Raw genomic sequence first — 56,505 nt, 5'->3', positions numbered from 1 at the left:
AAATTGCACTTGTTGGCCGTGCTGGTGACCGGGTTGATGTAGATGGCGTCGTAGGGGCAGGCGTTCATACACCCCTTGCAGCCGATGCAGTTGCCATCGTCGAAGTCGACCACCCCGTTGTCTGCCCGAAACAGGGCAATGGTGGGGCAGATGGTTATGCACGGGGCGTCGTCGCAGTGGTTGCACCGCATCACCGAGAAATGGTGGTTGACGTCGGGAAACGTACCGGTCTCGATGTACTTGACCCAGGTTCGGTTGACCCCGAGAGGCACATCGTGCTCGGCTTTGCACGCCACGGTGCAGGCATGGCAGCCAATGCAGCTCTCGCTGTCGAGGAGGAACCCGAGTCGGGTCACTTCACGCCCTCCGTGCTCATCGGAGGATTGCGGGAAAGCCGATGGATGCCGGCGCACAGCAGTTGAACTAGGTGCTCAAAAGCGTCCTCGGGATCGTGAGGCAGGGGGTGGCCGTCGCCCGACTCAAGATGGCTGAACCCGTGGAATGCGCTGCGCAGGGCGCGGGCCGAATGCACCCGGTCTTCCTCGCTGAGGTCGTAGCCCCGCAGGGTTTGGCCCAAAACGGCCAGCACCCACTCCACCGCAGCCTCAAGCTCGGCGTCTCCGGCACACGGGTAGCGATCGGTGGCCGCATAGATGCCGGGATGGTCGCGCACCATCTGCCGCCAGGCGTGGCCCACCGCGGCCACCGAGTCGTCACCCGAAAGGCCGACCGCGGCGTCGGCCAGCCTCTGGGCCAGGATCTCCCGACCCCGCAGGCTGAGGCTGCGGAGCAGGTCGTCGTAGCCGTCGACGTGGCGATACAAGGCCGGCTGGCGCACGCCGAGCTCGTCGGCAACCCGGGTAAGGGTCAACCGGTCGAGCCCCTCGGAGTCGGCAATGCGGGCGGCGGTGGCAATCACCCTCGCGCTGTCCAGTGGCGTGCGCGCCGTTGTAGAGCTGTTCTGACGTCGATTCACGTTCCCCTGCCCTCCTCGTTCGTCCTCGTTCCACGAGGCCGTCCGATTGGCAAGTTAGCACCTATAGCGAATTTGTTAGAGCTAGCTGACATCAGATCTCCCCCTAACGGCCTGACAAGCAGAAATCACGGCCACGGTGGTGATGTCGTCGGCGCTGCAACCCCTGGACGGGTGGTGAATCCCCCAGATCGATCTTCTCGGCTCTCGGCGAGATCGCGGCCTGCGCCTTCACAGCCGGCGAGCAGAAGCTTGCCGGGTCGTCGAGGATCACGGGATTGGCCAGGCGCTCCCGATCCAAGTACCGGGCTGCGTCCCGGGCTCGCTCATCGTCGCCATCGGCCAGCACCACCCGCCTCATGGAGCTGCGCGCCTGTTGGCGCCACGTCTCGGTAATAGGGGCGCGGTCCGGCAATCCAACCGCCTTTCACTTCATGAGGGCTCGGGCCTCGGTGACGATCTTGTCGACGTTGGGCAGCAGTTGCTTCTCCAAGTCGGCGTTGAAGGGCATGTGGCAGTGGGGGGTGGTTACCCGGGCAATGGGGGCTTGAAGGGACCAGAACCCGTGCTGAGCGACAACGGCGGAAATCTCGGATGCCACCGATCCCATCTCGTGCGCGGGGTCAGCGATCAGTAGCCGTCCGGTCTTGTCCACCGACTCCAGGATGGTGTCGGTGTCCATCGGTACGATCGATCTCAGGTCGATCACCTCGACTGAGATCCCTTCGGGGGCGAGCTGTTCGGCGGCAGCAAGGCCGAGGGTGATCGCCCCAGCCACGGTCACCACGGTCACGTCGGTGCCCTCTCGACGCACGGCAGCCTGGCCCAAAGGCACGATCAGATCGTCGTCGGGCACCTCGCCGCTTTGACCCCACAGGCTCCGGTCCTCGAAGGTGATGACCGGGTTGTCATCGCGAATGGCCGCCTTGAGCATCCCCTTGGCATCGCGAGGTGTCGCGGGGGCGATCAGCTTGAGACCGGGAATGGTCATCAGCGTGGCGTAGGGGCGGTCGGAGTGCTGGGCGGCGTTGGAGACTCCGTACATCATCGGGGCCCGGAGTGTGATGGGCAGTCGGGCTTGTCCGCCGTAGGTGTAGGTCGACTTGGAGATGATCGAGACGATCTGGTCGAAGGCCACATACATGAACGGGGCGATCAGCATGTGGATGATCGGCCTCATTCCGACCATGGCCGCGCCGGCTCCGGCGCCGACGAAGCCCGCCTCGGAGATCGGCGTGTTGCGAACCCGCTCGGTGCCGAACTTCTCGACCATTCCGGTGCAGTCGCCCATCATGTTCCAGGCGACGTCCTCGCCCATGATGAAGACGCTCTCGTCGCGCTCCATCTCCTCGGTCATCGCTTCGGTAACCGCTTGGATGTAGGTCACAGTGCGCATGGCGAATTACTCCTGCGATTAGCCCGCACTGGGTGCGGGGTCGGCGAACAAGTGGGTGAAGGCGGCCTCGGGCGGGGGTGCCGGGCTCTGCCGGGCGAACTCGATGGCGGCAACGATCTCCTCGCTGACCGCTGCGTCTAGATCATCGATCTGCTGCTCGTCGAAGCCCCGCTCAATGAGCACCTGGCGGAATAACACCAGCGGGTCGCGCTGGGTGCGCCAATACTCCACCTCCTCAGCCGACCGGTAGTGCTCGGGCAGCCTGCCCACCGCGTGGTTCTCGAACCGGTAGGTCTTGGTCTCCACCAGGCTCGGGCCGCCCCCGCCACGGGCCCGCTCCACTGCTTCGCTGACCGCTTCGTACACGGCCAGCACGTCTTGGCCGTCGACAGTCACTCCGGGCATGTCATAGCCAATGGCCCTCACCGAGATGTCCTCTACGGAGACGGCATCCTTGGCCGACGTGAGCTCGCCGTAGCCGTTGTTCTCGCAGACATACACAACGGGCAGCTGCCAGACGGAGGCGATATTCAACGACTCGTGGAACGTGCCCTGGCTCGACGCCCCATCGCCGAAGAAGCACAGGCTGACCTTGTCTTCCCCCCGCATCTTGTAAGCCAGCGCAGCGCCAGTGGACACCGGGAGCCCGGAGCCGACGATCGAGGTCTCGCCCAGGCTGCCGATGCTGAAGTCCGACAAGTGCATCGACCCGCCCTTGCCCTGGTTGACCCCGGTCTCCTTGCCCATCAGCTCGGCCAGCAGCCGGTCGAGCTGGGCGCCCTTGCCGATCGGATGACCGTGGGAGCGATGGGTGCCCACCATGGAGTCGTCGATGCGCAGCGCCATGCACGACCCGACAATGGACGCCTCCTGGCCGGTGGAGGTGTGGAACGCGCCGTAGAGCTCACCGGCCAACAGGAGCTCCTTGGTGGTGTCCTCGAACCTGCGGATGCGGGACATCCGCCGATACATCTCCCGCAATACGCCGTCATCAACAGTGATCATCAGCTCCCCCTTCTGTCTGGCAACGCCCTCCAGATGGCGCTCGGAACGACAGATGACGAAGGCTAGTCTCGACAACCACATGGCGACCGAGGTGCGGCTCCCCCAGTGGAGCATGGGGATGGACGAGGGCCAAGTGGTCATGTGGCACAAGCAGGTGGGCGATGTGGTGGCCGTCGACGAGCCCCTGGTCGAGATCGAGGCCGAGAAGACCACCGACGACGTGCTCGCCCCTGTGGCCGGGACCATCCTGGAGATCCTCGTCGCCGAAGGAGAGACGGTGCCGGCGCTGACGGTGCTCGCCCTCATCGGCGAACCCGGCGAGGCTGTCGCCAGCCCAGCGCCGGCTTCCAGTCCGCCAAAGGTGCAGATCACCCCGGTGGCCCGCCGAGCCGCCAAAGAACTAGGCGTCGATCTCGCGGCGGTCACCGGCACCGGCCCGGGGGGACGCATCACTGAGTACGACGTGCACAGCCATGCCACCGACACCCCTTCCGATGCGGTAGGAGACCGAGCCTCCAGCCCGACCGCCACCGTGCCGCTGACCGGAATGCGGAAGGCGATCGCATCTCGGATGCACGACAGCATCCAGTCGATGGCCCAGCTCACCTTGACCCGCCAGATGGACGCCACCGAGCTGATCGGCCTTCAGCAGTCCCTGAAGGCCGAGGGAACCGGCGTGGCGGTCACCGATCTGGTGCTCAAGGCGGTTGCTATCGCCCTCAACCGTCACCCCGCCCTCAATGCCACACTCGAGGACGACGTGATCACCCTTCACGCTCAAGTCGACCTGGGCGTGGCGGTGGCGCTCGAAGACGGGCTCATCGTGCCGGTGGTGCGCGACGCCGCCGCCAGGCGACTGCCCGAACTCTCAGCCGAAGTCCGCGATCTGGCCGAGAAGGTGCGCACCAACTCGGCGAAGCCCACTGAGGTCTCCGGGAGCACTTTCACGGTCACCAATCTGGGTGCCTACGGCATTGACGAATTCACTCCGATCATCAATCCGCCCGAGGTGGCGATCCTCGGAGTGGGCCGGGCCACCGAGGTGCCCACCCGCGATGGCAACGATGTGGCCTGGCGCCAGATGATCACCTTCAGCCTCACCATCGACCACCGAGCCGTGGACGGCGTACCGGCGGCATTGTTCCTTCAGACCCTGGCGGAAATAATCGCCGACCCAGCAGCGCTTGACGACTGAATCCCACCGCGCCTTTTAGTTGGGCAAAGGCCCTATTTTGCAGCCTCCAGCCAACCGCCAAATCGATCGAGCACCTGGCTGACCCGACTCAAGATCTCGTCGATCACTTCAGCGTCCGCCACCAGTGGCGGGGAGATCATCAGCATGGCGGCACCCCGTGCATCTGGTCGCACCAGCACACGCGCCTCTCTCACGAACTGGTCGAGTACCTCGTCGTACATCAGCGACGCGAACTCGGCCTCGGTCAGATCGGTGCCGGAGTTCCGATCTCGCATCAGCTCAATTGCATAGAAGTAGCCAATCCCCCGGACATCTTTGATGCATTGATGGACTGCCATTAGGTCGCCCAGCCCTTTGTCTAGGACGCTTTCGTTTCGCAGTACGCCAGCCAGGACATTCTCATCGCGCAGAGCCGTGATGTTTGCCACGGCAACCGCGGTGGACAACGGGTGGCCGCCGAAGGTAGACCCGTGAAGGAACAACGACATGGGGGAATCCCATATGCGTTCCACGTGCGAGTCCCTGGCGATGAGGCCGCCCAAGGGGGCGTAGCCACTAGTGACGCCCTTGGCAAAGGTGATCAAGTCGGGATCTGCACCGACGCGCTCGCTGCCAAACCAATGGCCTACCCGTCCGAACGAGTTGATCACCTCATCGGCACACAGGAGCACGCCGTAGGCGTCGCAGATGCGGCGGAGCTCCCGCCAATAGCCTTCCGGCGGTACCAGCGCGCCACGTCCGTTCTGGACTGGTTCGGCGATCACCATGGCCACGGTCTCGGGGCCCTCAGCCACAATCGCCTCTTCGACTGCTTTCACGCTGGGCAGATCTCGGGCTGCTTGGCCCGGCTCAAGGTGTTCGCCAAAGGTGTTGGGCACGTGGCGCACACAGTCGGTGAGCATCGGCCGAAACGGGTCCCGCAAGTTGGGAAGGCCGGTCAGGGCGAGGGCGCCGAGCGTGGTGCCGTGGTAGGCCAGGTCGCGGGCGATCACCTTGTGGCGCTGGCCGTCGCCGTTGGCCAGGTGGTAGCAGCGGGCGAATTTGAGGGCCGACTCCACCGCTTCAGAGCCCGAATTGACGAAGAACACCCGGTCGAGATCCCCCGGGGCAATGGCCGCGATCATCGATGCCGCCTCAACCGACGAAGGGTGCGCGAAACCCCAGTTGGAGTAGAAGGCCAGCTTGTCCATCTGCTTCGCGGCAGCCGCGGTCAGGTCGCTGCGTCCGTAGCCGAGGTTGATGCAGATCAGGCCGGCGAGGGCGTCGAGATACTCGTTGCCGTCGGTGTCCCACACGTAGCAACCCTCGCCGCGGTCGATTACTACCAGGTCATCCGCCTTCCAGGCCTCGCCCCGTGTGAAGTGAGGTACGAGGTGGCGACGAGCCTGCAGACGGTCATCTGGCATCTGTGACTCCCATGTCGCCCAGGCGATGTTCGACGACTGCGATATGACGCTACACAGACGAGCTAGAGCGGGCAATAGTGCTGCAATAGTGCAGATTCCAGCCCCGCAAAATGACTGAATTCCACTGCGTTTTCCGGTTGGAAAATAGGGGTGCGTCGGTAGGCTTATCGACAGTGGCCGAGAACGCCGTCGGGTGGCTTGAGAAGGACGACGGTGGAGTCGTAGGCGGTCCCTTAATCGAGGCTGGGCCCACGGGGCGCGGCCTCGGTGCGGCCCGCGCGCTGCTGGTGGGAATGCTGTTCATTCAGGTGGGCGGCGGCCTCCAGGGAGTGCTGCTAGGCGTGCGAACCGAGTCAGAGGGATTCGGTCTGGCCGTGAGCGGCATCGTCATGGCCAGCTTCTTCTTCGGATTCTTGATCGGGACCCGCCTGGCCGAGCATTTTCTGGCCGCGGTGGGCCACATCCGGGTGTTCGCCGCGCTGGCCTCGATGGCCTCCGGGGTGTCCATCCTCCACCTCTTATGGATCAACCCCACCGCGTGGGCCCTATTGCGGTTGGTATTCGGCGTCTGTATAGCCGGCGTTTTGGTAGTGGTGGAGTCGTGGCTCAACGACATGGCCACCAACGCCACCCGGGGACGATTGCTCTCGATGTACATGGTGTCGTCGATGGGCGGGCTCACCCTCGGCCAGTTGCTGTTGAACGGCGGCGACCCCGAGGGTTTCGAACTGTTCGTGATCTCCTCGGTGCTCATCTCCGCGGCGCTGGTTCCCATCACGCTGTCGGCTACCAGCGCTCCCCCGCTGACCGTGCCCGAGCCGCTGTCGATGCGTCAGCTCATCTCCCTGGCGCCCCTCGGCGTGCTCACCGCCTTGTGTGCGGGAATCAGCCACGGGACGGTGCTCGGGGTAGGCGCGGTTTACGCCGCCTACGAGGGACTGTCGACGTCCCGGATTGCCCTGTTCCTGGTGTCGGCCACCGCAGGAGCCATCGCCTTCCAGTGGCCGCTGGGGTCGGTGTCTGATCGGGTATCGCGCCGGGCTGTGATCTTTGTGGTGGCCGCCGCAGCCGCATCTATTGCCGGGATTCTGCCCTTGGTCGAACCAGGGTCGGCACTGTCGTTGTTTCTCATGTTCTGCTTCGGCGGCATGACTTTCCCCCTCTATTCGCTGGCCATGGCCTTTGCCGGCGACCGGGTGCCGACGTCCCAGCTAAACGGCGCCAGCGCTGCGCTAGTGCGAACTGCCGGATTTGGCTCGATCATCGGACCAGTGATCGGCGGCGTGGTCATGGCGCTGACCGCGCCCTGGACTTTCTTTCTGGTGCTGGTGGGAGCTCACGCGGTAATCGTGGTCTATACCGGGTGGCGGATCGTGGCTCGAGACGGCATCCCGGTTGACCAGCAAGGCGAGTGGGTGCCGTGGCCCATGCGAGCGTCGGCAATGGCCGTGAACTTGCTGCGCCGTCCACCGCGGCCCTTCTCGCGAAACGGCGGGTCGGGCCCCGGCAAAGCCGTTTGACCATTTTTCTATAGCTAGTTTCCAATAATTTCCCTATATTCCATATATGCCCGCTGTGGGAATGGATGCCGAGGCAGCCTTTGACCTAGCCATCGACTACTTGGCCGCGGCCGACGAGATCGACCGGCGGCGCCTGCGGTGGGCCGCAGTGGTGGCTGAGGTTGAGTATTGGCTGGGGGGCGAGCAGTACCCGGTAGAGCAGTCGCTGGGCGGGATTGCCCAGCAGCTTCGGGTCGACTCCGAGGACATCTCCCAGAGGGCCCAGATGATTTTGCTCGGCCCCGAGGGGCTGAACCTGGCCCTGTGGGCCATCGAGGTTCTGCGAGATGCTCCCGAGGCGTGGGGCGGAGACGACATTTTGTCGCGGCGCGACCTGGAGGGCTTCGTCACCCGCGCCGACGAGTTGGGGGAGGCGGCCCGCATCCTGCTTACCAACTCCAGCCTGTTGACGATGCTGGACACGGCCAAGAACAACCGCGACTACCTTGCCAACCCCGACGAGGGATTCCACGCCAACGGTGGCGACGGGCGCATCAGCCTCGACGACCTAGATGCCTTCGAGGCCAAGATGTCGGCCTACACCACCTTGCTGCCTTATCTGGCCGCCATAGACACCGCGGCGCAAGGCGATCCGACCAAGGCCGACCGCTTCTTGTCGAAGGCCGACTTCGAGGCCATTGCCGCCGACGAGAGCCTGCCCCCGAATGTTCGACAAGCCGCTGCGGCTGTCATCGCCCATGGCGCCTACCACCGCAAGGACGGCTTCGGCTGGGACGACGTGGGGTTCTGGGCCATGGAGGCCGCCGGGGTGCTACCAGTGGTGGGCGAGATCGTGGATACCACCCGGGCGCTGCATGCCCTGTCGCAGGGAGACTGGAAGTCGGCTCTGATGTTCGCCGGAAGGGTGGCCATGCCTCTGGGTACGGGCAAAACCCTGAGTGCCGCCCGGGCGATGGTGGAGATGGGCCGCCGCCGGGCATTCAAGGAGATGCAGTACTACACCATCACCCAGTCGGCAGAGAAGGCCAAGAGGAAGGTGGCCAAGACCGTCCGCAAGAGAGCAACCAACAAGGCCAGGGAGACCTACGACGATTGGCGGGACGACTCGCCGGCGGGATTCGAGTACCTGTCATCTGTGCCCCGCCCGTAGTCTTGTCGCATGGTCTCAGAGCTGTTCGACGCCGAGCGGTGGAAGCCGTTGGAGGGGTTCGACCTGACCGACGTGACCTATCACCGCGCCGTGAACCAGGCCACGGTGCGGATCGCCTTCGACCGGCCCGAGGTGCGCAACGCCTTTAGGCCCCACACGGTGGACGAGTTGTATCGCACCCTGGACCACGCCCGCATGACCCCCGATGTGGGCACCGTGCTGCTGACCGGCAACGGGCCGTCGCCAACCGACGGCGGGTGGGCATTCAGCTCGGGGGGCGACCAGCGCATTCGGGGAGCCGACGGCTACCAGTACGCCAGCGGCGACACCGCCGACACGGTGGACGATGCCCGCACCGGGCGCCTCCACATCTTGGAGGTGCAGCGGCTCATCCGATTCATGCCCAAAGTGGTGATCGCGGTGGTGCCGGGGTGGGCGGCCGGCGGCGGCCACAGCCTGCACGTGATCTCCGATATGACCCTGGCGTCGGCCGAACACGCCATGTTCAAGCAGACCGACGCCGATGTGGCCAGCTTCGACGGCGGATTCGGATCGGCCTACCTGGCCCGCCAGGTGGGCCAGAAGCGGGCCCGGGAAGTGTTCTTCGTGGGCAAGGCCTACACCGCGGCCGAGGCATACGAGATGGGCATGGTCAACGCGGTGGTGCCCCACGCCGACCTGGAGCAGACCGCTCTGGAGTGGGCCGCAGCGGTGAACGCCAAGAGCCCCACCGCCCAGCGCATGCTGAAGTTCGCCTTCAACCTGATCGATGACGGCCTGGTGGGCCAGCAGGTGTTCGCCGGGGAGGCCACTCGCCTGGCCTACGGCACCGACGAGGCCGCCGAGGGCCGAGACTCGTTCCTCGAGAAGCGCGACGCGGATTTCTCCCAGTTCCCGTATCACTTCTAGGTCGGTCTTGTACTGGCTCTAGGGTGCGGTCATGGCCGACTCCCCCGCTTCCGACCCCGCCACCGATCCAAGTTTTTCTCCCCGACCTGATGCCGCGTCACTGGACGCCGCCCAGATGTTCGACTTGTCGGGCCGGGTGGCCATCGTCACCGGGGGCAGCCGGGGCATCGGGCTGTCCATCGCCCACGGCTATGCCGCCCAGGGGGCCAAGGTGGTGGTGGCCAGCCGCAAGGCCGACGCCTGCGATCTAGCCGTGGCCGAGATCGCCGAAGCCGGCGGCGAGGCCTTGGCCGTGCCGGTCCACATGGGCGATCTCGACAGCGTCAACCGGCTGGTAGACACCACCCTGGGGCACTATGGCCAGCTCGACATCGTGGTGAACAACGCGGCCAACCCGCTGGGCCTCCCCATGGAGCACATCACCCCCGAAACATGGGAAAAGTCGTTCACCGTGAATCTGCGAGGGCCATTCTTCTTGTTCCAGCGCTGCCTGCCCGCGCTGTTGGATTCCGACCACGCCTCGGTCATCAACGTGATCTCCGTGGGGGCTTACATCCCGGCAGCCGACACCTCCATGTACAGCGCAGCCAAGGCCGGCCTGTTGTCGTTCACCCGCTCAATGGCCGGCGTCTACTCCCCGCAGGGAATCCGGGTTAACGCCATCGCCCCTGGCACCGTGGACACCACCATGACCCGCAACACTGGCCCCGAGGCCATGGCCCGCATGTCCGACCTCAGCCAAATCGGGCGCATCGGCCACCCCGACGAGTTGGTCGGCGCCGCCCTGTTGTTGGCTTCCGACGCCGGCAGCTACATCACCGGCCAATGCATAATCGTCGACGGCGGCTTCATCCCCGCGAGGTAGAACTGGTGTGACAATCTGCAAGTACTACTTTCAGATTGTGCAGAACTGAAGGACTTGGGTTAGGCGACTTTGAACAGGGTGGCGGCGTTTTGGCGCATGATTTGGCGCTGCTCGTCTTGGGGGCGATTCTCGATGAGGGTGACGAAGGAGTTGGGGTCGGCGATGCCTTCGGGGTGGGGGTGGTCGGAGCCGAATAGGACTTGGGTGGGGCCGATGCGGTCGGCCAATGCCTCGACGTCGTCTTCGGGGTAGGGGGACACAAAGCAGCACTGCTTGAAGATCTCGCTGATGCGCCCCGCCGGGCGGCCGGCGGGCCAGGGGCCGAAGCGGGCCATGCCCTTCTTCTTGTCCATCAAGGTGAGCAGGTAGTGGACCCAGTCGGAGCCGTTCTCGATGCTCAAGAAGTTGAGGTTGGGGAAGCGGGCGTGCATGTTGCCGTAGAGCAGCGCCCCGAACGTCTCCATGATGGGGCGGTCACCGTGGAGGAAGGCCCACTGGAATGCCGACATCTCCCGCACGTTGGCCACAGGGTCGTCACCCATGCGCACTGCGAGGTCGCCGTAGCGCAGATCGGAGATGTGGAACGCCACCGGGACCTGAGCCTCGTTGAGGCGGGCCCAAAACGGGTCGTAGTAGGGATCGGCGATCGAGCGGCCCTCGCCACCCCACGGGCACGGCCGCAGGTGCACGATGCGGGCCCCGGCTTCAAGCACCCGGTCGAGCTCCTCGATGGCGTGCTCCCGGTCGAGTAGCGACAGCAGCGGCGGGGTGAACAGCCGATCCTTGTGCACATAACCCCAGTCGTCTTCCAGCCACCGGTTGAAGGCCCGCAGGTTGGCGTAGGTCTGCTCGACGTCGTCCACCATGTACTCCTCCACCGACACCCCGAAGGTGGGCAGCAAGATGGCCCACTCCACGCCCTGGCTGTCGAGCAGGTCGAGGCGGGCGTCGGGCTGCTTGTAGGCGGGGAGCATGTTCTCGGCGGTGTAGGCGTCGCCCCAGCTCAGGTCGGGGTTATCCCGCTTGGCCTTGAACATCTCGTACATAGAACCGGGCGCGTTGGTCTTGTCGAACTTCACGTGCATGAAGTTGTAGGGCCGGTCCCCCACTTTGACTTCCCACTCCCCATCGGCCCTTTGGCTAGCGGTAATGGCCTTGTCCCGGTAGCGGGACTCGATGTGGCGGCTGAAGCAGTCGGGTGCCTCGTAATAGTGGTTGTCGGAGTCGAACGTTCGGTAGCCGAGGTCGGCCATGGGGTTCAGCTTAGGTTCTGGGTGTGACCGGTAGCCCAGCGGCTACTGGATGCCCAAGACGAGCAAGTCGATCGTCAACGCGACGGCGAAGTGGAGGGCGGCGCCTAGGTAGACGGAGCCGGTGCGGAGGCTGAGGAAGCCGAGGACGGTGCCGGCAACGATGGAGCCGAGGGCTTCGGCCAGGGGTTTGGTGAGGTGGATCATCACGTAGGGGATGAGGGCGATGAACACAGCCATGGCGCCGAACCGTCGGGCGAGGCCGTGGACCAGCGCGCCGCGGAAGAAGAACTCAAGGGCCAGGAACTGCCCGGCGTACACCGCCTCCCAGATGTAGAAGCGGGGCCAATAGCCGATGCCGGGGGGCGGTTCGTAGAACGGGTAGGTGTCTTGGAATTCGCCGTTGAAGCTGGCCGCCACCACGAACGGCACCAGCACCACATACAGGCCCACATAGAGGGGCGCGTGGCGGCGGAGGTCAGGGCCTGCCTTGAGACCGAGGTCTCGCAGGCGGGTGCGCAGCACGTAACGGGCCACCAGAACGGCGGGCACCACGTAGACCACCCAGCGGAACAGGCCCCAGTACATGCGGCGGTTGAAACCGGCGTGTTCGGATTGGCCCAAGGCTCGCTCGAAGCGGTCGGACAGCCCGTCGAGAGCCACGCCGTCGAGGGTGACGGTAAGCCAGTCTGTGGTGGATGAAAGGCCGCCGTAGCGAATGGCGATGACGGTGCCGATGGCCAGCAGAATCAGCACCACCGCGTCGCGATCCACCTCCCCCTGTGCTGGAGCCGTGGCCCGAATCCGGCCGCCGATCCTGCTCATCGCCGGGGAGCGAGAGTCACGGGGTGAGGTACCACCCGCCGGAGATGTTGATCACCTGGCCGGTGATGTGGGCCGACTCGTCGCTGCACAAGAAGGCGATGGTGTTGGCCACATCCTCGGGCTCGGCGTGTCGGCGCAGCGGGGTCTCTGCCCGGAACGACTCGTAGTACTCGGCCTGGGCGTCCACCCACTTCGACCGCACCAAGCCGGGAGCCACCGCATTCACCCTGATGTTATGCGGTCCACCCTCGATGGCGGCTCCTCGGGTGACCTCATTGAGGCCGGCCTTGGCCGCGGCGTACGGCCCCTCCCGGCCGTTGCCCCCCAGGTAGGCGGCTACCGAAGACACGTTCACTATGCGCCCCCACTGGCGATCCCGCATGGCCCCGATGGTGCGCCAGATCAGCCACCAGCAGGCGGTGAGGTCCACGGCGATGACGTTGTCCCAGTCTTCGGGGTCGAAGTCGAAAATGCTGCCCTGGACGTTGATCGCCGCGCTGTTCACCAAGATGTCCACCGACCCCATCTCGTCGTAGACCTCGTCCATGGTCTCGGCCATGCGCTCCCGATCGCCGATGTCGGCCGCCGCCGCCATCACCGGCACATCGAAGGCCTCTCGCAGGGCCTCGGCCGTCTCGTTGGTGCGGCGCTCATGGTTGTCCAACACCACGATGCCGGCCCCAAAGGAGGCCAGCGCCCGACAGGTGGTCGACCCAATGGCTGCCCCCGCCGCCCCGGTGACCAACGCCACCCTCCCCCCAAATTCACTCTCCGCAGGCATGGGGAGATGGTAGCTATCCAGCGAGGGCGCGGTTGCGGGCGTGGCGTTTGGCGGCGGCTACGGCGGTCATGGCTTCGGTGAAGCGGGTGAAGGTGGGGAGGTTGGCGTCGAGGCAGGTTTGCTGGATGCGGGCGGCGGTCTCAGGTGGGGCGCAGTCGAGGTTGCGGAGCACGAGGGACAGGCGGGTGTGGGGCCACTGGGTGGTGGCGGCTGCGGTGGTCTCGATGATGGGGAAGAGGCGCTCGATGCCGTCTCCGGCGTAGCTGAAGAAGGCCTGGACGTTGGTGTGGACCACCACGTCGGGATAGGGCTGGGTCTGCAAGATGGGGTCGAGGGCTTGCACCAGCACATCGGGCTCCGACACCGGGCCGAATCCGATCTCGATGGGGTTGCGGACGCTGGCCCCCACGCCGTAGCCGAGGTCCTTGAGAGCCTGCTGGCCCTGGTCGCTCACCGTGGTGGTAACCAGGCCAGCCCCGTCGGCGGCATCGGTGCCTAGCACCGAGGCGCCTCCGCCCACGCCCAGTACCAGGGTGTCGAGCTCTCCGCCGATGTCGGCATCGGCCCAGCGTTGGAGATAGGCCACCGCAGAGAGCAGTTCCTCGATGGTGCCCACGATGCTGACCCCGGCCGACGCGCTGATGGCGTCCCAGATCCGGTGGTCGGCCACCAAGGCTCCGGTGTGCGAAACCGCCGCTCCCCTTCCCTGGGCGGTTCGACCGCCGACCAGCATCACCACCGGCTTGCGGCCCTTGGCGGCGTGAAGTGCGTCGGTGAGGCGGCGGCCGTCGCGGGGATCCTCCAGGTACATGCCGATAATGGCGCTGTCGGGATCGTCAACCAGCCACTCCAACAGCTCACCGGGCGTGACGTCGATGCTGTTGCCGACGGTACAGAGCTTGGATAGACGGATGCCCCGGATGGCTCCGGCCTTGACCATGTCGCCGGCCAACCCCCCGCTTTGGGAGATCATGGACACCCGCCCGGCCTTGGTGGGGGCGTTGCGCAGGAAGGTTTGCCGGCCGGCAGGGCTGTAAGCCCCCAGGCAGTTGGGGCCGAGCACCCGCACCCCCGACTGCCGGGCGGCGTTGGCCAGCTCGTCTTCGAGGTTGGCGCCCTCGGCGCTGGCCTCTCGGAACCCGCCGCTGATGATGTGGACGAACTGGGCCTTGCCCGCGGCCCCTCGCACGAGATCGGCGCAGGCGGCGGCGGGGACTGCACCAACCACGTAGTCCACCTCGCCGTCGATGTCGGCCACCGATGGCACCGCGGGCACACCGTCGATCTCCGATGCTTTGGGGTGGACGGCCCAAAGCGTGCCCGGCCCCCAGCCCAGCTCCTTGTATGCGGTCAGAAAGGTGTTGCCGAAGCCGGGTCGGCTGGTGGAAGCCCCGGCCACCGCGATGCCCCGGGGGGCGAACAGGGGGCCGAAGTCAGTTTTCGGCCGCTCGGGGTGCGCTTCGGTGGGTGCTTCCCGGGTGATGAGCCGGGCATCCACCGCAATGGCACCGTCGGGGCCGGCGATCACCGGGTTGCACTCCAGCTCTCCTAGCGAGTCGCCCAGTTGTACGGCCAACCCGTCCGGTCCGGCCACGGCCAGCAGCAGCTCGATGAGCGCGTCGATGTCGACGGGTGGCTGGCCCCGGAACCCCGTCAGCAGCTCGGCCCCTTTGAAACCGGCAACCATTTCTTCGGCATCGGCTCGGGAGATGGGAGCCAGCCGCAACACCACCTCGTCCAACACCTCGGTGAGCGTGCCGCCCAGCCCGAGGGCCGCCACCGATCCGAACGGGGGCCGGTCCACCACCCCGATCAATAACTCGACTCCGGCATCGGCCTGCTCCTCCACCAGGAAACCGTCGAGCCGACCTCCGGCTTCGGTCACCGCCACGGCCATCTGGGCGGCCTCGTAGTTCAGCTCATAGGCCGCCACTCCCAGGCGCACCGCCCCCACGTCGCTCTTGTGGACCAAACTGCCGCCGAAGCCCTTCAGCACCAGCGGCTCGTCCATTCCGTGGGCGGCCACCAGGTCGGCCAGCATGGACGGGTTGGCCACCGTGTCGGCATAGGCCGCGACCACGCCCTTGGGCACAGCCACCCCGGCGGCGGCCAACAGGGCTTTGACCTCGGGCTCGGGAACGGTCATCCCAGTCGGGTGAACACCCGGCGGGCGGTGTCGCCGAGCAGGTTGGCCCGGGCCTCGTCACCCAGTTCCACCTCAGAAAGCTGACCCAGGGCGTGGCGGTGGCCCACGGTGGGAAAGCCCGTGCCCCACAGGCACTTGCGCCGCCCAGCACCGTTCATGAACGCCACCAGCTCGCCCGACCAGTGCCGGGGTGGATACACCGAGGTGCCCAGGTACACGTTGGGGAACTTGAGGGCCATGGCGATGCACTCGGCCACCCACGGCCAGCCGGTGTGCGACAGCACGAAGCGCACTTGGGGGAAATACAGGGCGGGCCGGTCAATGCTGATGGGCACGCCGCACTCGCTGGGCATGAGCCCGCCGGAGGTGCCGGCCTGCATGACGAAGGGCACGTCATGGGTGGCGCAGAGGGCGTAATAGGGGTAGTAGTCGGCGTGGTCGAAGCGGCGGTCGAAGCTGTGGGTGTGGGTGTGCAGGCCCACGCACCACGGCTGCTCCAACATGGCGGCAGCCTCGGCAACCCCGGCCATCCCGGTGCGGGGGTCGATGGACCACTGGCCCAAGAACCGGCCGGGGTGGTCGGCGGCCAGCCGCTCCATATCCTCGGGTTGGGCGGCCACCAACTCGAAGTCGGTGGCCTCGGGGTGGGCGGGCCGGTGGATTACGGGCAGGATCACCGCGGCGATGCCCAGTTCGTCCAAGCGGGCCACCATGGTGTCGGCGTCGCAGAAGGAGTCGGTGTCGTCGGTGCGGACCTTCACGGCAATGCCGGTGGCCTCCAGGGCCGCGTTCCACACGTCGGCCTGTTCGGGAAAGAACCGGTTGCACCAGTAGTCGATGGCACCGCCAGCCAGCACCGAATCGGTCATGGCCGCTCGTCCTTGAAGCGCACCAGCTTGGCCGCGCCTGTGGCCATGCCGGTGAGCCCGTCCAGCTCGCCGGGGCCAACCACCTCGGCGGTCATCCGCACGCTCATGACCTCCTTGATCCGGCCTTCCACCCGCTCCGCCACCGCACCGAACTCATCGGCAGGGGCGTCGCTGGCCACCATCACGATCATCTCGTCGCGGTTGGCGGCCCGGACCGCCCGGCAGAAGAAATCCTCAGTCACCCCAGACACGTCGCTGATCACCTCGCCGATGGCCTCTGGCCATACGTTCACCCCCCTCAGCTTGACCATGTTGTCGCCCCGCCCGGCGAACGGCCCCATGCGCCGCAGCCACGAGCCGCACTCGCACTGGCCCGGCGGGTACAAGAACGACAGGTCCATGATGTTGTACCGGAACTGGGGCGAGCCGGTCTTGTAGATCTCGGTGATCACCAGCGCCCCCTGGGTGCCGTCGGGCACCTGTTCGCCGGTCTCGGGATCCACGATCTGCACCACGAAGCAGTCCTCGAAGATGTGGAGTTGGCCGTTGCGCAGCGGGCACTCGATGGACACGTTCTGCACCTCGTGGAACCCGTAGGGCTGGGCCGGGGTCACCCCCCACACCTCCTTAACCCGCTCGGCGTCGCCAATGTGGCCGCCGGGCAAGGCCCGGATGTTGAAGTCGGCCTTGGGGTCGAGGCCCATCTCCACCGCGGTCTCAGCCATCTTCAACATGTAGTCGCCGGTGGTCAAGATGGCCGCCGCCCCGTATTCATAAGCCAGCTCCACCTGCTTGCGGGTGGAGGTCACATTGCCGGTGCCGGTAGTGAGCACCACGCAGTTGAGCCAGCGGTACAGCGCCTCGTCGAAAGCGTGGGCCCCGTTGTGGGTGGAATAAGCCCAGGCGTTGACCACCACGTCGCCGGGGCGAATCCCCTCGGCGTAAAGCGCCCGAGCCATGGTGATGGCCCCCACTTCCCGGTCCCAGGCGGTGTAGAGGGTGGGCCGAGAACGCCCGGTGGTCCCCCCCGACACATACAGCCGCATGGGCTCGTTGCGAGCGTCTTCGAGGCCGATGCTCTGGTAGTCGCCCAGCGGGGGGTTCTCGTTGATCGACGCCCGGATGTCGTCCACGGTGTAGGCCGGCGCCCGCCACAGGTCATCGAGGGTGCAGAGCTGGTCGGGGTGGAACCCTGCCGCCTCCCACCGCTTGCGGAAGAACGGCACCTGCCAGGCCCGCTGAGCCCGATCTTGGAGACGCAGGAGCTGCTTGCGGGCGATGGTGTCGGGATCTTCAAAGAATGTGGTCTCGAAGTACTCCGGCGGGGGCGGGAACAGGCGCGCAATGGCCTCGTAGTCCAGCTCGTGCGGGCGGCGCATCCCCGTGCTCATAGAACTGCCACGGTACCCGCGACGGCGATGGGGGTGACAGACCGGCCGCACCGCCCATGCACCAGACCACAGTCGGCCACTACCGTTTCGGCTGTGAAGATCATCTCGGCCGATTGCCACATCAACGAGCCGCCCCACGTATTCGAGCGGGTACCCGAGGAGTACCAAGACCGCATCCCCCGGATGATGCCCGCGCCCGATGGGGGCGACGGCTGGTCGTTCGACGGCGGACCGCCCAAGCGCAGCTTCGGCATCGAGGCCATGGCCGGGGTGGCCAAGAAGGACTACAAGCTCTCGGGCATGAAATTCGAGGAGATCATGCCGGGCAACTACGACGGCACCGCCCACTGCGCCGACATGGACCTCGACGGGGTGTGGGGCTCGGTGGTGTACCCGGCCAACTCCATCTTCACCTACCTGGAGCCCGACCGGGGCCTGGCCGTGGCTTGCATGCGCTCGTACAACGACTGGGTGCTCGACGAATTCCAGGGCGCGGCGCCCGACCGGCTGCGGGGTCTACCCATGCTGCCCACCGAGGACGGCATGGAGATCACCCTGGCCGAGGTTGACCGGGTGGTGGAGAAGGGGGCCAAGGGGCTGTTCGTCCCCGGCATGCCCACCCGGCCCTACAACGACCCCTACTACGAGCCGCTGTGGAAGGCGTGTTCAGAGCTGGACGTGCCGGTCACCTTCCACCGCACCTTCGGCGGCAAGCCGCCCGACTCCGACTGGGACGAGCTGGTGGAGCAGAACGTATCGGTGCCCGGCATTGTCAACCGGTTCTTCAGCGCGGTGCGCCCCCTCACCTACATGATCTTCGCCGGCATCTTCGACCGGCACCCCAACCTCAAAGTGGTGGCCGCCGAAGTGAATTACGGCTGGGTCCCGTTCTGGTACCAGACCATGGACGACGAGTTCCACACCCAGGCCGCCTGGTCGGACTCCCCCATGGAGCGCGCCCCCAGCAGCTACCTGGGCACCAACGTGTTCGTCACCGGCCTCGACGACCACAACGGCCACATGCAGATGCGCAGCGGCAACCAGACCCTGGTGGACATGTCCATGTGGTCGTCCGACTACCCCCACTCGGTAACCCTGTGGCCCGACAGCCGCAAGATCATCGCCGAGCTGGTCGACGGCATGACCGAGTCCGACACCCAAAAAGTCCTCTACGCCAACGCCGCCCGCGTCTACAAGTACAACTGATTGCCCGCGGCCGTCGATAGGGGCAGCGCAGCCCTGCGCTACTGGTGGCGGCGGTCTTTGAAGTCTTCGGGGAGGTCGATGGGAGGGTCGGGGAGTTTGGTGATGTTGCGGCTAGCGAGGAGGGATTCGAAGCCCTCGGGGTCGGCGGCCCAGGAGGCGGCGTCGCCCATCATTACCTCGAAGAGCTCTACGCCGTCGGGGCCGGCGATGAGAGGGCCTAGGGCGGCGCCGTGGGGCAGTTCGATGTGGGTGCCGGTGGGGCAGTGGACGTCGCCGCACATCAGATCGCCGCTCAGCACATACATCACCTGCGGGGAGTGGTGGCCGTGGCGGTGCACGATCATGCCCGGGTCCCAACGGGCCCACATCGACAGGTACTGCTTGCCAGCGCTGCCGAAGGTGAACCACTTCTCCCACACCGACTTCTGCCCGTCGGGGTGCATCTGGGTGCGGACCTGCTGGGTCTTCAGGTCCTCATCGTCGAGGTGCCGGAAGATCGGCTCCATACCGGGAACCTCATGGGGCGACGCCATCGCTCAGCTCACCCCGGCAGGAACTTTGGGCACGTAGTCCGAGGGGTCGTAGGTGTAGGTGGTGGCCTCGATGAACTCGGTGGGCAAATAGCCCTCCGGGAACCGATACAGGTCGAGGGCGTTGTCCCACAGGATCTTGCGCTTGGACTCGTCGGAGATCTTGGGCAGGTCCAAGAACGACTGCACCGCTAGCGGGTATTTGGAGTCGGGGTGCGGATAGTCGCTCTCCCACACGATCTTGTCGTCGCCCAACTCGTCGATCACGTGGTACACCAGATACTCGTCGGGCTCCACCGAGATGAAGCAGTTGTCCTGGAAATACTCCTGGGGCGACTTGGTCAGCCCCGGCTTCTCATAGTCGCCCGACAGCTCGATGTGCTCCTCCATTCGCCACAGCCACCACGGCAGCCAGGCGCAGTTGGCCTCCATGTAGGCCACCCGCAGCCGGGGGAACCGCTCGAAGACCCCATTGCAGATCATCGACAGCATGGCCATCTGGGCCTCGTGGGGATGGCAGACGGTGTGCCACTCGGTGAAGGTCTCGAACCGGTCGGCACCGGCCGAGGCCCCGTTGTGGCCCATGAAGTCGTGGGTGGCGAACGCGCAGTCCAGGTCTTGGAGCAGCTCGTACATGGGGTCGTAGTAGGGGTCGCCCAGCATCCGGCGGTTGAACATGTTGGGCCGAGCGAAGAAGCACCGGGTGCCCAGGTGGTCATAGGCGTACTGGATCTCCTCCACCGCCCGGTGCACATCGTTCATCACCACCGGCCCCGAGGCGATGACCCGCCCGCCGGACATCTCCCGCATCTCCTGGCCCCAGCGGTTGTAGGCCCGGCACATGCCGGCCTGGAGCTCAGGGTCCATGCCGTCGGACCACAGGTCGTATCCCGGGCCGTAGATCACCATGAAGTCCATGCCGTCGAGCGGCATGGCCTGGGCCACCGCGTCGCCGGGAAAGCCGTTGTCCACCACGGCCTGGCCGTACTTGGCCCGCATGTGGTCGTAGGTCCAGTTCACCGCCTCCATGAAGTCGCCGTAGATGGTGACCCGGCTCTGGGTGTAGCGGCCGTCCACGGTGGCGGGGCGGAACGTCTCCCGGCCGGGGACCTCTTTCCAACCCACCCGGTGCTGGAAGCGCTTGTCCAAGAACCGCGCCCACAGGTTCTTGGGCTCCACCACGTGCCCGTCGGCGTCGAAAACCTTGTACCCGTGCCGCATGTCCAGCTCTCCTCCATTGCCGGCGTCTCCAAATTGGTCTGCCCACAGTATTTCAATTGCACGGTAGGCGGTAGCAGACAAGCTGGCGAACCCACGCCACCGGCCGAGACCTACTATTGCCCGTTCCCTATGTCCACTGCATCTGATCAACGAGCGCTGAGGGCCGTCGCTGTCCAGTTCTTTGTCAACGGAGCGATTTTCGCATCCTTTATTCCCCGGCTTCCCGAGATCCGAGACCGAGTGGACATCAGCGTCGCCGAAGTCGGCTTGCTCATGTCGATTGCAGGAGTCAGCGGCTTGGTCGGCAGTGCGGTGGTCAGTCCGACGGTCAGCCGCTTGGGAACCCGGCGGGTGATGCTGTTCGCTGGCGCCCTCACGTCGCTCTCGCTGCCGGTCATCGGAGTCGCTCGCACGCCGTGGGTGCTGCTGGTTGGCTTGATCGCCCTGCAAACCTTTGACGTGCTCATGGACGTCGCCATGAACATGCAAGGATCGTGGCTGAGCGCTCGGCGGCACACGCCGGTGATGACCCGCCTGCACGGCCTGTGGAGCCTCGGGACCGTGATCGGAGGAGTTTCGGCCTCTCGAATCGCCGGGGCGAACATCTCGGTTTCCGTCCACCTAGTGTGCGCCACGGCGATCTTGCTCCTAGCCCTCGGTTTTGCCAGCCGGAGCTTGCTCCGAGTTGACGAGCACCCCGGCGGCGGCTCAACCAATGGGGCCAAACAGGGCAGCCCTGCGAAACGACGGGTATCAGCTGTGCTGGTTGCCTTCCTGCTGGTCGGCTTCCTCTCCATCGCCCTCGAGTCAACCGCCATTGACTGGGCCGCGTTCCGGCTGACTGACGACTTCGCGGCCCCCACCGGCGTGGCTGCCCTGGGCTATGTGGCCGTCGCCGCGGGTATGACCGCTGGCCGATTCTCCGGAGACTTCATCGCAGCTCAAGTGGGCGAAACCCGACTCCTAAGCATGTCGATCATACTGACCGGCGTCGGGCTGTCCGCCGCGACCCTCTCGCCCGACCAGACTCTCACCTTCGGCGGATTCGCCGTCGCCGGCCTGGGGGTCGCCAATTTGAGCCCGATTCTCTACGACACCGCGGCCCAGCATCCCGGACGGCCGGGCACCGGCCTCGGAGCGCTCACCGCCGGACTCCGAACGGCCAACCTCACCGTCCCCCTTCTGGTCGGAACACTGGCCGCCACCCGCCTATCGGTGGGCAGCGCAATCGCGATTGTAACCCTTCCCGCCGTCATCGGATTCCTGGCCATGGCCAGCCTGATATCGGGGGTTCGCAGCCGCGCTCTGGGGGACTAGCCAGACGGAATCAGGTAGCAAACAGCTTCCTGGGCCGACCGCACATAGTCGAGCTCGGTGTCGGGAGGGCAGGGGGCGCCCAGGGGCACCCAGGAGACCAGCTTGCCGTCGTGGGGGTGGTCACATCCCACGTTGATGAGGGTGGTGTTGCTGAAGACGAAGCAATCCCCAGGCTCGGGGCGCGACACAGACACCGGCGCCGATGCGATGATGGGGGTAGTAGAGTCGGAGTCATCGGTGGTCGAGGCGGCGACGAAGATAAGCACGAGCGCCAAGGCCACCATGGCAGCCGCGGCCAAGCTGATCCAGCGCCAGCGGATGCCGACGACCTCAAGAGGCGGGCTCGACGCCTCTAGAGGTGACGATCTGGCCGCTGGGCGAGTGGGGCCGCTGGAGGGTCGGAGAGTGCTGTCCCGAGGTCGCGGGCTGGCCGGACGAGGGGCAGCTTGAGCCAGAGTGCGATCGTAGGCAGCTCGTGACCGGAGATCGCCGAGGATTTCCCAGGCCTCGTTGACCGCTCGCATCTGCTCGGAATCGCCCGACGGGCGGTCGGGATGCCAGCAGCGGGCCTGACGAAGATAGGCCCGGCGGATGGCGTCGGCTTTGGCGTCGGGGGATACACCCAAAACGTCGTAGTGGGACCGTCCCGGCATTACCCCTTAGTCAATCATCCAGAACACTGAGAGAGCTGTAGGGGAACTTGGCGCCCACACCCCCGTCCACCAGCAGGGTTCGGCCACTCACATAGCTGGCCAGCGGCGACGACAAGAAGAGCGCGGCACCCGCGATGTCGGCTGGTAGGCCCATCCGGCCAATGGGCGCATTGTTCCTGGAGTGGGCGCTCTGGGCATCGCTCAGCATGTCCATGATCCGGGGGGTGGCAATCGCTCCTGGCGCTACCGCGTTGGCCCTCACACCGTGGGGGCCCATCTCCACCGCCAGCGATTTCACCCAGGCCATGAGGCCGGCCTTGGCCGCTCCGTAAGCAGCGTGGTTGGGGGCACCGTCCACGCCGGAGGCCGAGGCGATGAACACCATCGACCCCTCCCCATTGGCCACCATGTGCTGCCCGAACACCTGGCCCAGCAGATAGGCGTGGCGCAGGTTTATGGCCAGCTGGCGGTCCCACACCCCGTCGTCCATATCCACGATGAGGCCCCACTCGGCCATGCCAATTATGTCCACCAAGCCGTGCACCTGGCCCAGCGCGGCCACCGAGTCGTCCAACAAGCGCTCCACGTCGGCTCGCACGGTGGCGTCACCCGACCAGGGGGTCCCGCCTACCTCCTCGGCAATCTCAGCGGCCCGTTCCGGGTCGATGTCCACGCACACCACCCGAGCCCCGCACTGGACCAGCGCATGGCTGGTCTGGCGTCCCATCCCCTGGCCCGCGCCGACCACCACAAAGCCCTTGCCGTCGAGGCGGAGCAGATCGGGATATTGCGGGACCGGCGAGTTATCAGAGCTGGTCATGCCCTGACGCTATCCCGCTAGCCGGCCAGGGAAGTCACCAAAGCATTGAGCGGCCAGAGGTCAGGAATCTCCACCGGCTGAGGGGCCAGCGGCAGAATGGCGTAGGCCTCCTCGCCGGGATAGACCAGGTTGTATTCCGAGCGGGCCAGCCGCTCGACCTCTTCTGGCTGCGACAGCGCCTTCAGCCGGGAACGGAGGGCATCGTTCTCATCAACCAGGGCAGCCAGCTCGACCCGGGCGCCAGCGGTAGCCGACCTCTGGTCCATATAGGTCCGGGTGGGCAGCACGGCGTAGAACAGCACCACCAAGACGACCAGGGCCAGCACCAGCGGTACGATGGAGCGACGCAGCGCGATCACAGCTCTGCCCCCGCAAATGCGGCTAAAGCAGCCCCGCCCCAGTAGGCGGCGGCCTCGCCCAGCTCTTCTTCGATGCGCAGGAGCTGGTTGTACTTGGCCACTCGGTCGCTGCGGGCCGGGGCGCCAGTTTTGATTTGGCCGCAGTTGGTGGACACGGCCAAATCAGCGATGGTGGCGTCTTCGGTCTCGCCTGAGCGGTGCGACATCACCGAGGTATAGCCCGAGGCCGTGGCCAACTCGACCGCCTCCAGAGTCTGGGTAAGGGTGCCCACCTGGTTGACCTTCACCAGAATGGAGTTGGCCACCCCCAGCCCGATGCCCCGGCCCAGGCGCTCGGTATTGGTGACAAATAGGTCGTCGCCCACCAACTGCACCCGCCCTCCGAGGGCTTTGGTGAGCAGCGCCCAGCCGTCCCAGTCGTCCTCGGCCATCCCGTCCTCGATCGACACAATGGGATATGCGTCGCACAGCTCAGACAAATAGGCGACCATCCCAGCGGAGTTCAGCGACCGGTTTTCCCCGGCCAAGCGGTACTCCCCCCCCTCATAGAATTCGGTGGAAGCCGTGTCGAGGGCCAGAGCCATGTCATGGCCCGGGACCAGCCCAGCAGCCTCAACGGCATCCACCAGTACCGCCACCGCAGCCTCATTGGAGTCCAGATCGGGGGCAAAGCCCCCCTCGTCGCCGATCCCGGTTGACAGCCCCTGCTCCACCAGCAGGCGACGCAGGTGGTGATAGGTCTCGGTCCCCCATTGCAGCGCCTCGCGGAACGAGGCCGCCCCCACCGGCACCACCATGAACTCTTGGAGGTCGATGTTGTTGGCCGCGTGGGCCCCGCCGTTGAGCACGTTCATCATGGGCATGGGCAGCACGTGGGCGTTGGCCCCGCCGATATAGCGGTAAAGCGACAGGCCGCTGTCGGCGGCCGCGGCATGAGCCGCGGCAAGGGAAACCCCCAGTACCGCATTGGCCCCCAGACGGCTGAGCCCGTCGGTGCCGTCTAGGTCGATCATCGCCTGGTCGAGGCCCCGCTGGTCGGCCACGTCGATCCCAACCACTGCGTCGGCGAGTTCACCGTTGACCGAGGCCACCGCCCCGGCCACACCCCGGCCAAGATACCGGTCACCGCCGTCGCGCCGCTCTACTGCCTCATAGCGACCGGTAGATGCCCCCGAGGGCACGATGGCCCGGCCGGAAAAGCCAGAGCCAACCGCAACCTCAACCTCAACAGTAGGGTTACCTCTGGAGTCGAGTACCTCTCGGCCGACTATGCGTGTAATCGCGCTCAAAACCAGGGTCTTTCAGAGACTTCCAAGCCTGTCTTTTGTTGCTTATGTGGCTGGAGTTGTAAAAATAGACGAAAAAAGGCGACTTGAACAGGATTAGCAGGAAATTACAGGGAAGAAATTTCACAGGCCCGTATTCGGTCGCCAATGGTATTGGCAAACGCCCGTAGCTCTGATTCGGCGTCCAGTCCGGCTGCTTGGGCGTCTCGCACAGCATCGTAAAGGCGACCGGCCACAGTGGCGGTATCCACATCGGGCACCACGCCTACCGAGCGGGCCTTGTGGATCACCTTGTCAGCGAACAATAGCGCTGGCAAACCCGGGGGAATGCCGTCCATCACCGAGGCCCGCCCTTTCTGCTCCCGCTTGATGGCCTCCCAGTTGACCAACACCTGACTGGCATCATCGGGAGCGGCATGGTCCGAATCCGACGAACCGAATACATGGGGGTGGCGGGACTTGAGCTTGTCGTGAATGCCCCGGGCCACGTCGGCCAGCGTGAACTGGCCCGCCTCGGCGGCCAGCACAGAGTGAAACACGATCTGATAGAGCAGATCGCCCAACTCCTCCTCCAACTCCTCATAGCCCGACAGGCTGTCGGGATCCACCGCGTCGAGGGCTTCCAGCACCTCGTAGGTCTCCTCTAGCAGATGGCCCCGCAGTGACTGGTGGGTCTGCTCTTGGTCCCAAGGGCAACGGCGACGCAGCTCGCCGGCCAGATCGGCGAACCGGGCCACTTCCCGGGCGATGGGCGCGCCCATCTCAGCTATGTACAGCGACGTGAGGTGGTCGGGCACCACCGCGTGGTCCAGTTCGGCCCACACCACCTCGAACACCCGCTCGTCGAGCAGACCCAAGCGCTGCAAGACGATCACCTTCTCATCAGCCCTGCCAGCGACCGAGCGGTCGGGAGCATCCAGCGCGGCTAATTTGATGTCGCTCAGTACATGGGCGGAATCGCATTGGGCCACCAGCAGCGGCCCCCGCTCTCCGGCGGCGTCCACCGCGAAGCTGCGCCCGTCCACCAACCGCACCCCGGCAGCCAGGGGATCGACGCCGACACGGTCCCAGGCCAAATCGGCGAACGACAGCCCAACCAGCACTTCCAGATCCAAGCCGGGCACCGCCCGCAGCAGCTCCACGGTGCGCTCGGCCACCAGGGGCGAGCCGGGCACGGCATAGAGCACATCGCCGATGCCGGCCCGTGCTTCAGCCACCAACCGGTCCACGATGGCCCGGTACACCTCCTCGAACGACGAAGCCTGGTCGTAGAGATCGTCGAACGACTCAGCTGGCTCCACCGCCACCGCCGCGGGGTGGCGGCGGGTGCGGATGAAGCGGCGGCTGGTCTGCTCGATAGCGTCGCGCACCGCCCCAGTCATGAGGTCGGAGCCCGCCGGTCCCAGCCCAGCAACGATCACTCTCGCCATTTCGCCTCCCCGGTCACGACAATCACCCTCGCCATTTCGCCTCCCCGGCGGTCACGATGCTGCTACTGGAGCGGGCTGCTCCTCCGGCATCAGGTCGCGCAGGGCGGAGATGAGGACCTCCGCGGCACCAGCGGCCGATTTTATGGGCAACACCAGCAACCCAGCAGCTTCCTGATAGGTGGCTTTGGGGTAGAGGCGCTCGAGGCGAACCCGACGGCTGGCCCGAAGCTCCACCGGGCTCAGCCGGGCCACCCACTTGGGACCACCGAAGCCGGGACCTTTGGCCACCGTCACTTCCCGGACCCCGGTGCGCAAACACTCGCACCGCAGCCGGGCCGCGTCCAGCAGCGTCCGGGCGATGTCGGGAACGGGGCCGTACCGATCGGCCCACTCGGCGGCCACGTCGTCCACCTCTTCGGGGAGCTGGGCCGCTGCTATCCGCCGGTAGGCCTCCAGCCGTAACTCCTCTTTGGGCATGTAGTCGGCGGGGATGGCCGCCGCCACGGGCAAGTCGATATTGATCTCCACCGGCTCGGGCGGGGTCTCGCCCTTCAGCTCGGACACCGCCTCGGTGACCAGCTGGCAGTAGAGGTCGTAGCCCACCGCGGCGATGTGGCCCGACTGACCGGTGCCCAACATGTTGCCCGCGCCCCGGATCTCCAGGTCGCGCATGGCGATCTTGAACCCCGATCCCAGCTCTGTTGCCTCGCCGATGGTCTTGAGCCGCTCATAGGCCTCCTCGGTGAGCGCTCGCCCTTCGGGGGCGAACAAGTAGGCGTAGGCCCGGGCCCCGGCCCGGCCCACTCGGCCCCGCAGCTGGTGGAGCTGGCCCAGCCCCAGCAAATCGGCCCGGTCCACCACCAGCGTGTTCACGGTGGGCATGTCGATGCCCGACTCGATGATGGTGGTACACACCAGCACGTCGTAGGCATGCTCCCAGAAGTCGATTACCACCTGCTCCAGGGTGCCCTCGTCCATCTGCCCGTGGGCCACCGCAATGCGGGCCTCGGGGACCAGGTCCCGCAGATCGGCGGCCACATGGTCGATATTGGACACTCGATTGTGGACGAAGAACACCTGGCCCTCCCGTAGGAGCTCTCGGCGGATGGCTTCGGCCACCGGTCGCTCGTCGTAGGAACCAACGTAGGTCAAGATGGGCTGGCGGTCGGCGGGGGGCGTGTGCAGAAGGGTGAGGTCGCGGATTCCGGTGAGGCTCATCTCCAGCGTCCGGGGGATGGGCGTGGCGGTGAGGGTGACCACATCAACATCAGCCCGGATGGACTTGATGGCCTCCTTGTGGGTAACGCCGAAGCGCTGCTCCTCGTCCACAACCAACAGCCCCAGATTCCGAAAGGTGATATCGCCCGACAACAGTCGATGGGTGCCGATCACCACGTCCACCGAGCCGTCGGCTAGCCCGGCCACCACCTGGCGGGCCTGGCGGGGAGACAAGAACCGGCTCAGCACCTCCACTCGGATGGGATAGCCGGCGAACCGCTCGCTGAACGTCTGGTAGTGCTGCTGGGCCAACAGGGTGGTGGGCACCAGCACCGCGGCTTGAGCGCCGTCCTGGACGGCCTTGAACACCGCCCGAATGGCCACTTCGGTCTTGCCGAAACCCACATCGCCGCAGATCAGGCGGTCCATGGGCACGGGCTGCTCCATGTCGGCCTTGACCTCGACGATGGCCTTGTGCTGATCGGGGGTGAGCTGGTAGCCGAAGGCCGACTCCATCTCCGCCTGCCACGGAGTGTCACCGGAGAAGGCCCGACCGGGCGTGGTGATCCGGCGCTGATAGAGCACTACTAGTTCCTTGGCTATCTCGCTGACCGCGGAGCGCACCCCGCTCTTGGCCCGTTGCCAGTCGGCGCCGCCCATCTTGCTCAAGGTGGGGGTCTCGCCCCCGGAGTAGCGGCGCACGGCATCGACCTGGTCGGTGGGCACATACAGTTTGTCTCCACCCCGGTACTCCACCAGCAGGTAGTCGCGGCTGACTCCGCCGATGGCCCGGGTGACCATGCCGCAGTAGCGGCCTACGCCGTGGTGGCGATGGACGACATGATCGCCCGCGGCCAGATCGGCCAGCTCCCGGGCCGCCGACTGACGGGGGCGGCTGCGCCGGTGGGCTCGGCGGCGGCCGGTCAGATCGGCCTCTCCCAGCACGGCGAGGCGGCACTCGGGCAGTACGAAACCCCGCTGAATGGGAGCCACCACCACACCGCTGACGCCGTGGGCTGCGCCTCCGAAACCAATCGATCCCGCCCCACCAGCCCCGGAGAGGACCGGGAGGTCTACGCCGTGCTCGCGCAGCAGAGCGGCGGCGCGGCTGGCCGAGCCGACACCGTCGGCCGCCACTAGCACCTGGTACCCCTCGGCCAGCAGCCGGGAGACCTGGCGAACCGGGGCGGCCGGATCACCGATGGCCGAGGCCCAACCCCCCACGGCCACCGACGGTATAGACGGCCCGGCGGGCACCGCGGTCATGGTCCACACCGGCGACGGGCAGGCGGACAGCAGCCGGTCGTAGTCGACATGCAGGCGAGGGAACTCCTCGCCTGCCGCTCCCCAGGTCTGGGCCAGTACACCGGCCAAGTCGGCCTCCTCGGCGGCAATGTCGGCCGCCCGGTCCCGTAGCCGACCCGGCTCCAGCAGTACCACCAGGGCATCGGGGCCGAGGCGGTCGGTGATGATCTGGTCGCCGCCAGCCAGCCACGGCAGCCACGACTCCATCCCATCGAAAAACTGGCCCTCGACCAGCCGCTCCCATTGCTCCCGACCCCAGGGGCGTGAGGCAATCAGCCGCTCTGCGGCAGCCTGGACGACAGGGGTGGGCCGCACCTCCCGGGCCGGGAAGACGACAACTTCATCCACCGGGTCGGTGGAGCGCTGGTCGGCCACCGAGAATTCGGTAAGCCGGTCTACTTCGTCGCCCCACAGGTCGATGCGAACCGGGCTGTCGGCCGTGGACGGGAAAACGTCCACGATGGAGCCCCGCACCGCGAACACCCCCCGGTGCTCCACCTGCACATCGCGGCGATAGCCCCGGGCAGCAAGCTTGGCGGCCAGTTCGCCCAGGTCGATGCGGTCGCCCTGGGCCACCGTCACCGGGGCGTCGTCGTCGGAATCGGGGACCAAGCGCTGAAGCAAGGCCCGCACCGGTGCTACCACCACCGCTGGGCAACTCCGTACGTCGCGAAGCTGCCAGATGGCTTGGCCGCGGCGCCCCATCGTCTCCACCCCGGGGCTGACCCGCTCGAAAGGCAGGGTCTCCCAAGCCGAGAACAGGGCGGCGGCGCCGTCGAGCATCGCCGAAAGGTCGCCGACCAGGCGCTCGGCATCTGCGGTGGTGGGGGTGGCCACCACCATAGGACGGCGCCCGTTCAGCTCGGCGATGGCGGCCAGCACCGCGGCCTGGCCCGATTCGGCCACCACCAGGGAGGCGTCGCGGCGACCGAGCACGCCCACCACCGCAGGCTCCGACGCCAGCATTCGACCGAGGCCGACCAGCCCCGACTCAGAAGCAGAAACCGCGGTTGGGACCATTAGTTGAACCTGTTCATTACTACATCAACCGGATGGTCGAGCAGGGCCAGCGCCGCCTCGGCCGCCCGCTCCACCGCATCGTCCAACAGATTTCGATCGGACCGTCCCGGTCGCTTAAGCACGTAGTCGGCACCGGCTTGGGGGTTGGAAGGCTTGCCCACCCCGATGCGAATCCGAGCGAAATCGGCGGTGTGAAGGTGAGACTTGATGGAGGCCAGGCCGTAATGACCGGCCAATCCCCCGCCGTGTTTCACCTTGATCCGTCCCGGAGGGAGATCAAGCTCGTCATGGACTATCACCAGGCGATCCAGATGATCGGCAATGCTCCAGCGACGTACCAGCGCCCGGACGGCCTCCCCAGATTTGTTCATGAATGTTTGGGGAACGGCCAGTACGACCCTTCGACTTTCAACCCGAACCTCCGCTACCAGCGATGCTTCCCGGCTCCTGCCCAGCGGCTGACCGTGGCGGCTGGCCAGCAGCTCCACGACCTCGGCACCCACGTTGTGGCGGGATCCGACGAACTTATCGCCGGGATTGCCCAACCCCACCACAACGAGATCGGCAGGGGTGTCGGTGTGCTTCTTGCGGGATGATCGCCAGCGGGAAGGCACGGCGACAGGCGCCGAGACTTACTCGGCGGAGTCTTCAGAGGCGGCGTCTTCGGCGGCGTCTTCGCCCTCTTCGGAGACAATCGGCTGACCGTCTTCATCCAGCTCGATTTCGGCCTCTTCACCGACCTCAGGCTCTTCGATTTCCATAACCGCAGTGGAGGTGCTGGCCACTAGCTCCTCGAAGTCAACGGCCAGTTGGACACCGTCGGGCAGCTCAATGTCGCCGGCTCTCAGCGTGTCGCCCATCGTCATCTCGCTGATGTCGATCGACAGCTCGTTGGGAATGGCCTCGGGCTTGGATAGCACCCGGATGGTGAACGCGGCTTGTTCCACCACACCGCCCTCGTTGGTCACCTCGGGCGCTTCGCCCACCAGCACCATCCGCACGTCAACCTCGACCTCGACGTCGGCGTCCACCCGGATGAAGTCCACATGGATGACCTCATTGCGCACCGGGTGATGCTGCAAGTCCTTGACCAGGCCGAGTTGGCGGTCGCCGTCCACTTCCAATGTCAGCAGGGCGTTGAGGCCGGCGTCGCTGGTCAGCGCCGACCGCAGCTCGCGCGCGTCCACCGCAACGGGTATCGAATCCCCGCCGAGTCCATAGACCACGCCGGGTACCCACCCTTCGCGACGCAGGCGGCGGGACGGACGGGTGCCCAGATCCCGCGTAGTGTCAGTCTTCAAGATCAGCTCAGCCATAGCGCAGCTCGGAATCTTACCTGCCGCGGGGTGGAAACGGCTAAGGCTGAGACCTAAGAGAGGTTCTTGCCGCCAAAGATCTCGGAGACAGAGGTGTCCTCGAATACGGCGTCGATGGCGTCGGCGATGATTCTGGCTACCGACAGCACCTCGATCTTGTCGATCTGCTTGTCGGGCGACAAGGGCAGGGTGTTGGTGACCACCACCTTGGAGATCACCGAGTTCTTGAGCCGGTCGATGGCTGGGCCGGAGAACACACCGTGGGTAGTGGCGGCATATACGGTGGCTGCGCCCCGGGCCGCCAGCGCGTCGGCCGCGGCCACGATGGTGCCCCCGGTGTCGATCATGTCGTCGATGAGCACACAGGTGCGGCCCTCCACGTCGCCTACCACCTCAATTACCTCCACCGCGTGCTTGACGTCCATGGCCCGGCGCTTGTGGACGATGGCCAGGTCGGCGTCCAGTTCGTTGGTGTAGCGCTCGGCCACCTTCACCCGGCCGGCGTCGGGTGACACGATCACCAGTTCTCCGTCTATGTCCTTGAGATAGTCGACCAGCACCGGCATGGCGGTCAGGTGGTCCCAGGGACCGTCGAAGAATCCCTGGATCTGCCCGGAGTGGAGATCGACGCTCAACATCCGATTGGCCCCGGCGGTGCGGAAGGTATTGGCCATCAGCTTGGCGGTGATGGGCTCGCGGCCCGCAGCCTTGCGGTCTTGTCGGCCATAGCCATAAAAGGGGCACACCGCGGTGATCCGCTTGGCCGAGGCTCGCCGGGCCGCATCCACCATGATGAGGTGCTCCATTACGGCGTCGTTGATGGAGGCGTCGCCGTGGGCGGTGTGGCTCTGGACGATGAACACGTCGGTGCCTCTAACCGACTCCTCGAATCGGCAGTGGATCTCCCCGTTGGCGAAGTCGGCGATGTTGGGCTCCACCAAATCTTCGCCGAGCGCCTCGGCGATCTCAGCAGCCAAGTCGTGGTTGGCCCGACCCGAGATGATGGCCAACTTCTTCTTGGTAACCAGTTCCATGCTTTCAGTCTCTTTCTGTGCAGTCGGACGGAATCTGGGCGCCGGGTTCGAGTGTGATGTAGGCCCCCACACTGGCATCGGCGCCGATCTCGGCATCGGTGGCCGAGACCGCCTCCACCACCGCTCGGGGACCGACCACGCAATCGATCAAGTGGGTATGAGGGCCGATGATGGCACCTTCGCCAATCACAGTCTGACCTCTCAGTACCACACCCGGATGGATGACCACATCGGGGGCCAGCTTCACGCTCACGTCGATGTACGCGCTGTGGGGCGCCATGATGCGCACGCCAGCGACCATCCAATTTCGGTTGATCCGCTGGCGCATCTCCGCCTCGGCGAAGGCCAGTTGCTCCCGGTCGTCCACTCCCCGAGCCTCGGCCTCGTCGATTGCATATGACTCCGCATAGTGACCTGCCGAAGTGAGCACGGAGACCGCGTCAAACAGGCTGTACTCAAGGCCGGAATCGCTGGTGGCCAACCGGCGCAGAGCCGGCGATAGAAGGCTGCGGCGGAAGCAGCACATTTCAACATTCTCGGAGGCCGCGGTGGCCACGGTGGCGGCAGCCCCGGAGGCCCGATGTTGGGCAGCGAGACCCCGCAACGTCTGGCCCTGGATGAGGGGCATGTCGGCCGAGACAACCAGCACGTCTTCGTCGTCTACATCACTGTCCAAAGCAGACAGGCCCAATGAGGCAGCATCAGCCGTGCCCCGCTGGACGGGCTGCTCTACGAAGTCGATGCGCAGGTCGAAAGCCTCCCCGGTGACGTGCTTGGCCACCTCCTCGGCGCCGTAGCCCACCACCACGGCCACCTGGCGGGGATTGGCCGCGGCCAGCGCGTCGATCACGTGCAGCAGCATGGCCCGCCCGCACAGGTCGTGGAGGGGTTTGGGTCGTCCCGATCTCATGCGAACACCCCGACCCGCAGCCAAGACCACCGCGGACAGGGGTAGCCGATCCGACGTCATGTGATCCCTGGATCAGCGGACATATCCGCTGGGTGCACGCACATCAACAGCATGCACTCTTTCTAGCGCGGCTGGCGAGGCAGGACTCGAACCTGCAACCTCCTGGTCCAAAGCCAGGCGTTCTACCACTTGAACTACTCGCCAACGAGCCCCCTGCTGTGAAGCGGTCAGGCACCATTTTCAGGCTACTGCATTGCCGCTTGACGAACTCTCGGGTTATTGCTGGGACTGCTGGTCGGGCTAGCGTGGTCGCACCATGGGATCGTTGATCAAAAAGCGCCGCAAGCGGATGCGCAAGAAGAAGCACAAGAAGATGCTGAAGCGCACTCGCTTCCAGCGGCGGGCCCGCGGGAAGTAGCTTCCCCCCTCCCCCACTTCAGCCTTATTGGGGCTGGGCAGGCACGGTTCGAACCACAATTCGACCTTCGCCCGGGTAGTCACCCTCCACGAACCAACAAGAGCCACTGCCTGCCAGTCGCGCCGTCTGACCGGTGGCCTGTTGCAGCAATCGCCGGAATTCGTCCAAGCGGGGCTCTACTTCGAGGGCGGCCGGCTCCAAATCGTTGCCGTTCGCTCCCTCCGGACCACCCATCTCGTCCCAACGGCGGTAAACCGCGGAAGTGGAGCACCCGAACGGGGGAATGAGCAGGGTGAGTGTTCGGGGAGTGTGCTGTAGCGGCTGAACGAGCTCGCCGATGCCCTGCACATGGGCCCGCCCCCCAACCAGGCAGAAGGGGACATCGGCGCCCAGTTGGGCTGCCCCTTGAATATCGGTATAGCCAGCCCAGCGGAGAATGGCGGCGGCATCTGCCGACCCTCCACCCAATCCGGCCCCCAGCGGAATCCGCTTGGCCACCGTCACCCTGGCAGAGCGACCGACCAGCATCAGCGCCCGGGTGATGAGATTCTCAGACGGGTCGATCTCGCCCGCACCTCTTACGGCAATTCCGTGGCCCTCCTCGATCTCCAAAGTGTCGGCCAAATCGAGGGACACCATCTCCGCGTCGATCAAGTGGTACCCGTCATCCCGCACCCCGGTGATGCGAAGCGACAGCGTCAACTTCGCCGGGGCGGTGACAGCGGTCACCGGATCTGCCTAACACGACCGGCGGTGCCCCACGTACCATCGGCGGTCAAGACCTCGGCGTCAGCTCGTTCAGCCAACGCCAGGCACAGCCGGTCGGCCAGCGACAGGCCCTCTCCTCTATTCCAGCGGCGGGCGGCCCACTCAGCGTCCATGCTGGTCACCGCTTCCACCTTTATGCCGTAGCTCACCAGCAAGGCCCGGACGATCTCCCAGTCGCGGTCGGAAGCCAGCACCTTCTGGGCCACCTCCGACCAATTGGCCGCCCCACAGCAGGAGTCGCCAAACAAAGCCGCCTCCACCGCTTCGGCACCGTCCTCGTTCTGGAGGAACGCCAAAATCGCTGAGGCGTCCAGCACCACGCTCACGCTGCGTCTTCCTCCTCGGCAGCGCGCCGCCGCTCGGCCAGCAGTTCGGACACCAAGTCCAAACCCTCCAGCTCATCGCGCACCCGGGTGAGGAGCTGCTCACGGGTCAACAGCACCAAGCCCCCCGGGGTGGAAAGCAGAACCAGAGCCGTCCCCTCAACAAGACCCGCCTCGGTGCGCACCTCAGCCGGCACCACAATCCTGCCCCTATCTCCCACAACAAGAGTATGTGTCCCACTCATCTTGCCATTGTACCACCTACACCCTCATTGCGGGACACCTCTATTCCTGTTCCGCAGCCAGTCGGGCCCAATCGGCCAAAGTGAGCTGTTCGGGGCGGGCGGTTGGGGGGATTTTGGCCTTGTCGAAGTGGGCGGGGGTCAGATGGGCAGCCAAGGAGCGGCGCAGCATCTTGCGGCGCTGGCCGAAGGCGGTGCGAATGAGAGCGAACAGGCGATCGGGGTCGACATCGACGGCTGGTTCTGGACGCCGAAGCAACCGAACTACCGCAGATGACACCCTTGGCCGGGGGTAGAAGACCGTGGCGGGCACCGAGCGAGCGATCCGACCCTCGCACCAATAGGCCACTTTTAAGGTGGGAATCCCATAGGCCTTGGTGCCAACCGGGGCTACCAGCCGCTCGGCTACTTCCTTTTGAACCATGACTGTGAAGGTCTCTATGCGAGGCTCGGTGTCGAGCAGGTCCAACAGCAGTGGGACTGCGATGTTGTAGGGCAGGTTGGCCACTAGTGCCCACCGCCGGCTATCGGCGCCGAGCTTGGATCGCCATTGCGACGAGGTGGCGTCGGCGTGGACGATCTCCACGTTGGGAGCATCGGCGGTTTCTGCCAGCGGGGCCAGCAAGTGACGGTCGGCTTCTACGGCCAGCACATGATCGACTTCGGCGGCCAGCGCCCGGGTGAGCGACCCTAGGCCAGGGCCGATCTCCACCACCGACTGGTTGGGATCCAGTTCGGCGGCCCGCACCATCGCCGCGATGGTGTTGGGATCAACCACGAAGTTCTGGCCCATAGCCCGGCTCGGAGCCAGACCATGGCGGTCGAGCAGATCCCGCACCTGGTTGCGGGTGAGGGTCACGCGTCGAGCCGGTAGAAGTCGGCGGCGTTGTCCCAGGTACGCTGGGCCACCGTCTCCGGGGGCACGCCGTGAAGTCGGGCCAGCGCCTCTCCCACCAGCGGCAGATTGGCCGGAGTGTTGGTTCGGCCTCGCAGCGGGACCGGGGTCAGATACGGCGAGTCGGTTTCCACCAGCAAGCATTCGAGCGGGCACAGATTGGCCGCGGCCCGCACATCATCGGCTGAAGGGAAGCTCACGATTCCGCTGAACGACAGGTACGCCCCCCGGTCCAACGCGGCCCGAGCTTCGTCGACGCCGCCGGTGAAGCAGTGGAACACCGTGCGGTCGGGTACCCCACCCTCATCGAGAATGGCGAAGGTGTCGTCCCACGCCTCCCGGGTGTGGATCACGAGCGGAAGCTGATGGCGGTGGGCCATCTCGATCTGGAGGGCGAACGCCGCTTGCTGGTCTTCGGGCGGAGAATAGTTGTAGTGGTAGTCGAGCCCGCACTCCCCCACCGCCACCACCCGCTCGGCACCCAAGAGCTCCTCGATGCCACCGATCCCGTGGCGCGCTTCGTGAGGGTGAACTCCTACCGTGGCCCACACCCGGTCGCTGGCCGCGGCCTTGGCCACGGCTCCGACCGAGGTGGCCGCATCAGTGCCCACGTCGATCATCTGCTCCACCCCGGCGTCCGACGCCTGGGAGACCACCTCAGAAAGCGTGTCGAGTTCCAGGTGGCAGTGGTTGTCGATCCAGCGCACCTTTAGCCTTTGATGCGAGGGAACAAGGGATCGCCCTCAGCCACTGGCAAGCCGCCGGGATACTGCCCCCAGACAGCCGCGGCGGGCAGCCGTTGGTCGAGGGGGGTGCCGTCGAGGCCCAAGCGAGTCCACGCCGCCTCACAAGACGACGGAATGGCCGGGCTGGCCAGTACGCACACGATGCGGAGGGCCTCCAGGGCGTTTCCTAGCACTGTGTCGACCAGGGGGCCGGAGTCCATCTTCCACGGCTCTGTGGCCTGCAAGTACTCGTTGGTGTCGCGGATTAGGCGCCAGGTGGCCTCAAGGGCCACCGACGGCTGGAACCGGTCCCAGGCCGCCGCGGCGTCGGCGTACACCTTGGCGGCCACGTCGGCCAGTGGGTGATCGGGGTCGGGGGCGGGGCCGATCCCGCCGCACTTCTGGTGGACCAGCGTGGACGACCGCTGCAACAGGTTGCCGAAATTGTTGGCCAGATCGGTGTTGTAGCGGTGCTGGAGAGCCTCGTGGCTGACCTCGCTGTCGGGGCCGAACGGCGTATCCCTCAACAGGGAGTAGCGGAATCCGTCCACGCCGAAATCATTGATTAGGTCGGTTGGGGAGATCTGGTTGAACGCCGACTTGGACATCTTCTCCCCTCCCACCAACAGCCAACCGTGAACGTGGTAGTGGGGCAGGTCCTCTACTCCGGCGGCCAAGAGCATGGCCGGCCAGTACACGCAGTGGAAGCGGATGATGTCTTTGCCCAGCAGGTGGCGAACCGACGGCCACCACGCATCGAACCGCTCATCGTCGTTCCCGTAGCCCGCGGCGGTGGCGTAGTTGGTGAGCGCGTCGTACCACACGTAGAACACATGGCCCTCGGCCCAGGGCACCGGGATGCCCCAGTCGATAGAGGTGCGGGAAATGGAGATGTCCCGCAGACCGCCCCGGATGATGCCCAGAGCCTCGTTGCGGTAGCCCTCGGGGGTGATGTTTTGAGGGTTGGACTCGAACCACTTCAGCAGCGGCTCCTCGAACTCGGAAAGCTTGAAGAAGTAGTTCTCCTCGGTCATCCGCTCCACCCGGCCCGACTCGAGATCCTCGGGGGTTACGTCTTCTTCGGAGACATAGGCCTCGTCGGACACCGAGTACCAGCCGTCGTAGACCGCCGAATAGATGTAGCCGTTGTCGTAGGCCCGCTGCATGAGCGTCTGCACCGCACGGTGATGGCGAGGCTCGGTGGTGCGGATGAACTCGTCGTTGGCTACGCCGAGTTCAGCCCATGCTTCCCGGAAGCGCTGGCTGGTGCCGTCAGCCTGCTCCAAGGGCGACAGGCCGTTGGCCTCCGCCGCCCGCTGCACTTTGAGGCCGTGCTCATCGGTGCCGGTCAGATAGAAGACGTCGTCGCCCAGCAGCCGGTGCCAGCGGGAGACGGCGTCACCGTTGAGCACGGTGTAGGCGTGGCCGATGTGGGGGGCGTCGTTGACGTAGAAGATCGGGGTCGTCAGGAAATAGCGCGACACCGCTTCACACTACTGCCATAGGTCCGTTGATCCCGATGTGTCACTCCCCAAACATCTCAGCAGAGCGCCGGGCCAGCTCATCGGGGGGCACGTCCTCTACATGGGTGGACACATTCCAGCGGTGGCCGAACGGGTCGATGAACTGACCGCCCCGGTCGCCGTAGAAGTGGGTCTCCACCGACCGTTCGGCGGTGGCCCCCGCGGCAACAGCTTTGTCGAACGTGGCATCGGCGTCTTCCACGTACACCATGACGGTGACCGCAGTGCCGCCGATGGTCTTGGGGCCGATTACCCCCATCTCGTGATACTCGTCGGACAGCATGATCACCCCGTCGCCGATGGCCACCTCGGCGTGGCCGATCCGCCCATCGGGCATCGTCATTTGCACACGCTCGGTGGCGCCGAATACCTCGACCAAAAAGTCGATGGCCGCGGCCGCCCCGTCAACACACATGTAGGGGATGACGCGGGGATAATCGTCGGGAATGGGCTGGACTTCGCTCACTTAGTCTCCTAGGACAGCCCGGCAATGCCAGGAATCATGGACGGGGTCAGTCTGCCAGACTCATCTGGTACACGGCTCGTCGGGATACGCCTAGGTCGGCGGCCACCGCGGCCGCGGCATCCCGGCGGGACAGGCCGTCTGCGAGCCGCTCATTGAGCGCCCGCCTGATCTGAGACTCAGACGGGGGCGCAGGATCGGGGCAACCGGCCACCACCAGCACGTATTCGCCTCTGGGCTCGGTGTCCTCGGCCCGGGCGACGGCATCGGCCAAAGTTCCCCTCCAGATCTCCTCGTGTAGCTTGGTCTGCTCCCGAACGATGGCGACCGCCCGACCACCGCCCAGCACCGACGCCATGTCGCCCAAAGTGCGGGCCAACCGGTGCGGGGCCTCGAACAGCACCGTGGTACGGGATTCCTGGGACAACTCCTCGAGGCGATCCTGCCGGTGGCGGCCCTTTTTGGGCAAAAATCCCTCGAAACAGAAGCGCCCGGTGGGCAAGCCGCTCACCACTAGGGCTGAAATTGCAGCCGAGGGGCCGGGCACGGCTTCCACCTCGCCTCCTGCCTTGAGGGTCGCCTTGACCACCTTGGCACCCGGATCGGAAACCGCAGGGGTACCGGCATCGGTGACCAAGGCCACCATGTTCCCGTCCACAATGAGCTGGGCAATCTCGGCCGCACCGGCTTTCTCGGTGTGCTCGTTCACTACCATCAGGCGGGGAGCAGTCACCCCGGCATGGGCCAGCAAACGACCGGTGCGGCGAGTGTCCTCGCAGGCCACCACGTCAGCTTTGGCCAAAACCTCCACGGCCCGTGGAGATAAGTCGCCCAGGTTGCCGATAGGGGTGGCAACCAGTACCAATCTGCCAGCCATGCTTCCTCCAGCGTGGTTGGATCATCCCCTCCCGCTACCAGCAGTCTGCCTCACCTGCAAGCGGTCACCGGGTTTTATCCCCCATCGGGCGAACGAGCCAGCTTCAGCCTCCAACACCGCTCGAGCCCGCCAGACCGGAAGGCCGATCCGATAGCGGGCCATCGTGGCGGTTTTCAACACGACCAGATCGCGGTCGAGGTGGGCCACGTCGACCGGGAAGCGCATACCCACAGTGTGAACCGAAAACGCTGGCCACAGCAGAAGCGCATTGTCAAACCCATCGCGGCCCAACAGCCCTAGGGCACGCTCGCGCCAACCAGTAGCGATCTCCACGGTGGCCAGCACCCGGTCATCGCAGACGAGCCACGCCATTGCATGATTTTCCAACTCCGAAGCCGATTGTTCAAGAGGAATTCTTAGACGTTGAAGCGGAACTCCATCACGTCGCCGTCGGCTACCAGGTAGTCGCGGCCCTCTGTGCGCATCACGCCCAATTCCTTGGCCTTAGTCCAGCCCCCTGACTCCAGCAGCTCCTGCCAGCCGATTACTTCAGCTCGGATGAACCCCCGCTGGAAATCGGTGTGTATTCGGCCCGCAGCTTCGGGGGCGGTAGCTCCCTTGCGGAAGGTCCAGGCCCGGGTCTCCTTGTCGCCGGTGGTGAAGAAGGTCCGCAAGCCCAAAAGGTCGTAGGCCGCGTGGGTGAACCGGCCCAAGGCTCCCTTCCCCAGCCCCAAGCCCTCGAGTAGCTCGGACCGTTCCTCAGCGATGAGCTGGGCGGCCTCAGCCTCGAGCTGCACGCACACCGCCATGACCCCGGCCCGGCCATCTAGTTCGGCGGCCACCGGCTCGATCACCGAATCGGGGTCGCCAAGCTGGTCCTCGCCGATATTGACCACCGCCAACACCGGGCGGTTGGTGAGCAGGAAGCTCTCCCGCAGATCAGCCCGCTGCTCGGTCGACAGATCGCTGCGATACAGCGGAATGCCCTCGCCCAGCATCTCGGCGGCGGCTTCCAATGCGGCCACCTCCCCGACCAGCGACCGGTCTTGGACGGCAGACTTTCGCCTTTTGACCAGCCGGTTCTCCACCGACTCCAAGTCGGCCAAGGTCAGCTCGATCTCCAGTACCCGAAGGTGTTCCAAGGGATCGGTCGGACCGGGCACGTCGGAGTCGACGAAAGACCGGAGAATGAACACCACCGCATCCACCTCTCGGATTCCGGCCAAGAAGCGGTTGCCCAGCCCCTCGCCCCGACTGGCCCCCTCCACCAAGCCGCCGATGTCGGTGAATTGCACGCTGGCCGGCGTGACAGTGCGGGATTCGCTGAGGTTGGCAATGGTGTCGAGACGGGGATCGACCACTTTGGCCACGCCGACGTTGGAGCTAGTGGTGGCGAACGCGTAGGGGGCGGCCAGCACGTCCGACCCGATCAAGGCGTTGTAGAGAGAGGACTTGCCGGAATTGGGCAGCCCGACGAACCCGAAGCGCTCCACGGGTCGTTCACGCTAGCGGCAGCCGGTAGTCTTTCTAGAGACGCGGAGGTTCGAATGTCGAAGCGCACTCAAAAACGCAAGGCCCGAGCGCGGCGCAAGAAGGCCAACCACGGGCGTAAGCCCAATGCCGGACGAAACAGCTGAGTCCCACCCTCCTAATCCTTCTAACCCCGCGGGGATGCTGATCTACGACGGCGACTGCGGGTTCTGCACGGCGACCGCCCGTTGGGCCGAGCGCCGGCTGAGCGACAACTACCAGGTAGTCCCCTCCCAGCAGGCCGACTTGGATACCCTCGGCCTCACCGACGAAGACGTGGTCCGGTCGGCGTGGTGGATCGGCCCCGACGGCACCCGCTGGGACGAGCACCGCAGCATTGCCGGTGCGCTGCGTGCCATGAGCGGCCCGTGGCCCACCATTGGCCAGCTCTTGATGTTGGGGCCGATCAGTTGGCTAGCCCGCGCGATGTACCGCCTCGTGGCCAACAACCGCTACCGCATCCGCTGGCCGGGCGCCGCCAAGTGCAGTAGGCAGTAGACACCCGCCTCGCGCCAACCCTTAGACCGCGGCAACCTCTTCGACTTGGAAGTCCTCGTACTCCTCGCCGGTGTCTACCCAGTCTTCAAACTCAATTACGTGAATCTCTTCGAACCGCCGCCGCAGCCAACCGTCTCCGGCATCGAGCAAGCCCAGCTTCTTGCAGTTGGGCACGATCTTGGAGAACAGGATGTTCTGAAACGGCTTCTGGTCGGCCGGCAGTGAGAGGAAGTTCTCCACCATGGGCCGCACCGGCACGCCCATGCGCTCCCACACCTCCTGGGACAAGAACCGGTCGCGCATCCGCACCGCGGCCTCGAAAGCGAACTCCTGGCGCTCGCGCAGCTCCGCAGCAGTGAGATCGCTGTAGAACTCCTGGAGGCTGAGCACGCCAAAGGCCACATGGCGGGCCTCGTCGGCCATCACATAGCGGAGGAGCTTCTTGAGCAACGGCTCGGGGGTGAGCTGGTGCATGAAGCCGAACGCGGCCAAGGCCAAGCCCTCCACCATGATCTGCATGCCCAGGTAGGTCATGTCCCAGCGGCTGTCGTTGATGATGTCGTCGAGGAGCAATTTGAGGTGGACGTTTATGGGATATGAGTCGCCCAGCTTGGTGTCGAGATACTTGCCAAACACCTCCACGTGACGGGCCTCGTCCACCACTTGGGTGGCGGCGTAATACTTGGCATCGATCCACGGCACCGTCTCAACGATCTTGGCCGTGCACAGCAGCGCCCCCTGCTCGCCGTGGAGGAACTGGCTCATCCGCCACTTGAAGGTCTCCAGGGAGAACTCCCGCCACTCAGCCTCGCCCCAGTTGTCGGTGGGCAGGCGGCGATCGTTGTCGCGCTCGAACTCATCGCGGCTGGAAGACTCGGTGAAGATGTTGAACGCCTCGTAGGGATCAACCTCGATGGACCAGTCCAAATCGGTCTGGGCGTTCCATTGCGACGTCTTTGCCTTCTCGTAGAGACGCTCCAGTTGGGGCCGGGCGCCTTTGGCGTAATCCCAGGTGAACAGGGCGTCGCTGTTGTCTTGGACCGTATGGATCACCGAGGTGACATCGCTGTTGGTCCGAGAGATATCGATGATGGTGTCGATGTCGTCGACATCGCCGCGTCCGAGGATTTCCTCATCAGTGCGAGCAGTCAGCGCCATCTCTTCCTCCTCAGCCGCCCTTGGCTGATGCGGCCCTTTGAATGATATGGGGAATGATACTTCCGACAGGCCCGAATGAGGCCTCGGTCACTCCAGCGAATTGAGGCCCTCGATGACCACGCCGGCGGCCGCTCCCCCATCCACTGGCAAGTCGACACCGGTGATGTGGGACGACTCGTCAGATGCCAGGAACAGCGCCGCGGCCGCTATGCACTCCAACGGCACCTCGCCGGGGATGCCCCGATTGTCGGAGTAGGCCGCGGTCTGCTCCATAAACGACATCATCTGATCGAACCATTGGGCGTACATGGCCGGGTTGCCACCGGCGGGGCACACGTTGTTGACCCTGATTCCACTGCGGCCCAACTCCAGGGCGGAACAGCGCATCAGTCCCCCGAGGCCGAACTTGCTGGAGCCGTAGGCAGAGATCCCGTTCATGCCGATGAGTCCGTCAATGGAGCTGATATTGACGATCGAGCCGCCCCCGGCCGCCCGCATCGGCCCGACCACCGCCCGCATGCCCAAAAACGGTCCCACCAGGTTCACGTCCAGCACTTGGCGGTATTTTTCGGCCGAGGTGCGCTCGATGGGCCCCATATGGAGAACGGCGGCGTTGTTGACCAACACGTCCACCTGGTCCATGCCGCTCACCACCTCGTCCCAGTGGGCCTCGTTGGTCACGTCTAGCTTGACGATCCCATCCCCATCGGCAATGTCGGTGGCCACCACCACAGCTCCTTCATCCCGGAACATTTGAGCGATGACCGCTCCAGTGCCCCGAGCTGCTCCAGTGACGATGGCTGTCTTTCCTTCGAGTCTTGACATGGCCTCACCCTAGACACTTCGAGGCTTCTCGAACTCGCTGGATGACTCAGCGGATGTCGCAGCACTGGGCTAGCCTCTGAAGTCCTACCGACTGGCATCTGACGGAGGGGTTCCGATGCATAAGAAGTTCCTGCTACTGCTCGCTGTGCTGTTGTCATTGGCCTTGGTGGCCGCTGGCTGCGGCAACGACGACGACACCGACTCAGCGCCGGCGCCCACCGAGGCACCCGCGTCCGAACCAACCGAAGCGCCGGCGCCCACCGAAGCACCCGCGCCCGAACCAACCGAAGCGCCGGCGCCCACCGAAGCACCCGCGCCCATGGCTCCTTCCGGGGCCCTGATCACGCTGGATGAAGAATGCGCGGCGTGGGGTGGGATTCAAGCCCCCGACGGCTTCCGGGTGAACATGGTCACCGACATCGGCAAAGTCGACGACGGCACCTTCAACCAGTTCGCCTATGAGGGTATGACCGCCGCCGCCGAGTGCTTCGGCATCGAGGACACCAGCGTCATCGAGACCGCTTCGGAGGCCGACTACGACGCCAACCTGAGCACCTCCGCCAGCGAGAGCCCCGACGTGCTCATCACCGTGGGCTTCCTGCTCGGCACCGACACCATGGCCGCCGCCGAAGAGAACCCCGACATCAACTACATCGGCATCGACCAATGGCAGCCCGAGTATCCGGCCAACTATGTGGGCGTGTTGTTCAACGAGCATGAGGGCGGCTTCATCGCCGGCGCCCTAGCTGCCTCGTTGAGCGAATCAGGCGTGGTCGGCGTGGTCGGCGGACGCGAGGACGTGCCCCCAGTAGTGAAGTTCGTCAACGGCTATGAGGCCGGCGCCAAGTACGTCAATCCCGACATCCAGGTGCTGTCGGTGTACAACGAGAGCTTCACCGATCCGGCCAAGGGCGCATCCGACGCCCAGCAGTTCATCGGCGACGGCGCCGACGTGATCTTCGGCGCCGGTGGCCCCACCGGTTCTGGAGGCGTGAAGGCCGCGGCCGAGTCCGGTGCTTGGGGTATCGGCGTGGACCAGGACGAGTACTACACCACCTTCAACGGCGGGTCGGCCCCGGGATCTGAGTACCTCGCCAGCTCAGCCATCAAGCGGGTGGACCTGTCGGTGTTCCGCAACATTGCGGCCGCCATCGAGGGCACCTTTGCCGGCGGCGTGTTCGTGTTAACCGCCGAGAACCTGGGCATCACCTATGCGCCGTTCCACGACGCCGCAGTGAGCGCCGACGCCGCCGCCAGTGTGGAGCAAGTACGGGCTGGTCTAGCCGACGGCAGCATCACCACCGGGGTGTGCGGCATCGACGGCCTGTTCTTAGGCGAGGGCTCGGCCTGCGACTGAACGACAACATTCGATGAAAGGCGGCGGCTGAGCGGGAATCAGCCGCCGCCTTTTGCGTTCGGCCAGCCGCAAATGTCCTAGTCTGGACTGCGCATGGCTCAGGCAGGCAACGGCACAGCAGGGCCTGTGCTGGAAGTTGAGGGCATTACCAAGACCTTCCCCGGGGTAGTGGCCAACGACAACGTCAGCCTGACCCTCAACCAGGGCGAGATCCACTGCCTGTTGGGAGAGAACGGCGCGGGCAAGAGCACTCTGATGAACATGGTGTTCGGGCTTCATCGACCCGATAGCGGAACTATCCGGGTGAGGGGCGTGGAGGCGCATTTCGAGGATTCGGGCGAGGCCATCGCCCGAGGCATCGGGATGGTCCACCAGCACTTCCAGCTCATCCCGGTGTTCTCCGTGGCCGAGAACATCATCTTGGGCAACGAGATCACCAAGGGGGCATTCCTCGATCTCGATACGGCCCGCCGACAGGTTGACGCTCTGGCCGACCGCTATGGGCTGGCCGTGGACCCCGACGCCATAGTGGGCGACCTGTCGGTCGGCGAACAGCAGCGGGTGGAACTGGTGAAGGCCCTTTTCCGCGACGCCGACATCTTGATCCTCGACGAGCCCACCGCGGTTCTCACCCCCGGCGAGGTGGACGACTTCTTCGAGGTGGTGGAGAGCCTCACCGAACAGGGTAAGTCCATCATCTTCATTACTCACAAACTGCGCGAGGTGCTGGCCGTTGCCGACCGCATCACCGTGCTCCGGGCTGGCCAGGTGGTGGGGACGACCACAGCTGAAACGGCCACTCAGCAGTCACTGGCCAATCTGATGGTGGGTCGCGATGTGGTGTTCCGAGTGGAAAAGGCCGAGCCCAATCCCGGGAAATCTGTGATTCGGGTTGAGGATCTGCGGGTCACCGATGACCGGGGGGTGGAAACAGTCAGCGGCTTTGACGTGGAGGTGAGAGCCGGGGAGATATTCGGAATAGCCGGGGTAGAGGGCAACGGCCAGCGGGAGCTGGTGGAGACCATCTGCGGCATGCGCCCGGCCATCGGGGGGCGAGTGGAGATGCTTGGCCAAGACACCACTGGCTGGAGCCCCCGCAAGATCCATGAACTCGGTGTGGCCCACGTGCCCGAGAATCGCAGCAAGCACGGGGTGGTGGCCCAGTACTCCATCGCCGACAACCTGGTGTTGAATCGCTACAACCACCGAAAGTTCTCTCAGCGCGGGGTCCGAAACACCGCGGCCATCAACGCTGAAGCGAAGGAGTTGGTTGACCGGTTCGACGTCCGCACCCCGGGGGTGGAAGCAGCCATCGACACGCTGTCGGGCGGCAACCAGCAGAAGGTGATCGTGGCCCGGGAGCTGACCGGCGACCTTCGGGCCCTAGTGGTGGCCCAGCCCACCCGAGGGCTGGACGTGGGCTCCATCGAGTTCATCCACCGCAAGATCATCGAGCTGCGAGATCAGGGAGTGGCTGTGCTGCTGGTGTCGGCCGAGTTGGACGAGATTTTGTCGCTGTCCGACCGGATCGGAGTGCTCTATCGGGGCCGGCTGGCTGGAACAGTGGAGGCAACCGAAGCCACTCGAGAAGAACTGGGCCTGCTCATGGCCACCGGGGCGCAGTCGTGAACGGTGTGGGCAACGCCAACGCCGGTGTGGGCCGGGCGGCCAGCCAAGTCCACCGCTTCCTCAACGAGGTGTGGCGGCTCCAGCCGCTCTATGTGTCGCTCTACGCCATCTTGTTGTCGTTCGTGGTCGGCGGGGTGCTCATCTCCATCATCGGAGTGAACCCCTTCACTGCCTATTGGGCGCTACTGCGGGGCATGGTGGGGGGAGGCGATCAGATCGCGGGATCGGTGGCCCGATCAGTACCGTTCATCGGATCGGCTCTGGCCTTGGCTTTCGCCTTCCGGGCCGGTCTGTTCAACATCGGCGCCGAGGGGCAGCTGTTGGCTGGCGGGGTCACCGCGGCCTTTGTCGGGGCACTGTCGTGGATGTCTGATTTGCCCGGCATCGTGGCCATCCCGCTGATCCTCATCGCCGGGACCATGGGCGGCGCCATCTGGGGTGGGATACCGGGTGTGCTTCGGGCCAAGACCGGAGCCCATGAAGTGATCAGCACCATCATGCTTAATTCCCTGGTGCTATTCGGGGTCCGCTGGATGGTCAACTCCCGTGATCCGGTGGTGCTGCGGGACACCGACAGCACCGTTCCGCGCACCGATCCCATCTCCGAGACCGCGGTGCTTCCCGAGTTGGTGGACAGCCAGCCCACTCTTCACGTGGGGCTGTTCGCCCTTGTTGGGATTTGCTTCGTGGTGGCCTTCGTGTTGAATCGCACCACCTTCGGATTCGAGGTTGGCACCGTGGGGTTGAACCCCCACGCCTCCCACTACGCGGGGATCAACGTGAACCGGGTGATCGTGGCCTCCATGGCCGTGTCGGGGTCGTTTGCCGGTCTGGCCGCGGCCTCAGAAATCTCGGGCACCAACGGATTCTTCCAACCCGGCACATTTTTCCTGATGGGCTTTGACGGCATCGCCATTGCCTTGCTGGCCCGCACCAACCCGGTGGCCATTATCGCCGCCGCCCTGTTATGGGGTTCGATGCTGTCGGGGGCACCGCTGATGCAGCAGGAGGCCGACGTATCTATCGACGTTGTGCGGATCATCCAAGCAATGGTGTTGTTGTTCGTGGCCGCGGATGCCATCGTCCGCTACCTGTTCCGGGTGCGCGAGCTCGACCAAAGCCCGTTCAAGGCAACATCAATCGAGGGGGCGGTGTGACCACCGTCGAGAACGCCGCCGGAATCGCAGGAACCTCTGGTGGGGCTCGACTGGATCGCCAGTCGGTGACCGGGCTGGTGTTCGGGTTATTGGGAGTGGCCCTCATCGTTGGGGTGGCCCCGGCGATCAACAGTTCCAGTCGGCGATTCAACTTCGAACCACCGCCCGATCCAGCGGGAATCGGGTTCGACCCCCCAACGTGGGTGATTGCCATCGGCGTTTTGTTCCTGCTCACCGCCGCCCTGGGCTTCGCCCCACCTGCGGCGCGGCAGTGGGCCAGCCCGGCCCGGCTGCTGAGCGCTCTGGCCGTGATCCCGTTGATACTGGTGCTCAGCCTGGCCCTGTCCGACAACCCCAGCACCAACATCGTCAATCTCTTCAACGAGTCGCTGGTGCTGGCCACCCCGTTGGCGCTGGGATCGATGACCGGGCTGTGGTGCGAGCGCTCGGGCATCATCAACATCGGCATCGAAGGCACCATGTTGGCCGGCGCGGGCATTGGCTACATGACCTACGCCACCATCGGAGATGGCCAGTCCAGCGGATGGCTGTGGTTCTCGATCCTCATCTCCGTGCTGGCCGGCGGACTGGTGGCTGCCCTCCTCGCCGTGCTGTCCATTCGCTTTGGAGTGAACCAGATTGTGGGTGGAGTGGTGATCAACTTGTTTGCCCTGGGGCTGACCGGTTTCTTGCGCTCGGAGGTGATCGTCAAGAGCGGCATCACCACTGGGGTGGGCACTTCCGAGTTCGGCCTGCCGCTGCTGTCGAAGATCCCGGTGATCGGCGACCAGGTCTTCCGGGGCCAGCCCATCTACTGGCTGATGTATGTAGTGGTAATCGGGACCTGGGTGGTCATGTACCGCACCCCGTGGGGACTGCGGGTGCGCTCGTGCGGAGAGAACCCCCACGCGGCAGAGACGCTGGGAGTGAACGTGGTGCGGATTCGCTACCAGTCGGTGATCTTGGGCGGGTTGATTGCCGGCCTGGCCGGAGCCTGGTTCTCCATGGAGTCGCAGGCTCGTTTCGAGGACAACATAACCAACGCCGCCGGGTTCATCGCTTTGGCCGCACTGATCTTTGGCAAGTGGACCCCGTGGGGGGCATTCGGAGGGGCATTGCTGTTCGGGTTCTCCCGGGCACTGGGCACCCGCCTCCAGTTCTTGGGGGTGGAAGTGAGCGGATTCGAGATACCCAGCGAGTTCCTCCAGGCCCTTCCGTTTGTGGTCACATTGGTGGTGGTAGCCGGGGCGGTGGGACGGTCGATCCCACCGGCGGCTGCTGGCCAGCCCTTCCACCGAAGCAGATAGCCGGAAAGTGACCAGATGAACGCATCGCCGGACATCCCATGGAGCGAGCTGTGGGCCGCCGCCCGTCAAACCTCAGCGGGGGCGTATGCCCCGTACTCGAACCTGTCGGTGGGGGCGGCGGGGCTGACCGACGACGGCCGAGTGGTGTCGGGATGCAACGTGGAGAACGCCTCCTACGGGCTCACGCTGTGCGCCGAATGCGGCCTGGTGGGCGACCTCCACCGCACCGGAGGAGGACGCCTCGTGGCAGTGGCGGTGACCGACGGCGACGGAAATCCGCTCACCCCGTGCGGGCGTTGCCGCCAACTGCTCTATGAGGCGGGCGGGGCAAGCTGCCAGGTGAACGAGACCCACACCGTGGGCGACCTGCTGCCCGGCGCCTTCGGCCCCGACGACCTGCCGTGAACGCGGTGGATCTCATCGTCGCCAAGCGAGACGGCGATGAGCTGAGCGACGAGCAGATCATCTGGTTCATCGGCGGGGTCACCTCCGGGACCATCCCCGCCGAACAGGCCGCCGCGCTGCTCATGGCCATCGTGTGGCGCAGTCTGTCCGCTCGGGAGCTGGCCACCTGGACCGCGGCCATGATCGAAAGCGGCCAAAGGTTGGACCTGTCGAGCCTGGCCCGGCCCACGGTCGACAAGCACTCCACCGGCGGGGTGGGCGACAAAGTGTCGCTGGTGCTTTGCCCGCTGGTGGCCGCCTGCGGAGCGGCGGTTCCCCAGCTCTCGGGGCGGGGGTTAGGCCATACCGGGGGCACGCTCGACAAGATGGAGGCCATCGCGGGCTGGCGAGCCGAATTGAGCTACGACCAGTTCCTGGCCCAGCTTGGTGAGGTGGGCGCAGTGATAGCCGCGGCCACCGCCGATCTGGCCCCGGCCGACCGGGTGCTGTACGCCCTGCGGGACGTCACCGGGACGGTAGCGTCGATCCCTCTGATCGCCAGCTCCATCATGTCCAAGAAGATCGCCGAGGGCACCGCGGGGCTGGTGCTGGACGTGAAGTTCGGCTCGGGGGCGTTTCTGCCCGACCCGGCCATGGGCAAAGAACTGGCCCGAACCATGGTGGGGCTAGGCCACGCCCACGGGGTGGACGCCGTTGCGCTGCTCACCGACATGGACCAGCCTCTGGGTTTGGCCGCCGGCAACGCCCTGGAGGTGGCCGAGTCGGTCGAAGCGCTGGCCGGAGGCGGTCCCGCCGACTTGGTGGAGGTGACCCTGGCCTTGGCCCGAGAAATGGTGGACCTGGCTGGTCTGGACGCCGACCCAGCCGAGGTGTTGGCCTCGGGAAGGGCTATGGACGCTTGGCGGGCCATGGTGGCCGCCCAAGGCGGCGATCCCAGCGCTCCCCTGCCTGTCGCCTCGGAGGTGGATCAATGGACCGCACCGGCTAGCGGAATCATCAGCCGCATCGACGCACTGTCCGTCGGGGTGGCTGCTTGGCGGCTGGGCGCAGGCCGGGCCCGCAAGGAAGACGACGTGTCGGCGGTGGCCGGGGTCAAGCTGCGCCGCGTCCACGGCGACCGGGTGGCCACTGGCGAAGTGATAGCCGAACTCCACACCGACGACCCCTCTCGCCTGCCCGCCGCCCACGAGGCCCTTTCGTCGGCCCTGACCATCACCGACACCTCCCCCGAGCCTCGCCGCCTGATCGCCGACCGGGTTGCGTACGCTTAGAGAAGTGATACACCCGACAATCGAAGAAGTAAGGGCAGCTCCCAAGGTGTTGCTGCACGACCATCTGGACGGCGGCCTCCGCCCCCAGACCGTGGTCGAACTGGCTGCGGAAAACGATTACACCAACCTGCCCACCACCGATGCCGACGATCTGGCCCGCTGGATGGTGCGAGGGGCCAGCCGACTGGACCTCACCCTGTACTTGGAGACGTTCGCCCACACCGTGGGGGTAATGCAGACCCGCGACGCCTTAGAGCGGGTGGCGGCCGAGTGCGCCGAAGACCTGGACGACGACGGCGTGGTCTACGCCGAGGTCCGATTCGCCCCCGAGTTGCACACTGAAGCCGGGCTGAGCCTGGACGAGGTGGTGGAGGCGGTGGTGACCGGCTTCGAGGCGGGCAGCGCCAATCGGAGAATCCGCATCGGGACCCTGCTCACCGCCATGCGCACCGCAGCCCGCTCCCTGGAGATCGCCCAGCTTGCCGTCCGCCATCGCGACAACGGCGTGGTCGGCTTCGACATCGCCGGGGCCGAAGCCGGCAACCCTCCCACCCGCCACCTTGACGCCTTTCACCTGATCCAGCGGGAGAACTTCCACTTCACCATCCACGCCGGGGAGGCTTACGGCCCGCCATCCATCTGGGAGGCGGTGCAGTACTGCGGCACCGAGCGACTCGGCCACGGGGTCCGCATTGTGGACGACATCGAATTCGGCCCCAACGGCGCCCTTCATCTGGGCCGCCTTGCCGCCTTTGTGCGGGACCGGCGCATCCCGTTGGAACTATGCCCCACCTCCAACGTCCATACCGGGGCGGCGCCCTCCATTGCCGAGCACCCCATCAAGGTGCTGAGCGACCTGCGGTTCCGGATAACGGTCAACACCGACAACCGCCTGATGAGCGCCACTTCTATGACCCAAGAGGTGATGCAGTTGGTGGATGAGTTCGGATTCAACTGGTCTGACATCCAGTGGCTGACCATCAACGCCATGAAGAGCGCTTTCATCCCCTTCGATGAGCGGCTGGAGATCATCAACAAGATCATCAAGCCGGCCTACGGACCTCTCGCTCTATAGGGCCATGACCAGCATGATCGACCCAGCATGATCGACACTGTCGGGCTAGACGCAGACGACACCTTGTGGCACAACCAGTCGATCTTCGCCGACTACGAGGAGCGCATGGCCAACCTGGTGGCCCGCTATCTGCCCGATGTGGACTTCCACGAGCGGCTCATCGCACTGGAGCGCCACAACGTGGCCATCTTCGGCTACGGCATCAAGGGGTTAGTGCTGTCGATGATCGAGACCGCCATCGAGGCTACCGAGGGCCGCATCACCGCCGAGGAGATCCACGCCATCGTGGGCTGGGCCAAGGAGATGCACGCCCACCCAGTGGAGCTGCTAGACGGGGTGGCCGAGACCATCGAGAAGCTGGAGCACCGCTATCGGCTGGTGCTCATCACCAAGGGCGACCTGTGGAACCAGGAGACCAAGATCGCTGTTTCCGGGCTGGCCGACCATTTCGACGCAGTGGAGATCGTGGCCGAGAAAGACGAGGCCACCTATTCCCGGCTACTTGAGCGCCATCACATCGATGTGGACCGATTCGTGATGGTGGGCAACTCGGTGCGCTCCGACATCGAACCCGTGGTTTCCTTGGGCGGCCGGGGCGTCCACATCCCCTATCACCTCACCTGGGACCTCGAGCAGGCCACCATCTCCCCCCACAAGAGTTGGGTGGAGCTGTCTGACATCCGCCAACTCCCCCCCTGGCTGGCCGACCAATAGCGGTTTCAGTCCGGTCGGCCTCTGAGGCGGTCGGTGCTGGGGTCGAAGGTGGGGAGTTGGTGTTGGACGGCACCTTGGTGGGCGGCCAACTCGTGGTAGACGATCGCCTCCACTTCTTCCCAGGAGGTGGCTCGGGGAGACTCCAGATCACGGTTGTAGGGCTGGTCGAATACGATCACGGTTCGGCCCTCGGACCGCAGGGCCTCGATGTTGTGGGGGGCGTCTTCTATGTAGACATGGGCGTTTACCGCGGTCTTGCCGCCCACAAAGCACAGATCGCGGTAGGGGATCTTGGCCTTGTCGAGCCACTCGGCGGTGTCGCCTGCCGCGATGGCGTGGTCCCAGTTGGTGTACAGCCGGTGAGTGATGATGCGGATCCACACCCCGGCCTCCGATAACCGCCACAGCGCCTTGGAGACGCCGGGCATGGCCGGCATGTCAGCCAGCATCCGATGCTCTACCACTGCCTGGCGGTGGTACTTCTCGAAGTCCCCTTCCCCAAAACCCCACTCCTCGAAGCCCCAGCTGCACTCCAGGGTCAATGACTCCTCGGACACGCCCTTCTCCTGAGCCACGATCTTGCGGAAAGCCACGGTGTGCTGGGCGCACACCCCGTCGAGGTCGACGCCGAAGACGAAAGGCCCAGGGCTCATCTTCCCTTGGGGTGCCAGACGGTCTTGGTCTCGCAGAAGGCGTCGATGAGATATGGGCTCTGGGCTGCCTCATCGGCCCATTGACGCTCGGCAGCAGAGGCGCTCACCACCCGGGTAATGGTGGCGGCCGCCTGCCGGGCGGCGTCGGTGGCCCCCTCGGCATCGCAACCGGTGAGGTCCAGCGCATCCACGGCCACATGGCCAGCCAGCGGGGGGACCATCTCGCCGCGATGGCCGGTGAGAATGTTGACCACGCCGGAGGGCACGTCACTCAGCGCCAACGTCTCGGCCAAGGTGATGGCCACCAGCGGGCAGCGCTCGGAAGCCAATACCACCGCGGTATTGCCGGAAACGATCACCGGGGCCAGCCGCGACACCAACGGAAGAAGGGGGGGCTCGTCAGGGGCCACGATCCCCACCACGCCGGTGGGCTCGGGCACGCTGAGGTTGAAATAGGGACCAGCCACCGGGTTGGCCCCGCCCAGCACGGTGGCGAACTTGTCGGCCCAACCGGCGTACCACACCCAGCGGTCGATGGCGGCGGCGGTCTCTTTGGCCGCGGCCGCTTCGGATTGACCGTCGCCTGCCCTAAGCACCTCGGCGCAGAACTCGTCCCGGCGGGACTCCATCACCTCGGCCACCCGATACAGGATCTGACCTCGGTTGTAGGCGGTCCGACCGGCCCAGCCCTCTTGAGCCGAGCGGGCCGCCGACACTGCGTCGCGCACGTCTTTGCGGGACCCCTGGACGGCGTGGGCCAAAAGCTGTTCCCCGGCTCCGGTCACCGGATACGTCCGGCCCGACTCAGATCTCTCGAACGCCCCGCCGATGAACTGCTTGTAGGTCTTGTTGACCGACAGCCGACTGCTCATGTAACCAACTCCACGTAGGGCAAGAGACCGGACCGGCCGCCCTCGCGGCCGTAGCCGCTCTCCCGGTAGCCGCCGAACGGGCTGGCCGGGTCGAACCGGTTGAAGGTGTTGGCCCACACCACGCCGGCCTGCATCCGGTCGGCCATCCACAAGATTCGCGACCCCTTCTCGGTCCAGATGCCGGCCGACAACCCATATGGCGTGTTATTAGCCTTGGCCACCGCCTCCTCCGCGGTGCGGAAAGTGAGTACCGACAGCACCGGCCCGAAGATCTCCTCTCGGGCGATGCGGTGGGCAGTGGACACATTGGTGAACAGCGCCGGCGGGTGGAAGAAACCGCGGTCGGGGAGCACGCACTCCGGCGTGTAAAGTTCGGCGCCCTCGGCCACCCCGGAGGCCACCAGCTCGGTGATGCGGTCGAGCTGGACTTGGGAGTTGATGGCCCCGATGTCGGTGTTCTTGTCCAGCGGGTCGCCCACCCGCAAGGTGTCCATTCGCCGCTGAAGCTTGCCCACCACGGTTTCGGCCACCGTTTCTTGCACCAGCAGACGCGAGCCGGCGCAGCACACTTGACCGCCGTTGAAGTAGATGCCGTTGACGATGCCTTCCGTCACCTGGTCGAGGGCGGCATCGTCGAACACGATGTTGGCCGCCTTGCCCCCCAACTCCAGAGTGAGGCGCTTGCCGGTCCCGGCCACCTGGACACCGATAGCCCTACCCACCTCGGTGGACCCGGTGAAAGCCACCTTGTCCACGCCGGGGTGGGAGACCAGGGCGGCGCCGGTGGCGTCGTCGCCGGTGACGATGTTGACCACGCCAGGGGGCAGCTCCGCGTCGCGCAGCACCTCGGCCAGCAGCAATGCGGTCAGCGGGGTGGTGGGTGCCGGCTTGAGCACCGCGGTGTTGCCGCAGGCCAGCGCGGGGGCCAGCTTCCAGGCTGCCATCAGCAAAGGGAAGTTCCACGGGATGATCTGGGCGGCCACTCCCAGCGGCTGGGCTCGGCGACCGCTGAAGGCGTAATCGAGCTTGTCGGCCCACCCGGCATAGTGGAAGAAGTGGGCTGCGGCCAGGGGGATGTCTAAATCACGGGACTCCCGGATGGGCTTGCCCCCGTCCATGGTCTCCAAAACGGCGAACTCCCGGGCCCGCTCTTGCAGCAATCGGGCTACTCGATAGAGGTACTTGGCCCGCTCGGCACCGGGCAGATCGCGCCAGCCCCCCTCCGAGGCAGTCCGGGCCGAAACCACTGCCCGGTCCACATCGGCCGCGTCGGCCACACCAACCTCGGCCAGCGCCTCCCCGGTGGCTGGATTCACCGTGGAAGCCAACCGACCGGCGGCCGGCTCCACCATCTCACCCCCTATGAACAGGCCATATTGAGAGGCCAGGCGTACCGGAGCAACCGATTCGGGGGCAGGCGCGTACTCCAGACTGAAGCCACTAGCAGGCTCCACCTCTTGGCCCGGAGTTGAACGATCAGTCAACGCTGAAGTCCTCTCGCCGTTGGTAGCGGCCGTCGCCCAGCTTGGAGCGCTGCATGAGCACATCGTTGAGCAGGCTGGACGCCCCCAGCCGGAATCGATCAGGCGTCAGCCACTCCCCACCCAGCGTCTCGCCCACAATCACCAGATAGTGCCAGGCCTGCTTGGCCGTGCGAATGCCCCCGGCCAGCTTCAGCCCCACGGCTCTGCCCGTCTGCTCGGCCATATCCCGGATGGCCTCGGCCATGCACAGGGCGGTGGGCGGAGTGGCGGAGGTGCCGATCTTACCCGTCGAGGTCTTGATGAAGTCGGCTCCGGCCACCATGGCCAGCATGGACGCCCGCCTGATTTGGTCGTAGGAGCCCAGCTCACCGGTTTCCAAGATCACCTTTAGGTGGGCCGACCCGCAGGCTTGCTTGGCCGCGGCGATCTCGTCGTAGGCCTTCTGATACCGACCGGACAGAAACGCCGAGCGATTCAAAACGATGTCCACCTCATCGGCTCCGGCGGCCACCGCCCAGGCGATCTCCGCTAGGCGAACTTCCAAAGGGGCCAGCCCGGCGGGAAACCCCCCGGCCACACTGGCCACTGCCACCGGGCTATCGGCCAGTGCCTCGGCGGCTACCGGTACCAACTCGGGATAGACGCACACTGCAGCCACCGGGGGTACCGACCAGTCGAAAGCGTCGGGACGACTGGCGCGGGCACAAAGAGCCTGAACCCGCTCAGGGGTGTCTGCCCCCTCCAGGGTGGTGAGATCCATGACCCGGATGGCCAATTCCAGGGAGGCCGCCTTTGAAGAGGTCTTGATCGAACGGGTACACAACGAGGCGGCCCGCTGCTCAAGCCCCACCGCATCCACCGGCGCAATGCGCACCCCGCCCACCGCATCGGCAGGACCTGCCGGGTTCTCGATGGCGAGCAAATCAGTCACTGGCCCAAGGATAGGGCTGGACCACGACAACTGGACACCCCGTAGGACTTGCCTAAGGTGAGGCGATGGAGGTTTCGGTCGTCGATCACCCGCTGGTGC

At 65.6% G+C, this 56,505-nt stretch carries 57 protein-coding genes, 1 tRNA gene and 1 pseudogene (2 of these 59 only partly in view); 18 read left to right on the top strand and 41 right to left on the bottom strand.

The genetic code is table 11. From position 1 onward, the window contains the following. The 5 genes and pseudogenes from ACOOGG_RS12150 to ACOOGG_RS12130 all read right to left on the bottom strand — a co-directional run. Window positions 1-356, bottom strand: a pseudogene (locus ACOOGG_RS12150) (4Fe-4S dicluster domain-containing protein); its annotated part reaches 91 nt to the left of the window's first position; the annotation flags it as partial. After that, entirely contained in the window at window positions 353-919 is a 567-nt protein-coding gene (locus ACOOGG_RS12145) for a WHG domain-containing protein (protein ID WP_420435379.1), read from the bottom strand. The gene ACOOGG_RS12145 and the pseudogene ACOOGG_RS12150, both read right to left, overlap by 4 nt. 160 nt (window positions 920-1,079) lie before the next feature. After that, a complete protein-coding gene (locus ACOOGG_RS12140; protein ID WP_420435377.1) occupies window positions 1,080-1,388 on the bottom strand; it encodes a phosphate acyltransferase in 309 nt (102 codons plus the stop codon). 12 nt (window positions 1,389-1,400) lie between these two features. After that, entirely contained in the window at window positions 1,401-2,369 is a 969-nt protein-coding gene (locus tag ACOOGG_RS12135) for an alpha-ketoacid dehydrogenase subunit beta (RefSeq protein ID WP_420435375.1), read from the bottom strand. Window positions 2,370-2,387: 18 nt separating this feature from the next. Continuing rightward, window positions 2,388-3,374 (bottom strand): thiamine pyrophosphate-dependent dehydrogenase E1 component subunit alpha, encoded by a 987-nt coding sequence (locus ACOOGG_RS12130; protein ID WP_420435373.1) that lies wholly within the window; start codon window positions 3,372-3,374, stop codon window positions 2,388-2,390. A 52-nt stretch (window positions 3,375-3,426) separates the two neighbouring features. On the opposite strand from ACOOGG_RS12130, the gene ACOOGG_RS12125 reads away from it, so the two are divergent. Beyond that, window positions 3,427-4,569, top strand: coding sequence for a dihydrolipoamide acetyltransferase family protein (locus ACOOGG_RS12125; RefSeq protein WP_420435371.1), 1,143 nt, complete (start codon window positions 3,427-3,429; stop codon window positions 4,567-4,569). Between the two features lie 32 nt (window positions 4,570-4,601). Here ACOOGG_RS12125 and ACOOGG_RS12120 read toward each other — a convergent pair whose 3' ends face one another. Next, window positions 4,602-5,975: an aminotransferase class III-fold pyridoxal phosphate-dependent enzyme gene (locus tag ACOOGG_RS12120; RefSeq protein WP_420435369.1), complete on the bottom strand. Its 1,374-nt coding sequence runs from the start codon at window positions 5,973-5,975 to the stop codon at window positions 4,602-4,604. 173 nt (window positions 5,976-6,148) lie between these two features. On the opposite strand from ACOOGG_RS12120, the gene ACOOGG_RS12115 reads away from it, so the two are divergent. Genes ACOOGG_RS12115 through ACOOGG_RS12100 form a run of 4 tightly spaced genes read left to right on the top strand, consistent with a single transcriptional unit; the run spans window position 6,149 to window position 10,419 of the window. After that, entirely contained in the window at window positions 6,149-7,495 is a 1,347-nt protein-coding gene (locus ACOOGG_RS12115) for an MFS transporter (RefSeq protein ID WP_420435367.1), read from the top strand. Window positions 7,496-7,541: 46 nt separating this feature from the next. After that, on the top strand, window positions 7,542-8,645 hold the full coding sequence (locus ACOOGG_RS12110) for a hypothetical protein (protein WP_420435365.1): 1,104 nt from the start codon (window positions 7,542-7,544) through the stop codon (window positions 8,643-8,645). A gap of 9 nt (window positions 8,646-8,654) precedes the next feature. Next, a complete protein-coding gene (locus ACOOGG_RS12105; protein ID WP_420435363.1) occupies window positions 8,655-9,554 on the top strand; it encodes a 1,4-dihydroxy-2-naphthoyl-CoA synthase in 900 nt (299 codons plus the stop codon). A gap of 31 nt (window positions 9,555-9,585) precedes the next feature. Further along, window positions 9,586-10,419 (top strand): SDR family NAD(P)-dependent oxidoreductase, encoded by an 834-nt coding sequence (locus tag ACOOGG_RS12100; protein ID WP_420435361.1) that lies wholly within the window; start codon window positions 9,586-9,588, stop codon window positions 10,417-10,419. 59 nt (window positions 10,420-10,478) lie between these two features. Here the strand turns inward: ACOOGG_RS12100 and ACOOGG_RS12095 are convergent, their stop codons facing one another. From ACOOGG_RS12095 to ACOOGG_RS12070, 6 genes are read right to left on the bottom strand one after another with little or no spacing between them, the layout of a single operon-like run. Next, complete coding sequence (locus ACOOGG_RS12095) at window positions 10,479-11,672, bottom strand: amidohydrolase family protein (RefSeq protein WP_420435359.1); 1,194 nt, start codon at window positions 11,670-11,672, stop codon at window positions 10,479-10,481. Between the two features lie 42 nt (window positions 11,673-11,714). Continuing rightward, entirely contained in the window at window positions 11,715-12,494 is a 780-nt protein-coding gene (locus ACOOGG_RS12090) for a CPBP family intramembrane glutamic endopeptidase (protein WP_420435357.1), read from the bottom strand. 16 nt (window positions 12,495-12,510) lie between these two features. Beyond that, window positions 12,511-13,275: an SDR family NAD(P)-dependent oxidoreductase gene (locus tag ACOOGG_RS12085; RefSeq protein ID WP_420435355.1), complete on the bottom strand. Its 765-nt coding sequence runs from the start codon at window positions 13,273-13,275 to the stop codon at window positions 12,511-12,513. Window positions 13,276-13,288: 13 nt separating this feature from the next. Continuing rightward, complete coding sequence (locus tag ACOOGG_RS12080) at window positions 13,289-15,421, bottom strand: acetate--CoA ligase family protein (RefSeq protein ID WP_420435353.1); 2,133 nt, start codon at window positions 15,419-15,421, stop codon at window positions 13,289-13,291. After that, complete coding sequence (locus ACOOGG_RS12075; protein WP_420435351.1) at window positions 15,418-16,290, bottom strand: amidohydrolase family protein; 873 nt, start codon at window positions 16,288-16,290, stop codon at window positions 15,418-15,420. Before ACOOGG_RS12075 ends, ACOOGG_RS12080 begins: the two co-directional genes overlap by 4 nt. Continuing rightward, on the bottom strand, window positions 16,287-17,681 hold the full coding sequence (locus ACOOGG_RS12070) for a phenylacetate--CoA ligase family protein (RefSeq protein WP_420435349.1): 1,395 nt from the start codon (window positions 17,679-17,681) through the stop codon (window positions 16,287-16,289). Before ACOOGG_RS12070 ends, ACOOGG_RS12075 begins: the two co-directional genes overlap by 4 nt. A gap of 93 nt (window positions 17,682-17,774) precedes the next feature. Between ACOOGG_RS12070 and ACOOGG_RS12065 the strand changes: the two genes are divergently transcribed. Next, window positions 17,775-18,887, top strand: a complete 1,113-nt coding sequence (locus ACOOGG_RS12065) for an amidohydrolase family protein (protein ID WP_420435347.1) — start codon at window positions 17,775-17,777, stop codon at window positions 18,885-18,887. A 38-nt stretch (window positions 18,888-18,925) separates the two neighbouring features. Here ACOOGG_RS12065 and ACOOGG_RS12060 read toward each other — a convergent pair whose 3' ends face one another. After that, window positions 18,926-19,420, bottom strand: coding sequence for a hypothetical protein (locus ACOOGG_RS12060; RefSeq protein ID WP_420435345.1), 495 nt, complete (start codon window positions 19,418-19,420; stop codon window positions 18,926-18,928). A gap of 3 nt (window positions 19,421-19,423) precedes the next feature. Continuing rightward, a complete protein-coding gene (locus ACOOGG_RS12055; protein WP_420435343.1) occupies window positions 19,424-20,638 on the bottom strand; it encodes an amidohydrolase family protein in 1,215 nt (404 codons plus the stop codon). A gap of 129 nt (window positions 20,639-20,767) precedes the next feature. On the opposite strand from ACOOGG_RS12055, the gene ACOOGG_RS12050 reads away from it, so the two are divergent. Continuing rightward, window positions 20,768-21,955: an MFS transporter gene (locus ACOOGG_RS12050; protein ID WP_420435341.1), complete on the top strand. Its 1,188-nt coding sequence runs from the start codon at window positions 20,768-20,770 to the stop codon at window positions 21,953-21,955. Here ACOOGG_RS12050 and ACOOGG_RS12045 read toward each other — a convergent pair. The 11 genes from ACOOGG_RS12045 to ACOOGG_RS11995 all read right to left on the bottom strand — a co-directional run bounded on the left by ACOOGG_RS12045 (window position 21,952) and on the right by ACOOGG_RS11995 (window position 33,510). Next, the gene (locus ACOOGG_RS12045) at window positions 21,952-22,608 is read right to left on the bottom strand and encodes a J domain-containing protein (RefSeq protein WP_420435340.1); all 657 of its coding nucleotides are present in this window, start codon (window positions 22,606-22,608) and stop codon (window positions 21,952-21,954) included. The two genes, ACOOGG_RS12050 and ACOOGG_RS12045, sit on opposite strands and share 4 nt — an antisense overlap. Before the next feature lie 10 nt (window positions 22,609-22,618). Next, a complete protein-coding gene (locus ACOOGG_RS12040) occupies window positions 22,619-23,428 on the bottom strand; it encodes an SDR family NAD(P)-dependent oxidoreductase (protein ID WP_420435339.1) in 810 nt (269 codons plus the stop codon). A gap of 17 nt (window positions 23,429-23,445) precedes the next feature. Further along, entirely contained in the window at window positions 23,446-23,787 is a 342-nt protein-coding gene (locus ACOOGG_RS12035; protein ID WP_420435338.1) for an FtsB family cell division protein, read from the bottom strand. Then, on the bottom strand, window positions 23,784-25,076 hold the full coding sequence (gene eno / locus ACOOGG_RS12030) for a phosphopyruvate hydratase (protein ID WP_420435337.1): 1,293 nt from the start codon (window positions 25,074-25,076) through the stop codon (window positions 23,784-23,786). Before eno ends, ACOOGG_RS12035 begins: the two co-directional genes overlap by 4 nt. 104 nt (window positions 25,077-25,180) lie before the next feature. Next, window positions 25,181-26,503 carry a MazG nucleotide pyrophosphohydrolase domain-containing protein gene (locus tag ACOOGG_RS12025; RefSeq protein ID WP_420435336.1) on the bottom strand — a complete coding sequence of 441 codons (1,323 nt, stop codon included), beginning with the start codon at window positions 26,501-26,503 and terminating at the stop codon, window positions 25,181-25,183. A gap of 51 nt (window positions 26,504-26,554) precedes the next feature. Continuing rightward, window positions 26,555-30,046 carry a transcription-repair coupling factor gene (gene mfd / locus ACOOGG_RS12020; protein ID WP_420435335.1) on the bottom strand — a complete coding sequence of 1,164 codons (3,492 nt, stop codon included), beginning with the start codon at window positions 30,044-30,046 and terminating at the stop codon, window positions 26,555-26,557. Then, a complete protein-coding gene (gene pth / locus ACOOGG_RS12015) occupies window positions 30,046-30,660 on the bottom strand; it encodes an aminoacyl-tRNA hydrolase (RefSeq protein WP_420435334.1) in 615 nt (204 codons plus the stop codon). The genes mfd and pth overlap by 1 nt, the downstream gene beginning before the upstream one ends. Window positions 30,661-30,678: 18 nt before the next feature. Further along, entirely contained in the window at window positions 30,679-31,362 is a 684-nt protein-coding gene (locus ACOOGG_RS12010; RefSeq protein ID WP_420435333.1) for a 50S ribosomal protein L25, read from the bottom strand. A gap of 53 nt (window positions 31,363-31,415) precedes the next feature. Continuing rightward, entirely contained in the window at window positions 31,416-32,396 is a 981-nt protein-coding gene (locus ACOOGG_RS12005) for a ribose-phosphate diphosphokinase (protein WP_420435332.1), read from the bottom strand. A gap of 4 nt (window positions 32,397-32,400) precedes the next feature. After that, window positions 32,401-33,366: an NTP transferase domain-containing protein gene (locus tag ACOOGG_RS12000; protein WP_420435331.1), complete on the bottom strand. Its 966-nt coding sequence runs from the start codon at window positions 33,364-33,366 to the stop codon at window positions 32,401-32,403. A gap of 71 nt (window positions 33,367-33,437) precedes the next feature. Then, a tRNA-Gln gene (locus ACOOGG_RS11995) sits at window positions 33,438-33,510 on the bottom strand. Window positions 33,511-33,622: 112 nt separating this feature from the next. On the opposite strand from ACOOGG_RS11995, the gene ACOOGG_RS11990 reads away from it, so the two are divergent. Then, complete coding sequence (locus ACOOGG_RS11990) at window positions 33,623-33,724, top strand: 30S ribosomal protein bS22 (RefSeq protein ID WP_419847603.1); 102 nt, start codon at window positions 33,623-33,625, stop codon at window positions 33,722-33,724. 24 nt (window positions 33,725-33,748) lie between these two features. Here the strand turns inward: ACOOGG_RS11990 and ACOOGG_RS11985 are convergent, their stop codons facing one another. From ACOOGG_RS11985 to ychF, 10 genes are all read right to left on the bottom strand, one after another. Then, entirely contained in the window at window positions 33,749-34,453 is a 705-nt protein-coding gene (locus tag ACOOGG_RS11985; protein WP_420435330.1) for a 4-(cytidine 5'-diphospho)-2-C-methyl-D-erythritol kinase, read from the bottom strand. Then, the gene (locus tag ACOOGG_RS11980; RefSeq protein ID WP_420435329.1) at window positions 34,450-34,818 is read right to left on the bottom strand and encodes a PIN domain-containing protein; all 369 of its coding nucleotides are present in this window, start codon (window positions 34,816-34,818) and stop codon (window positions 34,450-34,452) included. Before ACOOGG_RS11980 ends, ACOOGG_RS11985 begins: the two co-directional genes overlap by 4 nt. Beyond that, a complete protein-coding gene (locus ACOOGG_RS11975) occupies window positions 34,815-35,036 on the bottom strand; it encodes an AbrB/MazE/SpoVT family DNA-binding domain-containing protein (protein ID WP_420435328.1) in 222 nt (73 codons plus the stop codon). Before ACOOGG_RS11975 ends, ACOOGG_RS11980 begins: the two co-directional genes overlap by 4 nt. A gap of 64 nt (window positions 35,037-35,100) precedes the next feature. Next, complete coding sequence (rsmA, locus tag ACOOGG_RS11970; protein ID WP_420435327.1) at window positions 35,101-35,916, bottom strand: 16S rRNA (adenine(1518)-N(6)/adenine(1519)-N(6))-dimethyltransferase RsmA; 816 nt, start codon at window positions 35,914-35,916, stop codon at window positions 35,101-35,103. Continuing rightward, entirely contained in the window at window positions 35,913-36,659 is a 747-nt protein-coding gene (locus ACOOGG_RS11965; protein WP_420435326.1) for a TatD family hydrolase, read from the bottom strand. Before ACOOGG_RS11965 ends, rsmA begins: the two co-directional genes overlap by 4 nt. Before the next feature lie 2 nt (window positions 36,660-36,661). Then, complete coding sequence (locus ACOOGG_RS11960) at window positions 36,662-38,161, bottom strand: class I tRNA ligase family protein (protein ID WP_420435325.1); 1,500 nt, start codon at window positions 38,159-38,161, stop codon at window positions 36,662-36,664. A 40-nt stretch (window positions 38,162-38,201) separates the two neighbouring features. After that, complete coding sequence (locus ACOOGG_RS11955) at window positions 38,202-38,666, bottom strand: VOC family protein (RefSeq protein ID WP_420435324.1); 465 nt, start codon at window positions 38,664-38,666, stop codon at window positions 38,202-38,204. Between the two features lie 46 nt (window positions 38,667-38,712). Next, window positions 38,713-39,540 (bottom strand): 16S rRNA (cytidine(1402)-2'-O)-methyltransferase, encoded by an 828-nt coding sequence (gene rsmI, locus ACOOGG_RS11950; RefSeq protein WP_420435323.1) that lies wholly within the window; start codon window positions 39,538-39,540, stop codon window positions 38,713-38,715. Window positions 39,541-39,561: 21 nt separating this feature from the next. Then, window positions 39,562-39,912 carry a DUF192 domain-containing protein gene (locus ACOOGG_RS11945; RefSeq protein ID WP_420435322.1) on the bottom strand — a complete coding sequence of 117 codons (351 nt, stop codon included), beginning with the start codon at window positions 39,910-39,912 and terminating at the stop codon, window positions 39,562-39,564. 44 nt (window positions 39,913-39,956) lie between these two features. Continuing rightward, on the bottom strand, window positions 39,957-41,033 hold the full coding sequence (gene ychF, locus ACOOGG_RS11940; protein ID WP_420435321.1) for a redox-regulated ATPase YchF: 1,077 nt from the start codon (window positions 41,031-41,033) through the stop codon (window positions 39,957-39,959). A gap of 178 nt (window positions 41,034-41,211) precedes the next feature. Here ychF and ACOOGG_RS11935 point away from each other — a divergent pair, with 178 nt between their 5' ends. Further along, window positions 41,212-41,568: a thiol-disulfide oxidoreductase DCC family protein gene (locus tag ACOOGG_RS11935; protein ID WP_420435320.1), complete on the top strand. Its 357-nt coding sequence runs from the start codon at window positions 41,212-41,214 to the stop codon at window positions 41,566-41,568. Window positions 41,569-41,589: 21 nt separating this feature from the next. Here ACOOGG_RS11935 and ACOOGG_RS11930 read toward each other — a convergent pair whose 3' ends face one another. Both ACOOGG_RS11930 and ACOOGG_RS11925 read right to left on the bottom strand, forming a co-directional pair. Further along, window positions 41,590-42,726: a ferritin-like domain-containing protein gene (locus ACOOGG_RS11930; protein WP_420435319.1), complete on the bottom strand. Its 1,137-nt coding sequence runs from the start codon at window positions 42,724-42,726 to the stop codon at window positions 41,590-41,592. A gap of 87 nt (window positions 42,727-42,813) precedes the next feature. Then, the gene (locus ACOOGG_RS11925) at window positions 42,814-43,551 is read right to left on the bottom strand and encodes an SDR family NAD(P)-dependent oxidoreductase (RefSeq protein ID WP_420435318.1); all 738 of its coding nucleotides are present in this window, start codon (window positions 43,549-43,551) and stop codon (window positions 42,814-42,816) included. 115 nt (window positions 43,552-43,666) lie between these two features. Here ACOOGG_RS11925 and ACOOGG_RS11920 point away from each other — a divergent pair, with 115 nt between their 5' ends. The 8 genes from ACOOGG_RS11920 (at window position 43,667) to ACOOGG_RS11885 (ending at window position 52,466) form a co-directional block, all read left to right on the top strand. Further along, the gene (locus ACOOGG_RS11920) at window positions 43,667-44,908 is read left to right on the top strand and encodes a BMP family ABC transporter substrate-binding protein (protein ID WP_420435317.1); all 1,242 of its coding nucleotides are present in this window, start codon (window positions 43,667-43,669) and stop codon (window positions 44,906-44,908) included. Window positions 44,909-45,001: 93 nt separating this feature from the next. Beyond that, a complete protein-coding gene (locus ACOOGG_RS11915) occupies window positions 45,002-46,537 on the top strand; it encodes an ABC transporter ATP-binding protein (RefSeq protein ID WP_420435316.1) in 1,536 nt (511 codons plus the stop codon). Then, complete coding sequence (locus ACOOGG_RS11910) at window positions 46,534-47,694, top strand: ABC transporter permease (protein WP_420435315.1); 1,161 nt, start codon at window positions 46,534-46,536, stop codon at window positions 47,692-47,694. Before ACOOGG_RS11915 ends, ACOOGG_RS11910 begins: the two co-directional genes overlap by 4 nt. Then, entirely contained in the window at window positions 47,691-49,001 is a 1,311-nt protein-coding gene (locus ACOOGG_RS11905) for an ABC transporter permease (RefSeq protein WP_420435314.1), read from the top strand. Before ACOOGG_RS11910 ends, ACOOGG_RS11905 begins: the two co-directional genes overlap by 4 nt. Window positions 49,002-49,016: 15 nt before the next feature. Then, window positions 49,017-49,406: a cytidine deaminase gene (locus tag ACOOGG_RS11900; RefSeq protein WP_420435313.1), complete on the top strand. Its 390-nt coding sequence runs from the start codon at window positions 49,017-49,019 to the stop codon at window positions 49,404-49,406. After that, complete coding sequence (locus ACOOGG_RS11895; RefSeq protein ID WP_420435312.1) at window positions 49,403-50,677, top strand: thymidine phosphorylase; 1,275 nt, start codon at window positions 49,403-49,405, stop codon at window positions 50,675-50,677. Before ACOOGG_RS11900 ends, ACOOGG_RS11895 begins: the two co-directional genes overlap by 4 nt. A gap of 4 nt (window positions 50,678-50,681) precedes the next feature. Then, the gene (locus tag ACOOGG_RS11890) at window positions 50,682-51,752 is read left to right on the top strand and encodes an adenosine deaminase (RefSeq protein WP_420435311.1); all 1,071 of its coding nucleotides are present in this window, start codon (window positions 50,682-50,684) and stop codon (window positions 51,750-51,752) included. A gap of 27 nt (window positions 51,753-51,779) precedes the next feature. Continuing rightward, entirely contained in the window at window positions 51,780-52,466 is a 687-nt protein-coding gene (locus ACOOGG_RS11885; RefSeq protein WP_420435310.1) for an HAD family hydrolase, read from the top strand. A gap of 5 nt (window positions 52,467-52,471) precedes the next feature. Here ACOOGG_RS11885 and ACOOGG_RS11880 read toward each other — a convergent pair whose 3' ends face one another. The 4 genes from ACOOGG_RS11880 to deoC are packed head-to-tail and all read right to left on the bottom strand — an operon-like array spanning window position 52,472 to window position 56,388. Continuing rightward, complete coding sequence (locus ACOOGG_RS11880; protein WP_420435309.1) at window positions 52,472-53,119, bottom strand: 5' nucleotidase, NT5C type; 648 nt, start codon at window positions 53,117-53,119, stop codon at window positions 52,472-52,474. After that, the gene (locus ACOOGG_RS11875; protein WP_420435308.1) at window positions 53,116-53,991 is read right to left on the bottom strand and encodes an aldehyde dehydrogenase family protein; all 876 of its coding nucleotides are present in this window, start codon (window positions 53,989-53,991) and stop codon (window positions 53,116-53,118) included. The genes ACOOGG_RS11880 and ACOOGG_RS11875 overlap by 4 nt, the downstream gene beginning before the upstream one ends. After that, complete coding sequence (locus ACOOGG_RS11870; protein ID WP_420437601.1) at window positions 53,988-55,421, bottom strand: aldehyde dehydrogenase family protein; 1,434 nt, start codon at window positions 55,419-55,421, stop codon at window positions 53,988-53,990. Before ACOOGG_RS11870 ends, ACOOGG_RS11875 begins: the two co-directional genes overlap by 4 nt. 46 nt (window positions 55,422-55,467) lie before the next feature. Further along, window positions 55,468-56,388, bottom strand: coding sequence for a deoxyribose-phosphate aldolase (deoC, locus tag ACOOGG_RS11865; protein WP_420437599.1), 921 nt, complete (start codon window positions 56,386-56,388; stop codon window positions 55,468-55,470). Between the two features lie 83 nt (window positions 56,389-56,471). On the opposite strand from deoC, the gene upp reads away from it, so the two are divergent. Further along, a protein-coding gene (gene upp / locus ACOOGG_RS11860; RefSeq protein ID WP_420435307.1) for a uracil phosphoribosyltransferase crosses the window boundary here: on the top strand, window positions 56,472-56,505 show its start. 590 nt of this gene lie beyond the right edge of the window; 34 of the gene's 624 nt are visible here — the first part of the coding sequence; its start codon is at window positions 56,472-56,474; the stop codon falls past the right edge of the window.

Origin of the sequence: Candidatus Poriferisocius sp. (assembly GCF_965214065.1) — a bacterium.
Lineage (GTDB): Bacteria > Actinomycetota > Acidimicrobiia > Acidimicrobiales > Bin134 > Poriferisocius.
The sequence above is the reverse complement of the archived record's forward strand: the minus strand, read 5'-3'. Positions and strand labels throughout refer to the sequence as shown.

Coding starts and splice junctions, on each gene's coding strand:
- ACOOGG_RS12135 (WP_420435375.1), bottom strand. CDS start 2,369: ATGCGCACTGTGACCTACATCCAAGCGGTTACCGAAGCGATGACCGAG.
- ACOOGG_RS12130 (WP_420435373.1), bottom strand. CDS start 3,374: ATGATCACTGTTGATGACGGCGTATTGCGGGAGATGTATCGGCGGATG.
- ACOOGG_RS12125 (WP_420435371.1), top strand. CDS start 3,427: ATGACGAAGGCTAGTCTCGACAACCACATGGCGACCGAGGTGCGGCTC.
- ACOOGG_RS12120 (WP_420435369.1), bottom strand. CDS start 5,975: ATGCCAGATGACCGTCTGCAGGCTCGTCGCCACCTCGTACCTCACTTC.
- ACOOGG_RS12110 (WP_420435365.1), top strand. CDS start 7,542: ATGCCCGCTGTGGGAATGGATGCCGAGGCAGCCTTTGACCTAGCCATC.
- ACOOGG_RS12105 (WP_420435363.1), top strand. CDS start 8,655: ATGGTCTCAGAGCTGTTCGACGCCGAGCGGTGGAAGCCGTTGGAGGGG.
- ACOOGG_RS12100 (WP_420435361.1), top strand. CDS start 9,586: ATGGCCGACTCCCCCGCTTCCGACCCCGCCACCGATCCAAGTTTTTCT.
- ACOOGG_RS12095 (WP_420435359.1), bottom strand. CDS start 11,672: ATGGCCGACCTCGGCTACCGAACGTTCGACTCCGACAACCACTATTAC.
- ACOOGG_RS12090 (WP_420435357.1), bottom strand. CDS start 12,494: ATGAGCAGGATCGGCGGCCGGATTCGGGCCACGGCTCCAGCACAGGGG.
- ACOOGG_RS12085 (WP_420435355.1), bottom strand. CDS start 13,275: ATGCCTGCGGAGAGTGAATTTGGGGGGAGGGTGGCGTTGGTCACCGGG.
- ACOOGG_RS12080 (WP_420435353.1), bottom strand. CDS start 15,421: ATGACCGTTCCCGAGCCCGAGGTCAAAGCCCTGTTGGCCGCCGCCGGG.
- ACOOGG_RS12075 (WP_420435351.1), bottom strand. CDS start 16,290: ATGACCGATTCGGTGCTGGCTGGCGGTGCCATCGACTACTGGTGCAAC.
- ACOOGG_RS12070 (WP_420435349.1), bottom strand. CDS start 17,681: ATGAGCACGGGGATGCGCCGCCCGCACGAGCTGGACTACGAGGCCATT.
- ACOOGG_RS12060 (WP_420435345.1), bottom strand. CDS start 19,420: ATGGCGTCGCCCCATGAGGTTCCCGGTATGGAGCCGATCTTCCGGCAC.
- ACOOGG_RS12055 (WP_420435343.1), bottom strand. CDS start 20,638: ATGCGGCACGGGTACAAGGTTTTCGACGCCGACGGGCACGTGGTGGAG.
- ACOOGG_RS12050 (WP_420435341.1), top strand. CDS start 20,768: ATGTCCACTGCATCTGATCAACGAGCGCTGAGGGCCGTCGCTGTCCAG.
- ACOOGG_RS12045 (WP_420435340.1), bottom strand. CDS start 22,608: ATGCCGGGACGGTCCCACTACGACGTTTTGGGTGTATCCCCCGACGCC.
- ACOOGG_RS12040 (WP_420435339.1), bottom strand. CDS start 23,428: ATGACCAGCTCTGATAACTCGCCGGTCCCGCAATATCCCGATCTGCTC.
- ACOOGG_RS12025 (WP_420435336.1), bottom strand. CDS start 26,503: ATGGCGAGAGTGATCGTTGCTGGGCTGGGACCGGCGGGCTCCGACCTC.
- mfd (WP_420435335.1), bottom strand. CDS start 30,046: ATGGTCCCAACCGCGGTTTCTGCTTCTGAGTCGGGGCTGGTCGGCCTC.
- ACOOGG_RS12010 (WP_420435333.1), bottom strand. CDS start 31,362: ATGGCTGAGCTGATCTTGAAGACTGACACTACGCGGGATCTGGGCACC.
- ACOOGG_RS12005 (WP_420435332.1), bottom strand. CDS start 32,396: ATGGAACTGGTTACCAAGAAGAAGTTGGCCATCATCTCGGGTCGGGCC.
- ACOOGG_RS12000 (WP_420435331.1), bottom strand. CDS start 33,366: ATGACGTCGGATCGGCTACCCCTGTCCGCGGTGGTCTTGGCTGCGGGT.
- ACOOGG_RS11990 (WP_419847603.1), top strand. CDS start 33,623: ATGGGATCGTTGATCAAAAAGCGCCGCAAGCGGATGCGCAAGAAGAAG.
- rsmI (WP_420435323.1), bottom strand. CDS start 39,540: ATGGCTGGCAGATTGGTACTGGTTGCCACCCCTATCGGCAACCTGGGC.
- ACOOGG_RS11945 (WP_420435322.1), bottom strand. CDS start 39,912: ATGGCGTGGCTCGTCTGCGATGACCGGGTGCTGGCCACCGTGGAGATC.
- ACOOGG_RS11935 (WP_420435320.1), top strand. CDS start 41,212: ATGCTGATCTACGACGGCGACTGCGGGTTCTGCACGGCGACCGCCCGT.
- ACOOGG_RS11930 (WP_420435319.1), bottom strand. CDS start 42,726: ATGGCGCTGACTGCTCGCACTGATGAGGAAATCCTCGGACGCGGCGAT.
- ACOOGG_RS11925 (WP_420435318.1), bottom strand. CDS start 43,551: ATGTCAAGACTCGAAGGAAAGACAGCCATCGTCACTGGAGCAGCTCGG.
- ACOOGG_RS11920 (WP_420435317.1), top strand. CDS start 43,667: ATGCATAAGAAGTTCCTGCTACTGCTCGCTGTGCTGTTGTCATTGGCC.
- ACOOGG_RS11915 (WP_420435316.1), top strand. CDS start 45,002: ATGGCTCAGGCAGGCAACGGCACAGCAGGGCCTGTGCTGGAAGTTGAG.
- ACOOGG_RS11900 (WP_420435313.1), top strand. CDS start 49,017: ATGAACGCATCGCCGGACATCCCATGGAGCGAGCTGTGGGCCGCCGCC.
- ACOOGG_RS11885 (WP_420435310.1), top strand. CDS start 51,780: ATGATCGACACTGTCGGGCTAGACGCAGACGACACCTTGTGGCACAAC.
- ACOOGG_RS11880 (WP_420435309.1), bottom strand. CDS start 53,119: ATGAGCCCTGGGCCTTTCGTCTTCGGCGTCGACCTCGACGGGGTGTGC.
- ACOOGG_RS11875 (WP_420435308.1), bottom strand. CDS start 53,991: ATGAGCAGTCGGCTGTCGGTCAACAAGACCTACAAGCAGTTCATCGGC.